Origin of the sequence: Pectobacterium peruviense (genome assembly GCF_002847345.1) — a bacterium.
GTDB classification, from domain to species: Bacteria; Pseudomonadota; Gammaproteobacteria; order Enterobacterales; family Enterobacteriaceae; genus Pectobacterium; species Pectobacterium peruviense.
In genome coordinates, this window is record NZ_LXFV01000059.1 from 57,672 (window position 1) to 107,472 (window position 49,801).

A 49,801-nucleotide genomic window follows, 5' to 3' on the forward strand; every position below is an offset into this window, starting at 1 on the left:
CTGGCAGCCATCGAAGCCGAATGGGAAACGCAGCCCGCTCCCGCCTCTTTCACGCTGTTCTCCATTCCTAATCAGGAGACGATGCAGAACGATTATGCCATCCACGTTCCTTATCTGTTGGGGTTGATTGCCACCCGTTCGCTCGACAAACCCGTCGTCGGCATTAAAGACCTGATGGCGCAGCATGAGATACGCATTCGTAACGGTATGACGGCCTATGATCTGCTGGAGGAACTACGTTCGGGCAACAGCGACCCCACCGTTCGCGCACGTTTTGAGGCTGCAAAGCACGATCTCGGCTATGGCCTATTGCTTAAGCGCTACACCGATGACGTCGCTAACGCCAGTGAAAATCAGATTCAGCAAGCCACTAAGGATTCAATTCCTCGCGTCGCACCGCTGTATATTGCGTTTCGCCTGATGGTCGGATGTGGCGTGCTGATGCTCGCTATTTTTGCCCTGTCGTTCTGGAGCGTCATACGCGGCCGCATGGGAGAGCGTAAATGGCTGCACCGCGTGGCGCTGTACGGTATTCCCCTGCCTTGGATCGCCATTGAATCCGGCTGGTTTATCGCTGAATACGGTCGTCAACCTTGGGCGGTCGCCGAAGTCTTGCCTACCGCTATCGCCAATTCGTCCCTGGAAGCACACGATATTCTGCTATCGATGGGGCTGATTTGTGGGCTGTATACGCTGTTTCTGGTCGCAGAACTGTACCTGATGTTCAAGTTTTCCCGACTGGGGCCAAGCAGCCTGAAAACCGGCCGTTATCATTTTGAACAGCCGACAACACCGCCACTCGCCACACCTGCAAAACCTTAACGGGAGCCACAATAATGCTGGATTATGAAACATTACGTCTGATTTGGTGGGGATTGATTGGCCTGCTGTTCATCGGCTTTGCCATCACTGATGGCTTTGATATGGGCGTGGGCATTCTGCTGCGCCTACTGGGAAAGAGCGACACCGAACGGCGGGTGATGATTAACGTGATCGCACCACACTGGGACGGCAATCAGGTCTGGCTGATCACCGCGGCAGGCGCGCTGTTTGCCGCCTGGCCGATGGTCTATGCTGCTGCCTTTTCCGGTTTCTATTTCGCTATGATTTTAGTCTTGGCCGCCCTGTTTTTCCGCCCGGTTGGCTTTGATTACCGCTCAAAACTGGAGAATCGCCGCTGGCGTAATATGTGGGACTGGGGCATTTTTATCGGCAGCTTCGTTCCCACGTTGGTGTTTGGCATCGCACTCGGGAACCTATTGCAGGGCGTGCCATTGAGCGTAGATATGTATTTGCGCCTCACCTACCACGGCGGATTCTTTGGCCTGTTGAATCCGTTCGGGTTGCTAGCGGGGTTAGTGAGTGTCGCTATGATCGTCTCCCACGGCGCGATTTACCTGCAAATGCGTACCACCGATGCACTTCAACGTCGTGCGCAAAAAACGGTCCTGATCGCCAGCGTACTCATGAGCATCACCTTCTTACTGGCTGGCTTCTGGGTACTAACCGGAATCGACGGCTATGTGATTACCTCCGCGCTGGATAAAGCAGCGCCGTCCAATCCATTGAAAAAAGAAGTGGTCCAGCAGGCCGGTGCCTGGTTAACCAATTTTACGGCGTATCCCGTGCTATGGACTATCCCAGCTTTGGGTGTGATTCTGCCATGGTTCACGAGCCTCTTCTCACGCGTGAACCGCTGCGGTTGGGGATTTCTGACGTCGTCACTAACGATTGTCTGCGTGATTCTGACCGCGGGGATTACGCTATTCCCCTTCGTGATGCCTTCCAGCTTTGATCCCAACGTTAGCCTGACCATCTGGGATGCCACCTCCAGCCAGCTTACGCTTCAGGTGATGACGATTTTAGCCTGCATTTTTGTCCCCACCATCCTGATCTATACCAGCTGGTGTTATTACAAAATGTTTGGCCGAATCGACGCACGTTATATCGAAGAAAATAAGCATTCCGTTTACTAACGACTTGAGGAGAAAGAAGATGTGGTATTTCGCCTGGATACTCGGCACGCTGCTGGCCTGCGCGTTCGCACTAGTCACCGCATTGGCAGTAGAGAATCATGAAGCGGGGAAAGACGCGTCCTGATAAAACGACGCGCCGCTATGGGTGCCTCATCATGCCGTGCTGATACAATCATCGTTGATACAATCAGGGCAGACGAAATCCGCCAAGGGCGCTAGAATGCAAACGCAGCGCCCCAGCGGATATCCTTTTCAACCTGAAATCAGATGACGACATGACAACACCCAGACAGGACAAAACTCCGTGGTGGAGCCAAGGGAAAACCCCAGACTACCGTTTTTCATTAGCGAATGAGCGCACCTTTCTAGCGTGGATCCGCACCGCGCTGGCGTTTCTGGCGGGTGCAGTCGGTATCGATCAATTTACTGTGCATATCGATCCGCTGCTGCGTCAAGGGCTGTCGTTGTTACTGGTCGTCAGTGCGGCGCTGCTTGGCGGCTTGGCCTATCGTCGGTGGGTCAGCAATGAAAAAGCCATGCGGCAGGAAAATGATATGCCGTACACGCCGATGCTGCTGATTGTGACGCTGTTTATCACCCTCATTGCTATCGCACTCGCCGCCATGATTCTGCTCGGGTAACGCATGGAGACGACTCGCGATCCGGGGTTACAGCCACAGCGAACCGGCATGGCGTGGTCCCGAACCCTGTTTGTGATGCTGATCAATAGCCTGCTGTGTTTTCGCCTCAGTATCGTCGACGACAGCCGCGCGGTGTTCGCCTGCGCTATGCTGCTCTTATGCGTTTCCGCTCTGATGTCGGTGCTGGCGATTGTGCGTTATCGTTTTAATGCCAGTTGCCAGTTGGTGCTATCACGCATTAGTCACGGGCTGATCGTGCTGACATCCGCGTCCATTGTGATCACTGCGCTGGTATTGCTGCTGCACTTCAGCGGTGTGTGGCAGAGGTAGGTTTTCTGAAAGAAAGGCGGTGAAGCACAAACGCGCTTCACCGATTAGGCAGGCTATTCGATCGAACTTTCTGGGAACAGGAACGGGTTGATGCTACTGCGAGAAAAACCTTCTTCCTCCATTTTCACATCCAGCACCAGCGACGCCAGATCGTCGGCGACGGCTTCCACGCGGTGATCTTTTTCCTGATATAACAGCTTCAGATACGTACCGCAGTGACCACAACTTTCTGCTTTGATAGCGGAATTTTCGCTATCCAGCGACCAGTAATTGAGTTCGCTGGACTCTTCGCAGTTGCTGCATTTCACCCGCACCATGTGCCATTCGCTCTCGCACAGATTACAGTGCAGATAACGCAGTCCGCTGGACGTGCCTAACTGCACCACGCCAGAGACGGGAATGCTGCCGCACACAGGGCAGAACTGGCGGTGTTCACCAGGTACAGCGCGCGCTTTGCCGGGCAACAGGCTAGCCATCTGCGCCCAATACAGCGACAGTGCCGCCCAGATGAACGGGGCTTTATCGTTGCTTTCGGCACGAAACTCGTGTTGCAGCAGCGCCGTCGCCTGTTCTTCCAGCTCCTGTACTGAGGCTTTTTCCAGATTCTCCAGCGTGGATAATACCTGTCCGCTGGCATCCGGTTTCAATTCTTCGATCAACGCACGCAGCAGCGTGTGCCAGTGCGCATCACGCGGGAACACCGTGATATCGAGCGGCGGGCGTTCGCCAGACTGTTTCAGCACATCACTCAGATCAAGCTGCAGCGGATGATCGTGCAACACCTTCTGCTGGGCTTCCACCACGCCTGCGGCGAAGGTGAGATAATCTCCCAGCGGGTGATCTTCAGCTAACTGACGCAGGCGCTCCGCGCGACTGCTGTACAGGCTTTTCAGATTGGCAAAAAGCAGCGGAGGGATATGCCCTTCCCGCGTTGATTGTTCATTCTGTTCTAACTGTTCCTGAGGAACAATGCGAATACTCATCAGGGGGATTTTTCCTGTTATTTACGTTGTCTATCCGATAGATTTCGGAACGCGGGAAGGCTGTCAGCGCGATCCGAAAGATAGCGGGTATCGCTCACCTTTAATAGGGATTATACCTGTCGCGCCGATCGACTTCCTGATTTCTGGCAAGGTTATGCCTGTTTTTAACCATCGCCGCAGCCTTCCCCCTTTCCGCCATAACGGGAACAGTAGCAGAAAAGCAGCAAGCTTCTACACACCCACAAAGAGGTGCTCAGGTAAGACGAGAGGATAGCTGCGCCCTAATCAGTGAGGCTAATGCGATCACACTTTGCTCGCAGCGAGCGTCCCAGTCGTAGGACGCGTTGAAGCGGAAGTAGCGATCGTATTTATCGCCAGTCGTAAACATTTTTCCCGGCGCAATACTAATGCCTCGTTCCAGCGCGCGACGGTAGAGCTCCGTGCTGCTGACGCCCTCAGGCAATTCCAGCCAGAGAAAATAGCCACCTTGCGAATGATTAATGCGGACTTCACCCGGAAAGTGTCGACGTAGCGACTGTAGCGCCGCATGTTTTCGTTGCTCCAGCGCCCGGCGCAGGCGGCGCAGGTGGCTGTCATAGCTGCTGGTCGCCAGATAATCCGCAATCGCCAACTGCATCGGCGCGCTGGTTGATAATGTACTCATCAGTTGTAAACGCTGAATACTTCCTGCATAACTCCCCGCCGCCACCCAGCCGATGCGGAACCCTGCTACCAGGTTTTTAGAAAACGAGGAGCAGTGCAGAATCGTGCCTTTTTTATCCAACGCCTTGGCGGGCAACGGACGTTGCAGGCCGGTATAAAGCTCGCTGTAGACGTCATCTTCTACCAGCCCAACTCCGTGGTTTTCCAGCATCGCCACCAGCCGCTGTTTCTTCTCCCAGGACAGCGTGCAGCCGAGCGGATTATGGAAATTAGTCATCAGCCAGCAGGCTTTGATCGGATAGTCATTCAATGCCTGCTGTAGCGCATCAAGATCGATGCCCTGCTGCGGATCGGTAGCAATCGCAATGGCTTTGAGCTTAAGACGTTCAATCGCCTGTAGCGCACCGTAAAAAGCGGGAGATTCGATCACCACGTAATCACCCGGTTCCGTCAGCACCTGAAGGCTGAGATTGAGGGATTCCATCGCCCCCGCCGTAATCACAATCTCATCGGGCGAAACGGCAATACCCTGCAACGCATAGCGCTGGGCGATATTCTTCCTCAGGCTTTCATTACCCGGCGGCAAATTATCCAGCGCGCTTTGCGGCTGCATATGACGCGCCACCGAGGCCAACGAGCGCGTCAGTTGACGTTGTGGAAAGAGCTGCGGATCGGGGAATGCCGATCCGAAGGGCATCACCGCCGGATCTTTGCTGGCCTGAAGTACGTCAAAAATAAACGCGTTAACATCCACGTCTTCGGTAAGCTGGACGCGATCCAGCCCAACGGGCGAATACAGGTTGTCTGCTGGCGTGGTGGACAGCTGTGGTGCCGCGTAGTAACCCGATTGCGGACGCGACACAATCAACCCCTGACTTTCCAGCAATTGATACGCATGCAGTACCGTCATCAGGCTCATGCCAGAATGCAGTGATTTTTCCCGCAGCGAGGGCAGTTTGTCGCCCGGCTGCCAGATACCTTCCTGAAGCTGCTCACGGATCTGGTGAGCAAGCTGTTCAAACTTTGCCATAGCGCTACGGTTTCGCTGGATGAGAATGCCATTATTTTGGATTCGATCATCACCGATGGGTGACGATCGAGCAGGACGTTTTAACGAGAACAACACGTTGAACGCGCGCTATTTCGCCGCGTAACGCTGTACGAAATCCAGCAGAATTTTACGTGCCCAGATAGGCTCTTGTTGAATATCCATCATCCGATCGACATCCCAACCGCCCTGTCGCAGCGCCGTTTCATTATGACGCAGGCACGTCAACATAACGTCAGCGTTGAATTCTGGGTGGAACTGCACGGTCAACACTTTCTCGCTGTAGCGGATAATCTGACAGCCGTCCATCTCTGAACTCGCCAGTACCTGCGCACCTGCTGGCGCTTCCAGCACGGATTGCTGGTGGGTCAGATAAGCGCCGAACTGCGGCGGATAGTCACGCAGTAAAGGATCTTGTGCCGCAACGCCATGGGTTGTCACAACCTGAACACCGACTTCCTTGCCGTTTGGGTTATCGCCAACTTTACCGCCCAGCGCATCGGCCAGCAGTTGGTGCCCATAACACACGCCTAGCAGCGGGACATCTGCGTAATACGCCTCGCGCAGCCAGCCAGCGGTGTATTCGCTCCAGTCCAGCCGATCCGTGACCATCGACCACGAACCGGAGATAATTACGGCAGCCAGCGCGTCAAACGGCGGCAGCAGCTCCCCGAGATCGGGACGAACCACCTGCACTGGCTGCGTTTTACCCTGTACCGCATCGCTAAACCACTTCCCCTGTTGCCCAACCTGAGACGCGATGCCTTCCGGCGGTTGGCCCAACTGAATCACCAGCAATACCTTTTCGCTCATCGTCCTGTTCTGCCTGTATTTGAGAAACCATCAACCAGGAAAACTATCGGTCTGAAAAATCAAAAGAAATGCGACATCCGTCGCTTACAATGAACGTAGCACTCTGTTTTTATGAAAACCAGTCTTTATGAAAACAAATCCCTGAGCAATCCAGACACATACAAACTTCAGCATGGTGAAAACGACGGGATTATCTGGTCATTAGGAAAGTAGATAGTCGGAGGGGAGATCGCTGGCTATGCAGAAGGCTGTTGCCGATAGGCCAACGAAAAAACGTCATAGAAATCAACATCACCTTTGGTACGTTGAATTTTCTCTATCCCCGCTTTCACTGCGGACGGTACCTGCTCGTTGCGTAGCAGCTTATCCAACGTGTCCTGCGATACGTGGCGGATCGTAAACCACTCACCGTTATAACAAACACGTAAATCCAGCGTATCAATGTCTTCAAAGCGATAGGTCGGGTTGATATCCATCGAGAGTGCCAGCGTCATCACCAGCAGGAAGACGGTAAAGCCGATCAGGTACGGCAAACCAAAATAAGAGGCATAAAAGAGGATAATCGCAACCGGCACATAGCTCGCCAGCATCGCGGCAAACAGATAAGGGTGTGACTGCATGAATTTGCGGCTAAAACGTATTTTATTGTCGCGTTTTTCTTCCCGATTGATACGTTCGATCTCTTCGGTCAGAAGGCGTTTTACTTCGTCCATCGTCATCACCATCATGCTTAATGAATACAACACTGCTGGCGTCGATTAGAACATAGCCACCTGAGAGATAACAGATACAGTTCTCGACAGATTAGCTATAACAGTTCGCCGGTTGCCGGGATAACGATCCCAGCAACACTGATAACAGAATAGCGGGGATTACGGAATAGCGGGCATGGTGAGATCGGGATCGATCAGATTGTAGATGTGATTATCAAACACGGGCTGTTGCAGCAATTGATCAACCGCCAGCGCCACATCCGAGCGTGATACCAATCCCAACGTAGCTGTACCTTGCGTCAGTTTCGCATTGTGCGTCGCCACTACGTCCAGCAGACCGCCGGGACGGACGATACAATGATCCAACGTGCTGCTTTGCAGCCAGCTTTCTGCCAGCGATTTCTCACGTACCGCAAAGCCAAACGCGGCTCTGGCGCGTGGCGACAGTAGCGGCCAGCTATCACCGCAGCCCAGTGAGGTCACCAGCAGCATACGCTTGATGCCTGCCTGCTCTGCGCCGTCAATCACCGTGCGGTGTCCCTGATAATTTACCGTACCACCACCCATCGTCGATACCACAATAGCGGACGGCCCAGCAACACGGCAGGCTTCTGCCACCGTTTCTGGGTCGCAGGCATCACCTTCCACAACGGTCATCCCCTGCTCACGCCAGTGTTTAGCCTGTTCAGGATTGCGTAATACCAGTACTACTGCCTGCTCGCACTCAATGGCGCGCTGTAATAAGCAAGCACCCACCCCATTGCCTGCGCCGAAAAGTAACCACGTCATACCTGCTCCGGTTGTAATTCACTCGCCAGCGCGTGGAACGCATCAACCTGAGCGCTCAGCAGCTGGCGGTGGCTGTCTCGTCCAAGGAAGATTTTAAACATCGCCGCACCACTGGCATTAAAGAACACCACGGACGCCGTGTCCATCCCCATGAACTTACGCTCGATAAACGCAATGTGCTGACAGCTCGTCGCACGAATGTGTCCACTCAGGCCATTTTTGCCACGCAAATTAAAGTAACCGTGGCGGTGCGTACCGGTTGGTAACTCGCTCTTGAATTCCAGAATCGCATCCGCCGTGTGGCTAATGAGCGTCACTTCACCCCAGGTCGCAATCGTGTCCCACACCTGATCGAAACGATCGCCCGTCGCCAGCGTACGCTGAGCCGCAGGCAACACCTCAACGACGGCAAACAGCGACGTATTGTACTTTCCGGCAATATCTTCCAATGTGCCATCAGGGTTGGTTGCCAGTAATTCATTCAGTGTCATGGTCATGATTGCGTCTCCGGTTAGTAGGCATGCTCTTCGGCATTAAGCTGAGGGATAATTTGTTGTAATGCCTGCATCAGGTTATTCGCCCAAAAGCGGCCATCGTTGGTCAAGCGCAGGCAGGTGGAATCGTCACAGGTCAAACCGGCCTCATGCCACTGACTCAGCAATGGCTGAAGTTCACGGGCATGTTGGGTCAGTTGAGGCAGTTTGATGCGCCCAACCTCAATACCCGCCTGAAGCTGATGCTGCCAGCGCCCGGTGGAACTGGCTGGCGTCATCATCATGATCGGTTTTTGCCCCTGATCGATCTGCTGGTAATAGCGCTCCAGACTGCGTTCCATCATGTAAGCCTGTCCGTTTATATTGCCGCCTGCGCCACTTCCCATTGCCAGGCAGTCCGCGCCTTGCTTAATCAGTAAGTTGTACAGATTGCGTTCACGCGTAGTGCGTGCCCAGTGGCTATTGCTAAGCTGGTGCCAGCCAGCATCGGCCAGAAATGCCGCGCCAGTCCGGTAAAAGTCACGCCGAGCGACCACATCAGGCAGCGCAACACGCTGGTTTTCGGCCGCTTTCGCCAGCGGCGTTGTCGGTAACAGATTAAGTGCGTACAGATCGACGCCGTCTAACGGTAAATCGCTGACGATCGCCAGATCTTCGCGCCAGATTTCCGGCGTTTGTTCCGGCAAGCCGAACATCAGATCGCATACCACTGCGGCTCTGTCCCGCTCACACAGGCGTTCAAGAAAGCGGATTGACTGCTGTTTATCCGAGGTACGCGCCATACGCTGGCGAATACGGGTATCAAACGTCTGAATCCCAATGGAGAAACGGTTCGCGCCTGCATCCAGACAGGCATCGATTCGCTCATCATCAAAATCCATCGCCCGTCCTTCTACCGTGATTTCACAGTCCGGTGCTAAGGGCAGCGAAGTGCGAATCGCACGAATGATTTGCGACAGTTCATCAGCCGCCAGCGCCGTTGGCGTACCGCCGCCAAAGTAGACCGCGTGAATGGGTGCTGACTGATGTAGCGGGCTGTCCGCTTCCATCGCTAATTCTTGCAACAGATAGCGGGTGTAGGTCGCCGTGCTGTCATCACGCAGTTTGTTTTGGTAAAAACCGCAGAACGTGCAGTGCGTGGCGCAAAAAGGAATGTGCAGATAGAGCAGACGCTTACGCGCAGGTACACTCTGCTGCTTCAGCGTCTGCCAACCGGCTGGAATTTGTTCTGGTGAAAGTGGCACATGGTTGCGCCAAGGCATTGCCATACGTCGGGCGCTAAAAGGCTGCTCACCGGGCTCGGCATAATACGGCGTCAAATCGATGTTCATTAACGGCCCCCAAATAATCAATAAAATAAATTAAATGATAATTATTTTTATTTGGCAACCTGACGGAAGCGTAAATGAGTGGGCTGAATTTGAATGCCGAAGAATAACGACAGGAATTAACAAATTGCTTTCTTTTGTGCAAACTGAAAGCATGACAAGAGAAAGTCATTAGTTTTTTATTTCATGCAGTTACGATGACTATTTCTTTTCTTTTTTAACAATTTCGAAAAAAACACCGCGTTTATTAAAGTTCGTTAATTTGGGTAAAAAAACAGACAGGATAAGTGAATATTTCCGCTCAATGACGACATCGGCAAGAAGAGATAAAAAAGAGAGAGGAATTGAGAATACCCGTTCCCCGTCCTAAACAGTGGCTAGGACGGGAACGGTTTATGGCTTACTGAATACCCTGACTGCGCAGGTAATCTTCATAGTTACCGGTGAAATCGTTCACTTTATTTGGCGTCATTTCCAGAATACGGGTTGCCAGCGAGCTAACAAATTCACGGTCATGGGAAACGAACAGCAGCGTCCCTTCATACATTTCCAGCGCCATGTTCAGCGATTCAATCGATTCCATATCGAGGTGGTTGGTCGGTTCATCCATTACCAGAATATTCGGACGCTGCATCATCAGCTTACCGAACAGCATGCGACCCTTTTCACCACCGGATAAGACCTTCACTTTCTTCTTGATATCGTCCTGACTGAACAGCAAACGACCGAGCACGCTGCGTACGGCTTGTTCATCGTCTTTTTCTTGTTTCCACTGACTCATCCAGTCAAACACCGTCAGCGTCTCATCGAATTCGTATTCGTGATCCTGTGCGTAGTAACCAATTTGAGTATTTTCCGACCACTTAACGGTGCCGCTATCTGGTTTGAAATCACCGACCAGCGTTTTCAGCAATGTCGATTTACCCACACCGTTGGCACCCAAAATGGCGACTTTTTCACCCACTTCGATCATGAGACCCAGCTTGCTGAACAGCGGGCCGTTATCAAAACCTTTGGTCAACGCTTCAACTTCCAGCGCATTACGGAACAGTTTCTTATCCTGATCAAAACGGATAAACGGGTTTTGCCGGCTGGAGGCTTTCACTTCATCCAACTGAATTTTATCGATCTGGCGCGCGCGCGATGTCGCCTGTTTGGATTTAGAGGCATTGGCGCTAAAGCGGCTAACGAACGATTGCAGTTCGGAAATCTGTGCTTTCTTCTTGGCGTTATCAGACAGTAAACGCTCGCGAGCCTGCGTCGCCGCCGTCATGTATTCATCATAGTTACCCGGATAAACACGCAGCTCGCCGTAGTCCAGATCCGCCATGTGTGTACAGACCATATTCAGGAAGTGACGGTCATGCGAGATAATGATCATGGTGCTGTTACGCTCATTCAGCACCTGCTCCAACCAGCGGATAGTATCGATATCCAGGTTGTTGGTCGGTTCGTCGAGCAGCAGGATTTCGGGATCGGAAAACAGTGCCTGTGCCAACAAAACACGCAGTTTCCAACCGGGAGCAATTTCGCTCATCAAGCCATAGTGCTGATCAACAGGAATCCCCACGCCCAGCAACAGTTCGCCCGCGCGTGATTCTGCGCTGTAGCCATCCATCTCACCGTATTCCACTTCCAGATCGGCCACTTTATAGCCGTCGGCTTCGCTCATTTCAGCCAATGAGTAGATACGGTCGCGTTCTTCTTTTACCGCCCACAGCTCGCCGTGGCCCATGATAACGGTATCCAGCACACTGTATTTTTCAAACGCGAACTGATCCTGACGCAGTTTACCCAGACGTTCATTGGGATCGAGGAAGACGTTACCGCCACTCGGCACCAGGTCACCGCCGAGAATCTTCATAAAGGTAGATTTACCGCAGCCATTCGCGCCGATCAAACCGTAACGGTTGCCGCCGCCAAATTTAACGGAGATGTTTTCAAACAACGGCTTGCTGCCGAACTGCATGGTGATATTGTTGGTACTTAACACAGCACTTATACTCGAGTCGGAATGTGATTTGGCGCGCATTATGCCACAAGCGCGCGATAGGATCGCGGTTAGTTTTGAGTAATATTTAATCGATAGCGCATACAGGAGAGAAATGCGATGCCTATAGTACGTCGTTTCAAACAGGTCGATGTTTTCACCCAGCAGCCTTTCAAGGGCAATCCGCTTGCCGTCATTATGGAAGCGAATGGGTTAACCGATGAGCAAATGCAAGATATCGCCCGCTGGACAAACCTGTCAGAAACCACGTTTGTTCTGCCAGCCACCGATCCTTTAGCGGATTATCATGTGCGCATTTTTACGCCAGAATCAGAAATCCCGTTTGCTGGTCACCCCACGCTAGGCACCGCTCACGCCCTGCTGGAAGAAGGATTGCGTCCTAAATCTCCGGGGCAGTTGATACAACAATGTGGCATTGGTTTGGTTCCAATCAACATCGGTGATGATGAGAGCCTCGCTTTTCACGCACCACAGGCCACCATCGTTCCGTTTGGCGATGAGCACATGCCGCTAATGGAAAAAGCGCTGGGCATTACCAACCTTGGTGCTACCTGCATCGATAACCGCTATCCACCTGCTGCCGTACACATGGGCATTCGCTGGCTGGTGATTCGTGTAGACAGTGCTGACACCTGTCTGAACATCATACCGGATGCAGAAGCGCTCGCCGCAGTGGAAAACCTCAGCCAGACCAACGGCATCGCCATCTATGGCCCACACGATGGGGCGACGCCTGCTGATTATGAAGTTCGCACGTTCTACATTGAACGCGGCCATCTTAAAGAAGATCCCGTTACGGGCAGCGCCAATGCCTGTCTGGCAGCGTTGCTTCGTCAGCATCACTCAATGAATAATATCGACGCACCGCTCAGTTATCTTGTGCGACAAGGCACGATGCTGCAACGTGACGGCCGAATTACCGTGACTTATCTGAACGATGAACCTTGGATCGGCGGGCACAGCGTCACGATCGTTGATGGAACGTTGCAGCGTTAAAAGGAGGGGCTTTATGGAACCGTTATCTACAGATACGTTATTTGGAGACAAGCTGTATGAGCTACGCCATCAGCCCCATCTGCGCCTAACGATACAGGAAGAGAGCGACGCTGAGGCGCTCTTTACCTTGATTCAGCAGGAAAAACCACGTCTACGGCGAACGTTGCCTTGGCCGGATTCCGTCAAAAGCGTCGATGACACGCGAGAAACCATTCGCGGCAACAGAAAGACGTTCTTCGACAAAACGTCCGCGGTATACGTCATCCGCTGGGACGATGCGCTGGCAGGCATCGTTTCCTTCAACACGATCCAAAATAAAGAAGGCGTCATCGGCTACTGGCTCGCCGAAGAATTTGAAGGTAAAGGCATTATTTCTCAGGCCGTCAGTACGCTGATAGCAGCCTATACCGATGCAAACCTCGTTGAGCGCTGCTTCATCAAAGTCTCAACCGCCAACACGCGTAGCAACGCCGTCGCCCAACGACTCGGCTTCCTTTTTCATCACACAGAGGAAGATGCGGAGCAGATTGGCGAGCAGTGGTTCGATCACCATATTTATCACTATTCCGGCTGACACGGGCTCGTAGTGTATCCTCTCACCTGATTCGCGGTGCTATCGGGCGCGCATCAGGTTCTCTTCACACCTCCGTGCATTTCATTTACTCACTCGTTATATTTTTGTGACTAACATCACAAAAATGTTGAAATCCAATTTCATCTCCGCTAACATTAAAAACGTGATGAACATCACACTTAATTAACCCGTTAGAGGAGTCTGATAATGACTATGCTTCGTAAAATCAGCAAATTCTTTAAAAGAATGGGAGACGTTTATGTCAGCTACTGTGAACGTATTGGTTCAATCATCAGCCCGTTCTGATTGTGATATAAACAATCTCTAAAGCCGCCTACTACAGGCGGCTTTTGTTTTTATCCTATTCCCACATTACCTTCATTCCCCTTCCTTTTTTGTCTACTCGCACATCACAGATTTGTGCAGCACGCCGCATGCCTGAGCATTCTCTTTTAAAAACAGCCCAATACATTTTCCTCTCACGGCAAAATCATCATTAACAGGCTATGCTTTTCTGTAGCGGTACTTGCTTCGCGTCCCCGACGTCTGCGCTAAAAGATATAAGGACATGACTATGAGTAAAGTTAAGCAACAGGATATTGACCGTCTGATCGAGCTGGTCGGCGGACGTGAGAACATCGCGGCTGTCACGCACTGCATCACTCGCCTTCGCTTCGTCTTACACGATGCTTCCAAGGCACATCCCAAAAATATCGAAGAAATGCGCATGGTGAAAGGCTGCTTCACGAATGCCGGACAATTTCAGGTCGTGATCGGCACTAACGTAGATGAGTATTACAAAGCGCTGCTCGCTACCACGGGAAAAGGAGAAATTAATAAGGAAGAAGCCAAAGTCGCCGCCCGCCAGAATATGAGCTGGTTTGAGCGCAGTATTTCACACTTTGCCGAGATCTTTTTCCCGCTACTTCCCGCGCTCATCAGCGGGGGCTTGATCCTTGGGGCGCGTAACGTTATCGGCGACATCCCGATGCGCGACGGACAAACGCTGGTACAGCTCTACCCTACCTGGCAAACCGTCTATGATTTCCTCTGGTTACTGGGCGAAGCCATCTTCTTCTACCTCCCCGTAGCCGTCTGCTGGTCAACCGTACGCAAAATGGGCGGCACACCGATTCTCGGCATCGTTCTGGGCATCACGCTAGTGTCACCACAGTTAATGAACGCCTATCTCATCGGTCAACAAACGCCCGAAGTGTGGAATTTTGGCTGGTTCACCATAGAGAAGATAGGCTATCAAGCGCAGGTCATCCCTTCCGTATTAGCTGGGATGGCGCTAGCGTTAATCGAAATACGGCTGAAAAAAATCGTGCCGGATTACCTCTATCTGGTGGTCGTGCCCGTAACATCGCTCATTCTGGCCGTTTTCCTGGCACACACGTTGATTGGTCCGTTTGGTCGTATGATTGGCGATGGCGTCGCCTGGGCCGTTAAGGCGGTGATGACAGGTAGCTTCGCCCCGGTTGGTGCCGCGCTGTTTGGGTTCTTGTATGCGCCGCTGGTCATCACGGGCGTGCACCAAACGACATTAGCGATTGATATGCAGATGATTCAGAGTATGGGCGGCACGCCAGTCTGGCCACTCATCGCACTGTCCAACATTGCGCAGGCGGCTGCCGTCGTCGGGGTGATTATCGTCAGCCGGAAAGCCAACGAACGCGAAATCTCTGTTCCTGCTGCGATTTCCGCTTTTCTTGGCGTAACCGAGCCGGCCATGTACGGTATTAACCTGAAATACCGCTTTCCGATGCTGTGCGCCATGATCGGCTCCGCCGCCGCTGCGCTCATTTGCGGCCTGTATGGCGTAACGGCAAACGGCATTGGCGTAGGGGGATTACCGGGCATCCTCTCCATCAAGCCACAGTTTTGGGGGATCTTTGCGCTCGCGATGCTGGTTGCCGCCGTCATTCCGATTCTGCTGACCGTGCTGGTCTATAAGCGCAAAAGTCGCAATGGCACGCTAGATCCCGCATAACCGCCCTAACATCTATTCAGCCGCGTCAGTTGAGCCGCGGCGATATCGCTGCAGGAGGATTTTTCATGAGTACATCACTCCCCTGGTGGCAAAACGGCGTGATTTATCAAATCTATCCGAAGAGCTTTCAGGACAGTACCGGAAATGGCATTGGCGACATCGCCGGTGTCACCGCCCGACTCGATTACCTGCAACAGCTGGGCGTCGATGCTATTTGGCTGACTCCGGTTTACCTTTCTCCTCAGGTTGACAACGGCTATGACGTGGCCGACTACTGCGCTATCGATCCAACCTACGGCACGATGGCCGATATGGAAACGTTGATCGCCGAAGCACATCGACGTCGTATTCGTATCGTCATGGATATGGTGTTCAACCATACCTCTACGCAGCACCACTGGTTCCAGAACGCTCAGGATCGCCGCAGCCCCTATCGTCATTTTTATATCTGGCGTGATGGTAATGACGGTGCACCGCCCAATAACTGGCGTTCAAAATTTGGCGGCCCGGCCTGGCGGTGGCACGCAGAAAGCAAACAATACTATCTGCATCTGTTCGCCACCGAACAAGCCGATCTGAACTGGGAGCACCCGCGCGTACGGAATGAATTAAAGCAGGTCTGTGAATTTTGGGCGGATAAAGGCGTAGACGGCATGCGGCTAGATGTGATCAATCTGGTCTCCAAGCAGCAGGATTTCCCATCAGACACACAAGGCGATGGACGCCGTTTTTATACCGATGGACCACTTATTCACGATTACTTACAAGAGTTCAGTCAGGATGTTTTTCAACCGCGCAGCTTGATGACCGTCGGTGAGATGTCATCGACCTCACTGGAACATTGCCGCCGCTACGCCGCACTGGACGGCAGCGAACTCTCCATGACGTTCAATTTTCATCATCTGAAAGTCGATTATCCCAATGGGGAAAAATGGACGCTGGCGGAACCTGATTTTATCCAACTCAAGCAGATTTTTAACCACTGGCAGCAGGGTATGCATAACCACGCCTGGAATGCGCTGTTCTGGTGTAATCACGATCAGCCACGCATCGTGTCGCGTTTTGGCGATGAAGGCGAATTCCGCGTGCAATCCGCCAAGATGCTGGCGATGGTGCTTCACGGTATGCAGGGCACGCCCTATATCTATCAGGGCGAAGAACTGGGTATGACCAATCCTGGCTATACGCAAATTGAACAATATCGCGATATTGAAAGCCTGAATCAATTTGCCGAACAACGCGATCGAGGTCAGGCAGATGAGCAAATCTTAGCGATCCTCGCCAGCAAATCGCGCGATAACGGCCGTACGCCGATGCAATGGGATGACAGCGATCATGCTGGATTTACGACTGGCACACCGTGGATAACCCCATGCCAGAACTTTCCTCACATCAACGCAGAGCAGTCGCTGGCAGATAAAGAGTCCGTCTTTTACACCTACCAGCAGCTTATCGCTATGCGTAAAGCGCTTCCGCTGCTAACGCACGGTGACTATCAGGATTTGCTGCCAGATCACCCTAACGTCTGGTGCTATCAGCGCACTTGGGAGGGGCAACGGCTTCTGGTTCTGGCAAACCTCAGCAAACAGCCCCTGCGCTGGCAGCCTCCGATGGAGACCCACGACCGCCGTTGGCGACTGTTATTTAGCAATTATTCTGATGCACAGCCGCAACCGGCAATACTGGAGTTGCGACCATTTGAAGCCATGTATTGGATACAGGGAATGCAGGAGAAAGAGGATAAGATCCAAGAATAGGGAGTATAAGGAGATGTAGCGGGGTTACCCGCTACATCGTCAAACATGTTAGATGAATTCTTTAGGAGTTCGCTCCGACCTTGCTCGCCGTTACCAAGCGATGGTGACAGAGCAATGTGTCGCAGAAACTAGCGCTTAGCCAGCAATAATCCCAGCACCAGACCGACCGTGGCGCCTATACCGATGCCGTGCCACGGTTTGTCATGCACATAAACATCAGCTTTATCCGCCACCTGCTTGGCACGCGCATAATAGCTGTCAGTCACGCCAAGGCGGGCTTTAACTTCCAGCAGCGCTTTTTCCGCCCCCTTCTTCAAATCAACATAAGCTTGGTCGGCCTGATCCCCCGTATAGCGCAGTACCTCATCCAGCGTTTCAGACAGAAGTTTTAAATCATCATCGACACGAATTTCTTCAGGCTGTTTTTTTGTCGCCGCCATAAAGTGCTTCCTTCTGTTATGAAAAGTCATGAGTTATAAATCGTTACCTTCTTAACTATAGACAATTTTGCGCGACTTCTACGGTTTCAATAGACCAGATCATTCCTAAAACAGATTTTACTGGTATAAAAAACGCCGTTGATTCTCATCAACGGCGCTTCATTACTCAACCCGACTCTCGTCAGCGGTTACATCATTGGCTGCGCCAATTGCACCAGAGAGATAAGCGGCTGCGGGTACAGACCAAAGAACAGCACAGCGATGGAAGAGATCAATACGACCACACCACCCGCGGTTAATGCCCAGTTGTTTGGCGTATCACGCTGCAACACCTGCGGTGCATTCAGGAACAAACTGACCATCACACGCAGATAGTAGTACAGGCCAATGGCGCTACCCAGAACAACCGCACCGGTCAACCACCACAGTTCAGCATTCACACCGACAGCCAACACGTAGAACTTACCGAAGAAGCCCAGCGTCATAGGGATACCCGCCAGCGACAGCATCATTACCGTCATCACCGCAGACAGAATCGGCTTATGCCAGAACAAACCACGGTAAGAGAACAGCGAATCAGCATCTGGACCACGATAAGGGCTAGACATCAGGCTAACCACACCGAACGCGCCCAGACTGCTGAACAGGTAACCGACCAGATAAACGCCGACAGTTTCCAACGCTAGTTGATGACTCTGAACCGCAATCAGGGCAACCAACAAGTAACCCAGATGCGCGATAGAGGAGTAACCGAGAAGACGTTTGATATTAGTCTGCGATACCGCCATCACGTTACCGAACAGGATCGACGCGAATGCGATAACGCCCAGCACGATTCTGACGGATTCACTGTCAGCCACTGGCGCGTACAGGAACAAACGCATTACCGCACCGAAAACCGCAATCTTACCGGCCGTTGCCAGAAACGTAGACACTGGCGCAGGTGCACCCTGATACACATCAGGCGTCCACAACTGGAACGGAACCAGAGACAGTTTGAAGCCCAGACCAACAATCATCATCCCCAAACCTGCCAACAGCAGCGGCTCATGGATTTGATGATCGCTCAAGCTCTTACCGAGGCTGGCAAAGCTCATATCGCCGGATTCAGCATAAATCAGCGCCATCCCAAACAGCAGGAAGGAAGACGCCGCCGCCGACAGCAGCATGTATTTAATACTGGCTTCCAGCGAACGCTTCAGGCGGAAAGCATAGCCGACCAGACCAAACAGCGGCAGAGAAAGCAGTTCAATCCCGATGAACAGCGAAGCCAGATGGTTAGCGCTCGACAGCAGGATCCCACCTAACGCAGCAATGAGAACCAACAGATAGAACTCATCACGGTTGTCTGGGTAGCCTTGCAGCCACGGATAAGCAAACGTGCTGGTTGCCAGGCTGGCAAGCAGAACCAGCCCGGTATAGAACATCGAGAAGCCATCAACACGCAGCAGCGGCGTCACGTCCGTTGGGCCAACCTTGCCGACAAAGTACAGTGACAGCAACGCAATATTCAGGCCGATAACCGTCATGGTTGCGTTGACAAAATGGTTGCGTCGCCACGCAATGCACAGCATCACAACCACTACCGTCAATCCGACGATCAACAGCGGCGATAGCGCAATTAGTTGTTGAAGAGTTATTGTCATGGCGAATTACGGCCTTGTTGTTGAAATAATTGAATCTGGAGCAGACGACATAAACCACTGCTGGATATTTGACATCGCGGCACTGGAGGTATCCAGAATCGGTTGCGGGTAAACCCCTAACAACACCAGTAATACCACCAACAGCATCACGATAGACAATTCGCGGAGCGACATACTCTTCAGTGGTTCATCAGATTTAGGCGTACCGTAATAAGCACGCTGGATCATGATCAGTGAGTAGACCGACGCAAATACCAGACCGAAGGTTGAGATCACCGTAATGACTGGCACAACCTGATAGCTGCCGAACAGAATCATGAATTCGCCGACAAAGTTACCCGTACCCGGCATACCCAAGGTCGCCACAGCAAAGAACAGAGACAGTGCAGGCAGGAATTTCAGACGAGACCACAGACCGCCCATTTCACGCATGTCACGGGTATGCAGACGTTCGTACAGTTGGCCACACAGAATAAACAGACCGGCAGCAGACAAGCCGTGCGCAATCATCTGAATCACTGCACCCTGATAAGCCAGTTGACTGCCAGAATAGATAGCAATCATCACGAAGCCCATGTGCGACACCGAGGTGTAAGCAATCAGGCGTTTGATATCCGTCTGTTTGAACGCCAGCCATGCGCCGTAGAAGATACCAATCACACCCAACCACATAGCGATCGGTGCAAAGGCATGAGAGGCATTCGGGAACAGCGGCAGGCTGAAACGCAGCAGACCATAGGCCGCCGTTTTCAGCAAGATACCCGCCAGGTCAACAGAACCCGCTGTCGGAGCCTGACTGTGTGCATCCGGCAACCAACCGTGCAACGGCACGACCGGCATTTTTACAGCAAACGCGATGAAGAAGCCCAGCATCAGCAGATATTCAACGCCATACGACATCGGCGTCTTCAGCAGGTCTTCATAGTTGAACGTCCAAACGCCAGTGGCATTGTGATGCACAAAGACCAGCGCCAGAATCGCGATCAACATGATCAAGCCGCTCGACTGGGTATAAATGAAGAACTTGGTCGCCGCCGTAATTCTGGTTTTACCGTCAGAGCCTTTATGCCCCCACAGCGCAATCAGGAAGTACATCGGCACCAGCATCATTTCCCAGAAGAAGAAGAACAGGAACATGTCGATGGCAAGGAATACGCCAATAACGCCGCCCAGAATCCACAGCAGGTTCAGGTGGAAGAAACCCTGATAGCGCTGAATTTCATTCCAGGAACAGAGGATTGCCAACACACCCAGCAAGCCAGTCAGCACCACCATCAGCAGCGACAGGCCGTCCAGCGCAAGATGAATACCGATACCGAAGCGCGGGATCCACGGCACATAAAACTCGGATTGCCATTGTGGTACGCCTGTCGGCGCCGTCAGTGAGTAACCGCCTTGCAACCACAGTTGCAGAGACAGTGCGAGTGTCAGCCCCATTGCAATCAACGCTATCCAGCGCGGTACTTTCGTACCAAAACGCTCTAACTGCCAGCACAGCAGACCGCCGATAAAGGGGAGAAGAATTAGCCAAGGTAGTAGCATGGCGTTTTGTGTCCCTAAATTAAAGAAATCTGAAAACTTGCCGTGGCGGGCATCCCTGTCTGCGGAATGCCCTACCTTTTATACGTTACCGGATACTGCCTTACACCAGCAGTAACAAGCCCAGCACCAGTACGGCACCAAAGCCCATAGAAGCAACGTACCAGCGCAACTGACCATTCGCACTGAGCGCCAGTCCACGATTACCCCAGCGGGTAACGGTAGCCGGAAGGGTCATCAATGCATTTAACGGATCACGCTGCAACAGCTTCGCGATAGCCAGATACGGTTTAACAAAGACATGGTCGTACAACCAGTCGAAGCCCCACGCGTGGAACCACCAGGTCGAGAAGAAACGACCTGGGGCACTCTTCGCGATGCTATTCACGGCCTGACGTTTACCCAGCCACAGCACAGCGGCAAGCAGAATACCGGCAATCGCTACCACGCCAGAAGTAATTTCCAGCGTCATCAACTGGCCGTGTTCAAGCTCAGTCGTCGCCGGTAATACACCGTGCAACGGCGGAACAATCATCGCACCAATAAAGGTGGACAGAATCATCAGCACAACCAGCGGTAAGTGGTGAGAAATGCCTTTTCCTGCATGCGCCTTAATTTTCTCTTCACCGTGGAACACGATGAAAATCATACGGAACGTATACAGCGAGGTCATGAAGGCACCAGCCAATCCAGCCACCATCAGATTGATGTGACCATTTGCCCATGCGCCAGCCAGAATCTCGTCTTTACTGAAGAAACCTGCGGTAACCAGCGGCAATGCAGATAGCGCCGCCCCCCCGACCAGGAAGCAGACATAAACCAGCGGAATCGTTTTACGCAGGCCGCCCATCTTGAAGATGTTCTGCTCATGGTGGCAGGCCAAAATCACCGAACCAGAAGAGAGGAACAGCAGCGCTTTAAAGAATGCGTGCGTCATAAGGTGGAAAATCGCGGCATCCCATGCCTGAACGCCCAGCGCCAGGAACATGTAACCAATCTGGCTCATCGTAGAATAGGCCAGCACGCGTTTGATGTCGGTTTGCACCAGAGCGGCAAAACCCGCCAGCACCAGCGTTACAGCGCCGACAATGCCCACCAGATGCAGAACATCCGGCGCCATCAGGAACAGGCCGTTGGTACGCGCAATCAGGTAAACACCTGCGGTAACCATCGTCGCGGCATGGATCAATGCAGATACTGGCGTTGGGCCAGCCATCGCATCTGCCAGCCAGGTTTGCAGCGGCAGCTGTGCTGATTTACCAACCGCACCACCCAGCAACATCAACGTAGCCCAGGTGATTTCTGGCGAACCTTCAGCTAATTTCTGCGGTGCCAAGACCATCAGTTCGCGGAAGTTGAGCGTGCCCAATTCTTTGTAAAGGATGAACAGAGCAAAGGCCAGAAAGACGTCACCCACACGCGTAACAATGAAGGCCTTCATCGCTGCCGCGCCGTTTTTCGGATTGGTGTAGTAGAAACCGATCAGCAGATAACTGCACAGTCCTACCCCTTCCCAACCGAGGTACATCAGCAACAGGTTATCAGCCAGTACCAGAACGACCATACTCGCGATAAACAGGTTGGTGTAAGCGAAGAAGCGAGAATATCCCTCTTCCCCACGCATATACCAAGAGGCAAACAGGTGGATAAAGAAACCGACACCGATCACCACGGACAGCATCGTCACAGAAAGACCGTCGAGCATCAGCGTTACGCTAATGTCGAAATTACCAACGGTCATCCATGTCCACAAATGCTGATTAAAGAAGGTGACACCGCCGCTGTGCTGCTGGCCCATAAAATCGACCACAACCCAAGCGGTAACCAGCGCAGCCAGACCAATCGAGCCAACACCGACAGTCGCTGACGTATTTTCTGACCAGCGACCACGGGAAAATGCCAGCAACAGAAAGCCGAGCAGCGGGAAGAGTATTGTTAAATAGAGTAAGTTCATCCGCGCATCTCACTGACTGTATCAATATTCAGGGTCTGACGACGACGATACATCTGTAGCAACAATGCCAGACCAATACTGGCCTCGGCTGCTGCCAGTGTAATCGCCAGAATGTACATCACCTGACCATCTGGCTGCTGCCAGTAGCTACCCGCGACGACAAAAGCCAGCGCAGCAGCGTTGATCATAATCTCCAGACTGATCAACATAAACAGCAGGTTACGACGAATCAACAGACCAGTCAGCCCCAGAACAAACAGAATAGCGGCTAAAATCAACCCGTGTTGTAACGGAATCATGCGCGTTCCCCCGTTATTTTTTTCTCAACGTCCTGGTTCGCGCTTTCTTTATTGACAACGTCACCACGTTTATCTTCACGACCAATGTGGAAAGCGACAACCAATCCCGCCAGCAGCAGCATTGACGCCAATTCAACTGCCAGAACATAAGGCCCAAACAGGCTGATACCCACCACTTTCGCCTCAACAGGCGTGCCAGTGATGCCCTGATCTTTCAGGCTAAGGATGGCGTTGACCACAATCACCAGTAACGCCAGTGAGAGAATACTTGGACCAATCCAGACGCTGGGTTTCAGCCAATTCCGCTCTTGTTCTTCGACAGAAGAGCCGAGGTTGAGCATCATGACCACGAACACGAACAGCACCATGATGGCACCCGCATACACGATGATGCTCAGCGCGCCGGCAAAATTAGCCCCCAGCGAGAAAAAGACGCCCGCAATCGCCATGAGCGAGGTGACCATATACAACAATGCATGCACAGGATTGGTATGCGTAATGACGCGCAGTGTCGCCAATATCGCAATCAAACCTGTGGTATAAAAAGCGAATTCCATGCTAGCTCCTTAGGGCAACAGGCCTTTGACATCAATAGGTTTGGCTTCATTTTCAGCTTCGCCTTTGTCTTTCCCATCGATTGCCATACCAGCCATCCGGTAGAAATTGTATTCCGGATATTTACCCGGCCCCGATATCAGCAGATCTTCTTTCTCGTACACCAGATCCTGACGTTTGTACTCGCCCATCTCGAAATCCGGCGTCAGCTGGATAGCTGTTGTCGGACACGCTTCTTCACAGAAGCCACAGAAAATGCAGCGCGAGAAGTTGACGCGGAAGAACTCGGGATACCAGCGACCATCTTTGGTTTCCGCTTTCTGCAATGAGATACAGCCGACCGGACAAGCCACCGCACACAGGTTGCAAGCAACACAACGCTCTTCACCATCAGGATCGCGCGTCAGTACGATACGACCACGATAACGTGGTGGTGGATTCACCGGCTCTTCTGGGTACATCCTGGTTTCGCGCTTCTTAAAAGCATTCGATCCCACCATACAGATACTGCGTATCTGGGTGCCGAAACCAACCACTAACTCTTTCAATGTCATGGTTTATTCACCCCTTCTTAAGCGTTGTACAAAATGACGGCGGCGGTCGCCAGCAGATTCAAAAGCGTTATCGGCAGACAGACTTTCCAACCGAAAGCCATCACCTGGTCATAACGTGGACGGGGTAACGAAGCACGAATCAGGATGAACATCATCATGAAAAAGCCAGTTTTCAGCGCAAACCAGACAAACGGTGGCAAGAACGGACCATGCCAGCCACCGAAGAATAAGGTCACCATCAGCGCAGAAACGGTAACAATCCCGATATATTCGCCCACGAAAAACAGACCGAACTTCATGCCGGAATATTCAATGTGGTAACCATCGGCCAGTTCCTGTTCAGCTTCAGGTTGGTCAAACGGGTGACGGTGACATACCGCCACGCCTGCGATGGCAAACGTGATAAAGCCGAAGAACTGCGGAATAACGTTCCACAAATGTTCCTGAGAATCGACGATGTCACGCATGTTGAACGAGCCCGCTTGTGCGACAACGCCCATCAGCGACAGGCCGATGAAGACTTCGTAGCTCACGGTCTGAGCGGAAGCACGTACCGCTCCCAGCAACGAGTATTTGTTGTTACTCGCCCAACCAGCAAACAGCACTGCGTAAACGGCCAAACCCGCCATCATCAGGAAGAACAGGATACCGATGTTCAGATCGGCGACACCCCAGGTTGGCGTGATCGGCACAATCGCAAAGGCAATCAGCATTGATGTAAACGCGATCATCGGTGCCAACGTGAAGATCACCTTATCGGTAAAGTTCGGCACCCAGTCTTCTTTGAAAAACATTTTGATCATGTCAGCGACAAGCTGTAATGAACCGCCCCAACCTACCCGGTTCGGTCCATAACGTCCCTGGAAGAGGCCAAGCAGTCGACGTTCACCCATACTCATGAATGCGCCACAGGTCACCACAACCAGCAGAATCACGATCGCTTTTCCGACGGTGATCAGAATCTCGATTAATTCCGGCGTTAACCAACTCATTGTGCGGCCTCCCGCAGATTTTCAACGGTTGCACCCGCCAGCACCGGTGCAATACCCGGCAAGCCCAGCGGTAAACCAACCTGTCCCTGACTCAATGCCGCACTTAAGCGCAGTGGCAGACGTAGCGTTTGCCCTGCACAGGTCAACTCCAGCAACGTACCGGCGTTTACACCCAGCGTTGCCGCATCAGCCGGGTTTACCATCACGTAAGGCTCTGGCATACGCTGCTGAATTACGTCAGAACGCTGTGACATTTCATCACTACCAAACAGGTGATAATACGGCGCAACGCGCCATTGACCCGCTTGTGGGACGAAAGCCGCAGGAATGTTGTCGAAATACGCCAGAGAACCTTCGCCAGCTTCGATCATACGCACACCCGGATCGCCATGACGCAAATGTCCGCCCACTTCGTCCTGGAATTTGTTCCAGGCTTGCGGTGAGTTCCAACCTGGTGCCCAGGCAAACGGAATCTGCTGACGATTGGCCGTCGGACTGTTGTTCCCTTCCATTGAGAAAGCAAACATGGTGTCTTTATCGACAGGCTGACGCGGTTCATGCACGCTGATATTGGCACGCATCGCAGTACGGCCGCTGGAGCGAATCGGTGAACGCGACAGTTTCTGACCACGAATACGGAACGAAGCGTCCGGTGCGGCATCTTTAATCGCAGCCAATTGCGGCAGTTCAGCGACACACGCGTCAATCACGTTATCCAGTTGCGTCCAGTCAACCTGACGGCTGTTATAGGTGATATACAGCGAGTGCAGCCAGCGCCAGCTTTCCAGCATTACAATTTTGTCGTTGTAGTACGTTGGGTCATAAACCTGGAAGAAACGCTGAGCGCGGCCTTCCTGATTCACCAACGTACCGTCGCTTTCAGCAAAGCTGGCGGCAGACAGAATGATGCTGGCCTTGTCCATAATGCGAGTACGCTGATGATCGACCACAATCAGGTTCTCAGCTTTTTCCAGTGCCGCATCAACGCGAGCGACCGGTGCATGACGGTAGAGATCGTTCTCCAGAACCACCACGCTGTCGGCTTCGCCGTTTTCTAACTGCACCAGCGCGTCATCCAGCGAACCGCCGCCCATGATTGACAACCCAATGCTGTTTGCAGCAGGTGCAACAAAGGTAATACCGACGTCAGAGCCGCGATTTTTCAGCGCTTTGGCAACGTTTGCCGCAGCAGAGATCACATCTTCGCTGCCCGCGTTAGTGCCGGAAATGATGAGCGGTTTTCTCGCACCAGCCAGTGCCTGTACGATGATATCGACTTTCTGGTCGAGACCTGCAGCGAGGTCAGTGACTGCTGGGGCACTGCTATCTAACCCGTGTGCAATCGCAAAACCAAGACGCGCCTGATCGGCAACGGGTGCACGGTAGTTCCATGCAGCAATGTCGTCCAGACGGGTGTTGTCGACGTTAGTGACAAACAGCGGGTGCTTGGCATGCTGACCAATGTTCATGATCGCCGCAATCTGCCAGTCAGCCACTTTCTGTGCTGCTGCCATTTCGCGAGCTTTGCCTTTAACGGCCTGACGAACGGCCAGTGCGATACGCGCACCCGTCTGTGTTAAATCTTCACCCAGAATCAGAACTGCATCGTAGCCTTCGATCTCACGCAGCGCTGGCGTTCTTACACCGCTTTCGCGCAGCACTTTCAAGATCAGTTGCAGGCGATTTTGTTCTTCCTGCGCGATACCGGTATAGAAGTTCTCTGCACCCACCAGCTCACGCAACGCGAAGTTGCTTTCAATGCTGGCACGCGGTGAACCAATACCGATGGTTTTCTTCGCCTGACGCAGAACATCCGCAGCACCTTGCAGTGCCTGATCGGCATTCAGCGCGATCCAATCATCACCACGACGCTGCAGTGGTTGGCTTGGACGGTCTTTCTGGTTGACATAGCCGTAACCAAAACGGCCGCGGTCACACAGGAAATAGTGGTTTACGCTACCGTTGAAGCGGTTTTCGATACGGCGTAACTCGCCATAGCGTTCGCCGGGGCTGGTATTACAGCCGATGCTGCACTGTTGGCAGACGCTCGGTGCAAACTGCATATCCCATTTACGGTTATAGCGCTCGGAGTGCGTTTTATCGGTGAATACACCGGTAGGGCACACTTCAACCAGGTTACCGGAGAATTCGCTTTCCAGCGTGCCATCTTCCGGGCGACCGAAGTAGACGTTGTCGTGTGCGCCGTAAACGCCGAGATCTTTACCATCCGCATAGTCTTTGTAGTAACGCACGCAGCGATAGCATGCGATACAGCGGTTCATCTCATGAGAAATGAACGGCCCGAGATCCTGATTGCGGTGGGTACGCTTGGTGAAACGGTAGCGACGGAAGTTCTGCCCCGTCATAACCGTCATATCCTGCAAATGACAGTTACCGCCTTCCTCACACACCGGACAATCATGCGGGTGGTTGGTCATCAGAAACTCAACTATCGTCTTACGGAATAGTTTCGCTTCTTCATCGTCAATCGCGATGAACGTTCCTTCGGTTGCTGGTGTCATACAAGACATCACCAGACGACCGCGAGTATCTTCCGCGTTTTGATACTGTTTTACCGCACAGAGGCGGCAGGATCCGACGCTCCCGAGCGCGGGGTGCCAGCAAAAGTAAGGAATATCAAGTCCCAGAGTCAGGCAAGCTTCCAGAAGGTTGTCCGCTCCGTTTACTTCATACTCTTTGCCGTCTACATGAATAGTAGCCATAGTCAGCATGCTTCCATAATGGCCCGTGTTGCCACAGGCGCTAATCAAAAATTCTGTATACCCTCATCTTTCAAACCGCAAATGCGTTGGCTACCTGCGCCTTGAAATCTATTGGGTTTATGAGGGTGGCTTATTTGCGCCACCCTGCGGATACATTCACTGCATCTCGCACGTGTTAGGCACTGGTTTACCAGCGCTCTTTCAACAGGTTAGGCTGAATACCGCCAATCGCTTTGAGGTTGCCTAAATACTGTTTAGAGATACCAGCTTCGAATTCTTCTCGGAAATACTTAATGGCACTTTGCAGCGGCTCGACCGCACCCGGCGCATGCGCACAGAAGGTGTTACCCGGCCCAAGGAAGCGGCAAAGCTGTTCCAGCGTTTCGATATCGCCAGGCTGGCCTTCACCATTTTCCAGCGCACGCAGAATCTTCACGCTCCACGGCAGACCATCACGGCACGGTGTACACCAGCCACAGGATTCACGGGCAAAGAACTCTTCGAGATTACGCGTCAACGAGACCATATTGATTTCGTGATCGACCGCCATCGCCAGCGCGGTACCCATACGGCTACCTGCTTTTGCAATGTGCTCAAAATCCATTGGTAGATCGAGATGGTTTTCCGTCAGGAAGTCCGTACCTGCACCGCCCGGCTGCCAAGCTTTCAGTTTCAGACCATCGCGCATGCCACCCGCGTAGTCTTCCAGAATCTCACGCGCCGTGGTGCCGAAAGGCAGTTCCCACAGGCCCGGATTCTTGACGCGGCCGGAGAAACCCATCAGTTTCGTGCCTGCATCTTTACTTTTACCGGCAGACAGTCCCTGATACCACGCCGCACCGTGCTCAATAATCGCCGGTACGTTACACAGCGTTTCGACGTTATTGACACAAGTTGGTTTGCCCCAAACACCCGCAGACGCCGGGAAAGGCGGCTTGGAGCGAGGGTTGGCACGACGGCCTTCCAGCGAGTTAATCAGTGCAGTTTCTTCACCGCAGATGTAACGCCCTGCACCCGTATGCACGAACAGCTCGAAATCAAACCCGCTGCCCAGAATATTCTTGCCTAACAAGCCAGCGGCTTTTGCTTCTTCAATTGCGCGACGCAAGTGAACAGCAGCTTCGATGTACTCGCCACGCAGGAAAATGTAGCCGCGGTAGGCTTTCAGCGCAAAGGCGCTGATTAGCATGCCTTCAACCAGCAGGTGGGGCTCTTGCTCCATCAACAGGCGGTCTTTATAAGTACCTGGTTCCATCTCATCCGCGTTACATAACAGGTAGCGGATGTTCATGCTTTCATCTTTCGGCATCAGGCTCCATTTCAAGCCTGTTGAAAAGCCCGCGCCGCCACGTCCTTTCAGACCTGCGTCTTTAACCAGCGAGACCACTTCATCCTGCGCCATACCCGTTAACGCTTTTTGCGCAGCGACATAACCATTTTTACTGCGATATTCATCCAGCCACACCGGCTGTTTGTCTGCGCGTAAACGCCAGGTCAGAGGATGCTGCTCAGCAGTCAGAACAATGTCTTTACTCATTGATACTGCTCCAATAACGATTCGATACCTTCCGGCGTCACATGGCTGTGGGTATCGTCGTCAATCATCATTGACGGCCCCTTGTCACAGTTACCCAGGCAGCAGGTCGGCAGCAGCGTGAAACGTCCATCGAACGTTGTCTGCCCCGGTTTGATGCTGAGCTTACGCTCAAGCGCAGCCTGAACACCCTGATAGCCATTGATGTGGCACACGACGCTATCGCAATAGCGAATAATATGACGCCCGACTGGCTGGCGATAAATCTGGCTGTAGAACGTTGCCACACCTTCCACGTCACTGGCGGGGATACCCAGCAGATCGGCAATCGCGTTGATAGCACCATCCGGTACCCAGCCACGTGCTTTTTGCACAATTTTCAGTGCTTCAATTGACGCGGCACGTGCATCTTCGTAGTGATGCTTTTCGTGCTCAATGGCGTCACGTTCGGCGTCACTCAATACAAAAGCATTTTCTTTTGTCAGCGAATCGGCAGCAGGTTGTCCCTGAGCGTCAATATGATCGTGATTGTTGTGATCATGCATAATTAGCGGTCCACATCTGACATTACGAAATCAATACTGCCGAGGTAAACGATTAGGTCGGATACCAGACATCCACGAATTACAGAAGGAATCTGTTGCAGATGCGCATAGCTCGGCGTGCGAATACGGGTACGGTAGCTCATCGTGCCGCCGTCACTGGTCAGGTAATAGCTGTTGATGCCTTTTGTTGCCTCAACCATCTGGAATGATTCATTGGCAGGCATAACCGGTCCCCAGGAAACCTGAAGGAAGTGGTTAATCAGCGTATCAATATGCTGCAGCGTGCGCTCTTTTGGCGGCGGCGTCGTCAGCGGGTGATCCGCTTTGAACGGCCCTTCCGGCATGTTCTTGAGGCACTGATCCAGAATCCGCAGGCTCTGACGCAGTTCTTCAACTTTCAGCATAACGCGGCTATAGCAATCGCTAATGCCATCGCCTACTGGCACTTCAAAGTCAAAGTTTTCATAGCCTGAATACGGACGCCATTTACGCACGTCGAAACCGATGCCTGTGGCACGCAGACCTGCACCAGTTACGCCCCACTCCAATGCTTCTTTCGCATTGTAGGCGGCAACGCCTTGAGTACGGCCTTTCAGAATGGTGTTCTGCAACGCGGATTTGACATACGTGTCCAAACGAGCTGGCATCCAGTCGAGGAATTCACGCAGCAGACGCTCCCAGCCACGTGGCAGGTCGTGCGCGACACCGCCAATACGGAACCAGGCTGGGTGCATACGGAAACCGGTAATCGCTTCAACCAAATCGTAAATTTTCTGGCGGTCAGTAAACGCAAAGAACACCGGAGTCATTGCCCCGACGTCCTGAATATAGGTACTGATATACAGCAAGTGGCTGTTAATGCGGAACAGTTCGGACAGCATCACGCGAATCGTTTTGACACGATCCGGCACCTCGATACCCGCCAGTTTTTCAACGGCCAGCACGTACGGCATTTCGTTAACGCAGCCGCCAAGGTATTCAATACGGTCGGTATAAGGAATGTAGCTGTGCCAGGACTGACGCTCGCCCATTTTCTCCGCGCCGCGATGGTGATAACCCACATCAGGCACGCAGTCGACGATTTCTTCGCCATCCAACTGCAGAATAATACGGAAAGCACCGTGAGAAGACGGATGGTTCGGACCGAGGTTGAGGAACATGAAGTCCTCATTTTCAGTGCCGCGCTTCATTCCCCACTCTTCCGGTTTGAACGTCAGCGATTCCATTTCCAGATCTTCTTTCTGCTTGGTCAGCTCGAAAGGATCGAATTCAGTCGCACGCGCCGGATAATCTTTACGCAGCGGGTGACCTTCCCACGTCTGCGGCATCATAATGCGCGTCAGATTTGGATGACCATTGAAGGTCATGCCGAACATCTCCCACGTCTCCCGCTCATACCAATTGGCATTCGGGAAGAGTTTGGTCACGGTCGGTAAATGCAGATCATTCTCGGCCAACGCGACCTTCAGCATGATGTCGCGGTTACGTTCGATAGAAATTAAGTGGTAAAAAACGGAGTAGTCGGCGGCAGGTAAACCTTCACGATGGGTACGCAGACGCTCATCCATTCCGTGCAGGTCAAACAGCATGACATAAGGCTTCGGCTGTTTTTTCAGGAATGTGACAACATCGAGTAATTGCTCACGTTTAACCCACACAACGGGAATACCTGTGCGGGTTGCCTGTACAGTAAATGAATCTGGTCCAAAACGGTTACACAGTTCGCCAACGACCGGATCGTTAAGATGATCGCGGGTTTGCCAGCCTGGCTGAGCGAGATCGTGTGTCGTTAAATCTGTCATAAATATGTCACCACATTAAATGTGCTATTTCTGTATCTGATAATGACCGCACACTATTATCGGGGTATTACACGGCCACCGGATTTATCAGCTACAGGTCAAATCTCATCAGGCGAACGCAGGTTAGTCACAGCGATTCGCTCGCCGCGTTTGCGCTCACGCTCAGATTGCATGTTGGCGCGGTAAACGCCCTGTTCACCTACCACCCATGACAGAGGGCGGCGTTCTTTACCGATAGATTCTTTCAGCAGCAGCAGCGCTTGCATGTAGGCTTCAGGGCGCGGAGGGCAGCCCGGAATATACACATCAACAGGCAGGAATTTATCTACACCCTGAACGACGGAGTAGATATCGTACATGCCGCCGGAGTTGGCGCATGCGCCCATGGAGATAACCCATTTAGGTTCAAGCATTTGCTCGTACAGACGCTGAATAACGGGAGCCATCTTGGTAAAACAGGTACCAGCAACCACCATGAAGTCAGCCTGACGTGGCGACGCACGCAGAACCTCAGCACCAAAACGCGCAACGTCATGGACGGCAGTAAACGACGTCACCATTTCTACATAGCAACAGGAAAGGCCGAAGTTATACGGCCACAGGGAATTCTGACGACCCCAGTTCACCGTATCGTGTAATGCATGTTCCAGTTTGCCCATATAGACACTGCGGTGAACATGTTGCTCCAGAGGGTCGGAAACGATCTCCTGACGTTGCAGGGGATAACGGTCATTCTCACCGTCCGGCTCTATGCGGGTGAGCGTATAGTCCATCTTAAAATGCCTCGCTGTTACTGCGGATGAGTGTTGGTAGTGTTGATGATGTCTGATTTAACGACTTGTCTCTTGGAACGTACCGGGGTCCAGTCAAGTGCCCCAACGCGTACCAGATAAATCAAACCAGCCAACAGCACCAAAATGAAAATGGTTGCTTCTATGAAGCCAATCCAGCCGCTTTCTTTGATAGACACAGCCCAAGCGTAGAGATAGAGGGCCTCAACGTCGAAGATAACGAAGAACATAGCGACAAGATAAAATTTAGCAGACAGACGTAGCCGCGCTGAACCCACTGAGTCGATCCCGGATTCATAAGGTACGTTTTTGGCTCTGCCTTTTGCTCTCCCGCCCAGCAAGAATCCACCGGTCAGCATGAAGACGCAAAGGCCTATGGCGATGATTAGGAATAGCGCAAACGCCCAATGATGGGCGAGGATTTCAGTAGTTGTTGACATTCTCTTTGCTTACTCATCAAAAGTGGCGGGTAACATCTCTGCTCTATTATCGGCAGTTAATGGGCCACATCGATTAAAAGGAAGGATTAATAACCACAAAAAAGCATGGAAACGTGTCAAGTAACCCTTGCTTGGTATGGTTGAGCCCCTAAATTTGTAACCTTTTTTTCAACCTTACTAAAAATAACAGTACATTACTTTACATGCACGCTGTTTTGTTAACATTTTGTGTGCTCACCCGCAGCTAAATCGAGTCAGTACTTTCGCCGGTTAACCAGAGAACAGCGACACAGAAAGCAAGTTTGCTGCGTCACTATACCATTTTCACAGAAAATGCCTGTTCTCCCATGGGGTTATTAGGGGTATTTTTTGATCCAGCACACATTTTTACCAATTTAGTTAGTAAAAAAACCAAGATGCTTCTGGACACGGGGAGATGCTATTTTTCATAACATAATTTTAAAAAAATAGAACCGGCGTTTTATAAAACACGGGAGACCAATAATCTCGCTACGCATAGCCTATTGATGTGAAATGAAAAATACAAAGTGGGATCAGACTGAGGAAATTGGCTCGCAGAGACTCTGTCAACGCCGGTTTAACACGTTAGCCATAAATTATCATCATTCGGGGTGCATCCCTACCCTCCCCGAATGATAGTTAACTACCCATTACGATTAGATCGCGTCCTTCAGCGACGGATCGGAAGACAGCTTTCCATTCGCGCTATTTGCTAACATGCTGACAGGCGTAATGTGAGAAGGCTTCCCTGATTCAATCACATTAAAAATTGCCGTCGCCAGTTCACTCTCCTGGTTAGGATTCTGGCAGAGGAAATAACGTGTTTCAGGCAATCTCGGCAACCCTTCCTCCTCGCCTAGCACTCGCAGTTCTGGGCTCATCATTTCTACTGAACGCACGGTGATACCCATGCCGGCTTTCACCGCAGCTCGCACAGCAGATAACGTTGAAGCCACATACGCGATTCTCCAGGGGATCCCTGCGGCCGTCAGCTGCTGCGTAGCCAACGTACGGAAAGGGCTCGGCTCATCCAGCACAACCAGAGGCACGGGCTCCTGCGCTCGGAACTGATAATCCGCAGCGCAATACCATAACGTAGGAGAACTACGCAATAACACATGAGGAAACACCACACCATTCATTGTGGTAATAACCAGATCTATTTTCCCCTGACTCAGCATTTCCATCATTTCGGCGCTACGCTTTACGCTAACGTTGACGGAGAGTTTAGGAAATACAGAGGTCACCCGATGTAAAATATATGGAAGGATAGTGTCTGCAGTATCGTCAGACGCCCCAATGGTCAGCGTACCCTGAATATCGCTGTACATTAATGAAATACAAGCTTCATCATTGAATTGTAATATTTTTCTGGCATAACCCAGAAACTGGATACCATGTTCGGTCAGCAGTTTATTACGCCCGTGCCGAGCAAAAAGCTCCTTTCCGATGAGTTGCTCCAGCCGCTGCATCTGCTGGCTGACAGCCGATTGAGTTCGATTGACTGCGGCCGCCGCGGCTGCAAACGTATTTAAATCTGCAACGGCAACAAACGTCCTCAGTAAATCAAGATCGAGATTAAGTACTGGTCGATTTGCACTGGTCATACGATTTTTCACTTATCTATTTTAATTTTAACAAAATATTCCTGGTGTTTTATTACATGTAAAGGTAATGACCGATACATTTAAAGACACTATCGCAGACGCACGATAAGGGCAAAAAAATACTTATATTTCGTTACCCCTATCGCCTTTCCATTGGTAAGACATCATGTAATTAAATGGCTCACCAGCCTTAATCCTTAATTCAATAACAACGACACTTTCTCTTTATTTCATCCTGAAAAATAAATACGCTCCACACTTAAATAAACGAGCTTTCCCTGTCACCTTATTCTGGCGCTAAAAAAGTGCGGTATGAATAGTCGTCCGCCCCCTACCATATCGCACCATCCAACGAGTACACAACCATATAGTGCAGATGCGCAATCATTTGCAGCGAAAGCGATAATCATTCTTCAAAAGGTACTATAGGAGGAGTACATTAAGCAGGTTATGCTATTCCGTATGGGAATATGCGCTCTCTGCAGAAGGTTCGTACTATTTATGTCTCCGATTGAAAAATCCAAGAAACTGGAGAACGTATGCTATGACATCCGTGGCCCAGTCTTAAAGGAAGCCAAGCGGCTTGAAGAAGAAGGTAACAAAGTCCTTAAACTGAATATTGGCAACCCTGCCCCTTTCGGCTTTGAGGCACCGGACGAAATTCTGGTCGATGTCATCCGTAACCTGCCGACTGCACAGGGCTACTGTGACTCCAAGGGACTCTATTCCGCCCGTAAGGCCATCGTTCAACACTATCAGGCGCGCGATATGCGTGATATGACGGTTGAAGACGTCTACATTGGCAACGGTGTTTCTGAACTCATCGTGCAGTCCATGCAGGCGCTACTCAATCCGGGTGATGAAATGCTGGTTCCCGCACCGGATTACCCACTCTGGACCGCGGCGGTTTCCCTGTCTAACGGTAATGCCGTTCACTATCTCTGCGATGAGTCCTCCGATTGGTTCCCCGATCTGGATGATATCCGCAAAAAGATCACGTCAAATACTCGCGGTATTGTCATCATTAACCCGAATAATCCGACGGGTGCGGTCTACAGCAAAGAGTTACTGCTGGATATCGTGGCTATCGCGCGTGAACATAACCTGATCATTTTCGCCGACGAAATTTACGACAAAATTCTCTATGACGATGCGCAGCACCACTCTATTGCAGCGTTAGCGCCAGATCTGCTGACAGTCACGTTCAATGGGCTGTCCAAGACATATCGTGTGGCTGGGTTCCGTCAAGGCTGGATGGTACTGAACGGCCCGAAAAAGCACGCAAAAGGGTACATTGAAGGGCTGGAAATGCTGGCATCCATGCGTTTGTGTGCCAACGTGCCAATGCAGCATGCGATTCAGACCGCCTTGGGTGGCTACCAAAGCATCAGCGAATTTATTCAACCCGGTGGACGTCTGTATGAACAGCGCAATCGTTCATGGGAATTGATCAATCAGATCCCTGGCGTGTCATGCGTAAAACCACGCGGCGCGCTGTATATGTTCCCACGCATTGATGCCAAACGCTTTAATATCCACGACGACCAAAAATTGGTGCTGGATCTCCTGCTACAGGAAAAAGTGTTACTGGTTCAGGGAACTGCATTTAACTGGCCTTACCCAGATCATGTACGTATCGTCACGCTGCCGCGTATTGATGAACTAGACATGGCAATCCACAAATTAGGGCGCTTCCTGGGACACTATCACCAATAACCCAGCAGTAATCGAACCTCCCATCGCCGGGCCGTCGTCGCCCGGCGAAAACCTGACCTTCGTTTGCATAATCTTCAGCAAGTCCCCACAATAGACGCCCACGATATCAATATTTCACTGTGCTGTTGTCTGAGAGATCGCCATGAATCAGAGCCACTTTTTCGCCCACTTATCCCGTCTAAAACTGATCAGCCGTTGGCCATTGATGCGCAATGTGCGCACGGAAAACGTCTCCGAGCACAGCCTTCAGGTCGCCTTTGTCGCTCACGCGCTGGCGGTAATCAAAAACCGCAAATTTGAGGGTAACCTGAACGCGGAACGCATCGCGCTATTGGCGATGTATCATGATGCTAGCGAAGTGCTGACAGGTGACATGCCGACCCCCATCAAGTACTACAACGCGCAGATCGCGCATGAATACAAAAAGATAGAGAAGATTGCACAGCAGAAACTGATCGAGATGTTGCCTGAAGAGTTGCAGCAGGATTATCGGATGCTGCTGGATGACAACTATACCAGCGAAGAAGAACGCGCCATCGTTAAGCAGGCAGACGCTCTTTGCGCCTACCTGAAGTGCCTGGAAGAATTATCAGCAGGAAACGCAGAGTTCACGCTTGCCAAAGCGCGGTTGGAAAAAACATTACAGCTGCGCCACAGTCTGGAAATGGACTATTTCATGACGGTGTTCGTTCCCAGCTTCAGTCTGTCGCTCGACGAAATCAGTCAAGACTCTCCGTTATAACGAACGTCTACTATAACGGACTGGAAACATCAGAACGGATATAGCCACGGCACCATCACCACGCTGACAAGCATCACCAGCACGGTAAAGGGGACGCCCATGCGCACAAAGTCCCCGAATTTATAACCGCCCGGCCCCAGCACCAGTGTATTCACCGGTGACGACACCGGCGTCATAAACGCGGCTGATGCTGCAACGGCAATAATCATCGCAAAAGGATACGGTGACACGCCCATCTGCTTCGCCGCAGCAATCGCAATAGGTGCCATCAACACTGCTGTCGCCGTGTTGGAAATAAACAGGCCAATCACGGCACACAGCGCGAATAAGCACACCAGCATCACATGTGGCCCTGCATTCCCGGCAACATCCATCAGCCCCTTAACAATCAGCGCAACACCGCCAGTTTGCTGTAGCGCCAGCGCAAACGGCATCATCCCGACAATAAGAATAATGCTCGGCCAGTGAATTGCTCGATAGGCACCTTCCATGTCGATACAGCGGAATTTGCCCATCAGCAAACATGCGATCAGCGCGGCAACCGCATTCGGTATTTCATCCGTCAGCATCATCGCGACCATCAATGCCAGACAAAACAGCGCATGTGGTGCCTGACTCACCGCAGGGGCAACATCATCAACTTCGGCAGGAAGATTAAGCAAAAGAAAGTCGTTCTTCTGCGTATGCAATTGCCGAATCATACGCCAGTCGCCCATAACCAGCAGAATATCACCGAGTTGGAGCGGTTCATCGGCGAGAATACCGTCCATCGCTTCACCTGCCCGGCGAATCCCCACGACGCTCAGGCCGTAGCGACTACGAAACCCGACATCGTAAAGCGTTTTCCCTAGTAGTTCAGAGTCGGGGATCAAAGAGACTTCCGCCATTCCCACATCACGCGCCTGCTCAGAGAAATACTCACCGCGCAGCACCATCGGTTCAAGCCGCTGCGAGGTGCAAAATTCGCGTAAATCCATCTCAGATGCCGACATGTCGATCAGCAGCACATCGTTCAGGCGAAGTTCGGTATTGCCAGCCACGCTGATCATCACACGGCGAAATTTACGCCAGCGCTCAATGCCGACTACATTCGCCCCAAAACGCTGACGCAGGCGCAGGTCATCCAGACGGTGCCCGATAAAAGGCGATCCTGGCCGAATTGCCAGCCGGCGTGCCCTGCCCGTCAGGCGGTAATCACGAATCAAATCGCGAAACGTTCTTCTCTTCCACATTTCTTTTGCTGTTGCCGTCTCTGCATCGCCAAGCCAGTAACGCGCAACCATCATATACGCCACGCCTAACAACAACACGACCATCCCTATCGGCGTTACGCTGAAGAACCCGAAACCCGCAACGCCCTCGCGCATCAGTTCGCTGCTCACCACCATATTCGGTGGCGTCGCCACCAGCGTCATCATGCCGCTAATCAACCCAGCAAAGCTCAGCGGCATCATCAGCCTTCCGGGAGAAATTTTCATTCGTGCAGAAACACTCAGTACCACAGGAATAAAAATTGCGACAACACCAGTGGAACTCATGAAGGCACCCAGCAGCGCAACGGTGACCATCAGCAAGATCAGCATCTTTATTTCACTGCTGCCCGCAACGCGAACCAGCCAATCACCGACCTGATAAGCAACACCGGTACGAACCAACCCTTCACCTATCACAAACAGGGCAGCAATCAATATCACATTGGGATCGCTGAAACCTACCAGCGCTTCAGATAGCGGCAGTGTACCGCTCAATACAAATGCGATAATGACCAATAGCGCGACGACGTCCATGCGTAATTTATTAGTGGTAAACAACACAATGGCGATCAGCAACAGGGATAAAACCCAGAGAAGTTCGCTATTCAAAACGGTTCCCCTGACGGAAAAATACATGTTGAGAGGTGTGGGTTTCAGCATGCCATGAAAAAGAAAGCTAACGCCCATTCAGCTTGAAGTATGACGAATATAGTCTGCCATAAAAAAACCTCGCAGATGCGAGGTTTGATCATATTTAGTCACAGTTTTGTCATTATGTTACAGACAGCCTACTGGCGCAGAAGCACCTTAGCGCCGTTCGGTAATTGTTCTATTTCTATCTGCTCCAGCGAATCAAGAATCAGATCGACCTCATCTAACCCCGGCGTATCCGCTGGCGCTTTCACCGCGATGACTTTGCAGCCAGCCGCCAGACCCGATAGCACGCCTGCTGGCGCATCCTCAACGACCACACACTCTTCCGGCTTCAGCCCTAGCTGCTGTGCGCCAAGTAAATAAGCATCAGGATTCGGCTTACCTTTAGCAACCTGCTCCGCCGTGATAAAAGCACGAGGGGCAGGTAGTTCTCCGCGTTGATGGCGTGCGCTGGCAATCGGCACCGTACCAGATGTCACAATCGCCCAGGGAATATTCAGCGCATCTAAACGTTCCAACAGCGCCTTCGCTCCAGGCATGGCAACAATACCTTGCGTATCAGAAGCCTCTGTTTTCTCCAGCGCATCGAACTCCTGTTGAATCGTTTCTTCGCTCTGCCCCTGAAGAAAGTGACGCAAGGACGTGATTGCCTGCTTGCCGTGAATAAAATCCAGCACTTCCTGTGGTTCAATATCGTGATCTTTTGCCCAGTTAATCCACGCACGTTCTACAGCAGGCAGTGAATCAACTAGCGTCCCATCGAGGTCGAACAGAAAACCTTTACACTCCACAGAAAGCCCCTTTTTCATTAATCAGGCGTTGATGATCTGTGCGATCTCAACCGCACTCAAGTGATACTGGCGCGGGCAGGACTGCCAGACAGCCAGCATTCTGTTGTATTTTTCCCACATTTTCGTCTGAGCATTAAAACCATGCGTGCCCGCATCAAAGTGAGGATAGCGACCTTCTACATGCACCATAAAGCGTACAAAGCCGAGGTAACGCGCTTCCGTTGCCGCGTCAAAGCCCAGGAAAGTGAGACGTCGTTCATCCAGATCCTGCTTATCTTTTAGATTGGTCCACGACACCTGCAAAGCATGATGCATTTCCATGACGTTAATAATGGTGCGGCAAACCTCTTCGGTCAGCTCACCAAACTCGCGGTCCAGTTCACGCATCTGCAAACCGTAACCACGCTCAATGATCGTTTGTAGCCGACGATAGCGCTCAGCATTATCTGGATCGAGCATCGTCATCATTTTGTATTGGTTTGAAAGGATCAATCTCTGGGCATTCGTCATTTCCATGTTGCTCTCCTGAACCCTCTTTGGTGTAAGCCAATGTCGCTAAATAGGTATTAACCGCAGAATCGCATACTGAATCGTGTCACGATAGCGGTAGCCACCGCTTCTTTGATTTGAAACAGGGGAAAGAACAAAATAGCCATCAACCCGCACACAGCCTGACGCCGATCACAAATCATCAAGGAAGGTTTTATCAAGCTGGTTAAATGCACGTTTCAGCACATCCGCCAATGTTTGGTAAGTGGGTGCTTCTTCCAGAGGCGCTAATGCCTGACCTGACTCCAATAGCTTATGGCGAATCTCATGGAACCACTGTGCCAGCGTCGGAGGTAAGGGCGTAACAGAGCGGCGACCAAGCCACCAGAGACCTTGCAGCGGTAGGCTACAGGCAAAAAGCGCGGTGGCGATAGCTGGACCGAGCTGGCCACCAAGCGCAATCTGCCACGTTAAGGTAAACACCGCCAGTGGCGGCATAATGCGAATACCAAACCGCGTCGCTCGCGCCACACGGTTTTCAGGAAATATAGGTGCCAACTGCTTTTCTGCTGGCCACGTCTTCATGTAATGCTGCCCACGTTGGAGTAACTTTAGCCAACTGATTCTACTGTCTGGTTTCGTCGCCATAGCCACACCTCAACTTTACAGATAAAAAATAAAACTTTTGCACAAATCAACAACTCAAGTTGATAAGGTTAAAATATATTTTGTGTTTAGCCTACGCTATCGGTATCCTAAACCGGCCTTTTGGCCGCTGTATACCTAAAGTAGTATGACTACACGCAAGGAGTATAATTCCCTTCGCGATATAAGCGCAGCCAACGGCCATAACGCGGTTATCCATCGCTTTAAAAGCTGCGGTTTATATTAGGTCGCTGTCGCATTGTTGTAGCGATTATTCGATATAACATACGTCATAGTATCGACCCTATTTCACCATTGTGTCTGGTGTATCACACCAAGGTATGATGTTAATCATAAATGCCAGTGGCGGCATGCGATACGCTATGCCCTGTATGACATTTTTTTAACCATGTATAACAAGTAGGTACTTCCATGTCGAGTAAGTTAGTACTGGTTCTTAACTGCGGTAGTTCATCCCTGAAATTCGCGATCATCGATGCGATTAACGGAGAAGAGTACCTGTCTGGTTTAGCCGAATGTTTCAACCTGCCTGAAGCCCGCATCAAATGGAAAATGGACGGCGGTAAACACGACGCCGAACTGGGTGCCGGTGCAGCTCACAGCGAAGCGCTGAACTTCATCGTCAATACCATTCTGTCTCAGAAGCCAGATCTGTCTGCTCAGTTGGTTGCTATTGGCCACCGTATCGTTCACGGCGGTGAGAAGTTCACCCAATCCGCGATCATCACTGATGATGTTCTTCAGGGTATCAAAGATTCCGTACCTTTTGCACCTTTGCACAACCCGGCGCACCTGATCGGTATCGACGAAGCACTGAAATCTTTCCCGAACCTGGCTGATAAAAACGTCGCTGTTTTCGACACCGCGTTTCATCAGACCATGCCGGAAGAATCCTACCTTTATGCACTGCCGTACAAACTGTATAAAGAAAACCACATCCGTCGTTATGGCGCACACGGCACCAGTCACTACTTCGTTTCTCGCGAAGCCGCAAAAGTGCTGAACAAGCCAGTAGAAGAGCTGAACGTCATCACTTGCCATCTGGGCAATGGTGGTTCCGTTACTGCAATCCGTAACGGCGAATGCGTTGACACCTCTATGGGTCTGACCCCGTTGGAAGGCCTGGTGATGGGAACGCGTTCCGGCGATATCGATCCCGCCATCATTTTCCATCTGCACGACGCACTGGGTATGGATGTTGCTAGCATCAACACTCTGCTGACCAAAGAATCTGGTCTGCTGGGTCTGACTGAAGTAACCAGCGACTGCCGCTACGTTGAAGATAACTACGAGACGAAAGCAGATGCTAAACGTGCAATGGACGTTTACTGCCACCGTCTGGCTAAATACATCGGTTCTTACGCTGCACTGATGGAAGGCCGTCTGGATGCCGTCATCTTCACCGGTGGTATCGGTGAAAACGCAGCAATGGTTCGCGAACTGTCGCTGAAAAAACTGGGTCTTCTGGGCTTTGACGTCGACCACGAACGTAACCTGGCTGCACGCTTCGGTAAAGGTGGCAACATCGCTAAAGATGGAACCCGTCCGGCGCTGGTTATCCCGACCAATGAAGAATTGGTCATCGCCGAAGACGCTTACCGTCTGACCGCGTAAAACACGTAACTCCCAACACCGTCAGCCAAGGCTGACGGTGTTGTTTTTGACTAACGAGCAACCGTAAAGAGGTTCGGCCGTGTCCCGTATAATCATGTTGATCCCCACTGGCACCAGCGTTGGTCTGACAAGCGTCAGCCTGGGTGTCATCCGCTCCATGGAACAGAAAGGCGTTCGCCTGAGCGTGTTCAAACCTATCGCCCAGCCGCGCAGTGGCGACAATACGCCAGATCAAACCACCACTATTATTCGTGCTAATTCCGCTATCAACGCCGCCGAGCCTCTGGCGATGAGCCGCGTTGAAGCCCTGCTGAGTTCCAATCAGCAAGACGTGCTGATGGAAGAAATCATCGCGCGCTACCACGAAAATACCAAAGATGCTGAAGTCGTTCTGGTTGAAGGTCTGGTTCCTACGCGTAAGCACCAATTTGCTAATGCACTGAACTATGAAATCGCCAAAACGCTGAACGCAGAAATCGTCTTCGTACTGGCGTTGGGTAATGATTCCCCGGCACAGCTGAAAGACCGCATCGAACTGGCGCGTTCCAGCTTCGGCGGCAGCAAAAACAAAAACATCACTGGCGTGATCATCAACAAACTGAATGCGCCAGTAGACGATCAGGGCCGTACTCGCCCTGACCTGTCTGAAATCTTTGATGACTCCACGAAAGCCAGCGTTGCCAACATCGATCCTAAACAGCTGTTCGCTAACAGCCCGCTGCCGGTGCTGGGTTGCATTCCGTGGAGCTTCGACCTGATTGCTACGCGTGCCATCGATATGGCGAAGCACCTGAATGCCCGCATCGTCAATGAAGGTGATATCCAGACGCGTCGCGTTAAGTCTGTGACCTTCTGCGCACGCAGCATTCCTCATATGCTGGAGCATTTCCGTCCAGGCTCACTGCTGGTGACTTCCGCTGACCGCCCTGACGTTCTGGTTGCCGCCTGTCTGGCTGCGATGAACGGCGTGGAAATCGGTGCCTTGCTGCTGACTGGCGGCTACGAAATGGATCCGAGCATTGCCAAACTGTGTGAACGCGCCTTCCAAACTGGCCTGCCAGTATTTATGGTTGACACCAACACCTGGCAGACCTCACTCAGCCTACAAAGCTTCAACCTTGAAGTACCGGCTGATGACCGTCAGCGCGTTGAGAAAGTGCAGGAATACGTCGCACGCCACATCGACGCCCAGTGGATCGATTCACTGAGCGCTGAGTCTGAGCGTTCACGTCGTCTGTCTCCACCAGCGTTCCGCTACCAGTTGACCGAACTGGCGCGCAAAGCAGGCAAACGTATCGTTCTGCCAGAAGGTGATGAACCACGTACCGTTAAAGCCGCCTCTATCTGTGCTGAACGCGGTATTGCACAATGTGTGCTGATCGGTAACCCGGAAGAGATTCAACGTGTTGCCGCGGCTCAGGGCGTAGAACTGGGCAAAGGCATCGAAATCGTCGACCCGATTGTCGTACGTGAGCGCTACGTGGCACGTCTGGTTGAACTGCGTAAGAGCAAGGGCATGACCGAAGTGGTTGCGCGCGAACAGCTCGAAGACAACGTGGTTCTGGGTACGCTGATGTTGGAACAGGGTGAAGTTGACGGTCTGGTTTCTGGTGCCGTGCATACCACCGCCAACACCATCCGTCCGCCGTTGCAGCTGATCAAAACTTCACCGGGCAGCTCGCTGGTGTCTTCCGTGTTCTTCATGCTGCTGCCTGAGCAGGTTCTGGTTTACGGCGACTGCGCCATCAACCCAGATCCGACCGCAGAGCAATTGGCTGAAATCGCAATCCAGTCTGCTGACTCCGCTACCGCATTCGGTATCGACCCACGTGTTGCAATGATCTCCTACTCTACCGGTAACTCCGGCGCGGGTAGCGATGTTGAGAAAGTGCGTGAAGCGACCCGTCTGGCGCAGGAAAAACGTCCTGATCTGGTCATCGATGGTCCGCTGCAATACGACGCCGCTATCATGGCAGACGTTGCACAGTCCAAAGCACCGAACTCACCTGTTGCAGGTAAAGCTACCGTGTTCATCTTCCCTGATCTGAACACTGGTAACACCACATACAAAGCGGTACAGCGTTCTGCCGACCTGATCTCCATCGGGCCGATGCTGCAAGGCATGCGCAAACCGGTTAACGACCTGTCTCGTGGCGCACTGGTAGACGATATCGTTTACACCGTCGCTCTGACCGCAATTCAGGCTACACAGCTCTAATCTATATCCTAAATAATTCGAGTTGCTTGAAGGCGGCAACTGCGCGAATCCCCAGGAGCTTACTCAAGTAAGTGACTGGGGTGAGTAAGGGAAGCCAACGCACAATCAGCTTGAAGTATGACGGATATATTCAGATTAATTCTGTTATCTTCTATGCCAGCCTCAGGGCTGGCATTTTTATTGCCATTCGCACGAAAAATCACACCACGCAGACACAAAAACAACCATAAAACAGGGTCGATGGATGACTGTAATACAACGAGTAGATCAACACTTTCAGCAGCAATTGGAAAAAGGGATCACACCTTCATCGCCAAAAGGGTTAGCCCGTTTTTTTATTGAATTTCTCTATTTCGGCGTCAAAGAAGCCCGCGCCTGTCTCTTCGTTGGTCTGTTCTTTCTTGCAGTTTTCAGCGTGCCGAAAGCGGGCTGGTTTTCTATCCCGCGTTATGATTTGCTGCTGATATTCGCCATTCTGATTCAGGGATGGATGGTTGCCAGCAAATTGGAAACCTGGGACGAGTTAAAAGCCGTTACGTTGTTTCATCTCGTGGGTTTTGCGCTGGAGGTCTTTAAAACCTCATCGGGTATTCGTTCCTGGTCTTATCCTGATTTCGCCTATACCAAGGTATTCGGTGTGCCACTGTTCGCCGGATTCATGTACGCCTCTGTAGGTAGCTACATCATTCAGTCATGGCGATTATTTGATCTTAAAATTCGCCATCACCCACCCTACTGGCTGGCAACGCTGGTTGCGCTACTTATTTATGCTAATTTCTTCACTCACCACTACATCGGCGACTATCGCTGGTACATCGCCGCACTAGCCGTCGGGCTCTATGCGCGTACCACCGTCATTTTCACGCCTTACGATCGGGAACGGCGAATGCCGCTGTCATTGGCTTTTATTCTGATCGGCTTTTTCATCTGGCTGGCTGAAAATATCAGTACGTTTTTCAGTATCTGGAGTTATCCAGAACAGCTCGGCGCCTGGTCGATGGTTCACGTAGGGAAATGGAGTTCGTGGGCTTTGCTGGTGATCATGACGTTCACCATCGTGATTTACCTGAAGGATATCAAAAAGAGTATTCATGTTCCTGAGTGATGCACTGCGCGCCATCATCTGGAAATAGACGCCGCTGCGGAGAAAAAGCAGCGGCGAGGTAGGGATTTAGCTGATGTTAGATTATTTCTGAGAATCGGCTTTCGATGACTCGACGCCGCTGTCGTTTTCATGATGAACACTGTCATCATGAATGCTTTCATCATGAGTACTTTCAGCATAAACAACAGATGCCGCAGAAGCTTCTACCGCCTCGTTCAACTTACGTGAAATCGGCTTGCCATAATCCTGATCGCTATAGCGCGTCAGCCACAGCGAGAGGGCTTTCAGGGAGTCCGGCGTAAACTCATCGCAGCGTGCGGTGATTTCTTGCGGCGTCAGCCAGCTGACTTCATCAACTTCTTCTTCCTGTAGCGCAAACGGCCCGTGGGTGACGCAGCTAAATAATCCGCCCCACACTCGGCAATTTTCGCCTTCGTAATAGAACAAACCGTGTTCCGCGAACGGCACGCCAGCAATCCCAAGCTCTTCTTCAGCTTCACGACGCGCGGATTCCAACATCTGTTCGCCGCTTTGCACCACGCCGCCTGCGGTTGCATCCAGCCAACCGGGATAGAAGTCTTTGATTTTCGTCCGGCGCTGCACCAGAATTTTACCCATGCCATCATGCACAACAATGTAAGTGGCGCGATGACGAAGACTCTGAGCACGCATCTGCTGACGACTTGACTGAGCAATTACCTCGTTGTTTTCATTGACGATATCAACCCACTCTGTGCCTGCTGCCTGACTTTGTTCCGCCATCCTCTGAAACCCTTTAGTATTGGCACGTTGCTACGCGCGTCTGTTTTAAATGATCGATCTTTGCTGCGAATATTCTCTGCTACCTTGCCATTATTCAAGGTCAAAAACAGGATATACGCTAAATTAGTGCCTAATCACGACCTGTGCAATAGGCTCACCACCGTGTAGTGGCAGAACCCACAGTTCATCTTGTTCAAGCAAACCGTAGCTCGCGGGGTATCCCCCTTTTGGCAAGCTCACTGAGCCGGGATTAAAAAAATAGTATTCACCGCGTTGCTCAGCAACCGGGATATGGGTGTGCCCGTATACCAGCACATCCCCCACGTGTAACGGCGGTAAATTATCTGGATGATAAAGATGACCGTGCGTCAGGAAAAGGCGATTCTGCGGCAATAGCACATGTTGCCACGGTGCCGTTATCGGAAAGCTCAGGAGCATCTGATCAACCTCGCTGTCGCAGTTCCCTCGCACGGCAATGATGCGTGACGCATAATCGTTCAATCGAGCAGCCACTTCAGCAGGCTGATACTTTTCCGGCAGCGGGTTGCGCGGGCCATGATTGAGAAAATCGCCTAGTAAAATAAGCCAGTCAGCATGACTCTGCTCAAAGATTTCCAACACACGCTCCGTCGCACTAAGAGAACCGTGTATATCGGACGCAAACATCAATTTCATCGCTCATCCCCGCAACGTTTATATCAACCATGTTGTATCCACAACAGCGTCATCCTTCATTGGACGTAGTCTATCAAAGTTGGCGGGGTGCTTCCGGTAAAGATCGTGCAACGACGTGCGCCATCGCTTATTTTTCACTCGCAGAAGTGGTAGGGTAAGAGCCCGTTCCTCAATACGCTATTCTGACAGCGCACCGCTCTCTGAAGCGGTCAACTGCCATACAGTTCCATGATGTTTTTCTGAATTAAAACGGAGACTTGATTCATGATTGACCTGTATTACGCACCAACCCCGAATGGGCACAAGATCACCCTGTTTCTGGAAGAAGCTAATCTCCCCTACCAACTCCACCGCGTAAACATCAGCAAAGGCGAACAGTTCAAGCCGGAATTTTTGGCTATTTCGCCTAACAACAAAATTCCCGCAATTGTCGACACGCAACCCGCGGAAGGTGACACGCCGATTAGCCTGTTTGAATCTGGGGCGATTTTACTCTATCTGGCGGAAAAACACGGCGTATTGCTGAGTTCGTCGCTACGTGAGCGCACAGCCACGCTACAGTGGCTGTTCTGGCAAGTCGCTGGTTTCGGACCAATGCTGGGGCAGAATCATCATTTTAACCACTATGCGCCTCAGCCAGTGCCTTATGCGATTGAACGCTATCAGCAGGAGACGCAGCGCCTGTATCGCGTACTGGATAAACATCTGCAAGACAGCCTTTGGCTAGCAGGGGAAAATTACAGTATCGCCGATATTGCGACCTACCCATGGGTCGTGTCTTATGCCCGCCAGCGCATCGACCTTGATGACTATCCTGCAGTGAAGGCGTGGTATACGCGTATTAGCGATCGCCCAGCAACGCAGAGGGCTTACCAGCTAGCCGAGCAGTAAAATTCTGGCGCATCTCATTCGGCCTTTGGGTATCTTCTGTTATGGTAATCAACATATCGTTGTTAATGATATTGTTACCAACGAGCAGCTTACCTGTTAACGATTCCCTGACGCTGTGGTTTATTCGCAGCAACAGAAGCAACCGAGGGCCGAGCAATGCCATATACTCATTCTGACGCCATTATTCGTATAAAAAATCTGCGGCTGCGCACCTTCATCGGTATCAAAGATGAGGAAATCACGAATAAGCAGGATGTGATCATCAACGTTGTGATTCACTACCCAGCAGAAAAAGCACGTAACAGCGAGAATATCGCTGATGCGTTGAACTACCGCACCATCACCAAAAATATCATTCGCCACGTGGAAGATAACCGCTTCGCTTTGCTGGAAAAATTAACGCAGGATGTGCTCAACATCGCCAGCGATCACGACTGGATAACCTATGCTGAAGTAGAAATAGATAAACCGTTTGCCTTGCGATACGCCGATTCAGTTTCTATGACCCTGCGTTATCACAAGGCATAAAGTTCATATACTCTAAATAATTCGGGTTTCAGGCAGGCGGCAAGGGAAGGACAAATTTGTCGGGAACGAATTTGACCAGCCAGCGGCTGGCCTTCGGTGAGAGACAGGATGTCTCTCATTTCATTCCGATGAGCTTACTCAAGTAAGTGATTCGGGTGAGTGAACGAAGCCAACGCACATGCAACTTGAAGTATGACGAGTATAAAGGGGAAGCGATGCAACTACTCATAACAGGCGGAACCGGCCTTATTGGCCGCCATCTTATCCAACGATTACAGCTGCTTTCCCATCACATCACCGTACTGACACGCGATCCTGAGCGTGCACGAGGTGTTCTCGGCAATCAGGTGGAATATTGGTCAACGCTGAGCAATATCACCTCGCTGAACGACTTTGATGGCGTCATTAATCTGGCGGGCGAACCTATCGCCGATAAACGCTGGACGTCACAACAAAAGCAACGTTTGGCACAGAGTCGCTGGAGCATCACCGAGCAGCTTGCCACGCTGATTAAAGCCAGCAGTGAGCCGCCAGCCGTTTTCATCTCAGGCTCCGCTGTCGGATACTATGGCGATCAAGGCGAAGCGCTGGTCACAGAAGATGAATCCCCTGTCGATGAATTCACACACCACCTGTGCGCCCGCTGGGAAGCGCTAGCACAGTCTGCCGAAAGTGATAAAACTCGCGTCTGCCTGCTGCGCACCGGTATTGTTCTTTCGGCTCAGGGCGGTGCGCTGGCAAAAATGCTGCCGATTTTCCGCGTCGGGCTCGGTGGGCCGATGGGTTCCGGCAAGCAATATATGCCGTGGATTCATATTGATGACATGGTTAACGGCATTATCTATCTGCTGGACCAGCCAATATTGCGCGGCCCCTTCAATATGGTTGCGCCCTATCCGGTTCACAATGAACAATTTTCAGCCATGCTGGCACACGTATTGGATCGCCCCGGCTTTCTACGAGCGCCCGCTTTCGCGATCAAATTACTGATGGGAGAAGCCTCGACATTGGTGCTAGGTGGACAGCGCGCCATACCACAGAGATTAGAGGCCGCAGGCTTTGGTTTCCGTTTCTTTGAGCTGGAAGAAGCCCTGCAAGACGTCACCAAAAAACTGGGCTGACCCAGTAGCTGAGAACGGTGATAAT

46 protein-coding genes (1 of these 46 running past the window's edge) are annotated in these 49,801 nt (G+C 51.7%); 17 read left to right on the top strand and 29 right to left on the bottom strand.

Annotated features, from left to right (window positions below):
• The 5 genes from cydA to A0G03_RS21335 all read left to right on the top strand — a co-directional run.
• On the top strand, nucleotides 1-822 hold the 3' portion of the coding sequence (gene cydA, locus A0G03_RS21315) for a cytochrome ubiquinol oxidase subunit I (RefSeq protein WP_048259501.1). Its footprint begins 756 nt before the window's first position; 822 of the gene's 1,578 nt are visible here — the last part of the coding sequence; the start codon falls outside the window, past its left edge; its stop codon occupies nucleotides 820-822.
• A gap of 14 nt (nucleotides 823-836) precedes the next feature.
• The gene (cydB, locus tag A0G03_RS21320) at nucleotides 837-1,976 is read left to right on the top strand and encodes a cytochrome d ubiquinol oxidase subunit II (protein WP_048259500.1); all 1,140 of its coding nucleotides are present in this window, start codon (nucleotides 837-839) and stop codon (nucleotides 1,974-1,976) included.
• Nucleotides 1,977-1,995: 19 nt separating this feature from the next.
• A complete protein-coding gene (gene cydX / locus A0G03_RS21325) occupies nucleotides 1,996-2,100 on the top strand; it encodes a cytochrome bd-I oxidase subunit CydX (protein ID WP_010278781.1) in 105 nt (34 codons plus the stop codon).
• A gap of 151 nt (nucleotides 2,101-2,251) precedes the next feature.
• The gene (locus A0G03_RS21330; protein ID WP_048259499.1) at nucleotides 2,252-2,617 is read left to right on the top strand and encodes a YidH family protein; all 366 of its coding nucleotides are present in this window, start codon (nucleotides 2,252-2,254) and stop codon (nucleotides 2,615-2,617) included.
• Nucleotides 2,618-2,620: 3 nt separating this feature from the next.
• Nucleotides 2,621-2,947, top strand: coding sequence for a DUF202 domain-containing protein (locus tag A0G03_RS21335; protein WP_048259498.1), 327 nt, complete (start codon nucleotides 2,621-2,623; stop codon nucleotides 2,945-2,947).
• Nucleotides 2,948-3,000: 53 nt separating this feature from the next.
• Here the strand turns inward: A0G03_RS21335 and fdhE are convergent, their stop codons facing one another.
• The 8 genes from fdhE to A0G03_RS21375 form a co-directional block, all read right to left on the bottom strand.
• Nucleotides 3,001-3,930 (bottom strand): formate dehydrogenase accessory protein FdhE, encoded by a 930-nt coding sequence (fdhE, locus tag A0G03_RS21340; protein ID WP_048259497.1) that lies wholly within the window; start codon nucleotides 3,928-3,930, stop codon nucleotides 3,001-3,003.
• 253 nt (nucleotides 3,931-4,183) lie between these two features.
• The gene (locus tag A0G03_RS21345; RefSeq protein ID WP_048259496.1) at nucleotides 4,184-5,623 is read right to left on the bottom strand and encodes an aminotransferase-like domain-containing protein; all 1,440 of its coding nucleotides are present in this window, start codon (nucleotides 5,621-5,623) and stop codon (nucleotides 4,184-4,186) included.
• Nucleotides 5,624-5,731: 108 nt separating this feature from the next.
• Nucleotides 5,732-6,454 carry a glutamine amidotransferase gene (locus tag A0G03_RS21350; RefSeq protein WP_048259495.1) on the bottom strand — a complete coding sequence of 241 codons (723 nt, stop codon included), beginning with the start codon at nucleotides 6,452-6,454 and terminating at the stop codon, nucleotides 5,732-5,734.
• Nucleotides 6,455-6,690: 236 nt separating this feature from the next.
• Entirely contained in the window at nucleotides 6,691-7,167 is a 477-nt protein-coding gene (locus tag A0G03_RS21355) for a YlaC family protein (RefSeq protein ID WP_223254627.1), read from the bottom strand.
• A gap of 159 nt (nucleotides 7,168-7,326) precedes the next feature.
• On the bottom strand, nucleotides 7,327-7,956 hold the full coding sequence (locus A0G03_RS21360; RefSeq protein ID WP_048259493.1) for an NAD(P)H-binding protein: 630 nt from the start codon (nucleotides 7,954-7,956) through the stop codon (nucleotides 7,327-7,329).
• On the bottom strand, nucleotides 7,953-8,453 hold the full coding sequence (gene hutX / locus A0G03_RS21365; protein ID WP_048259492.1) for a heme utilization cystosolic carrier protein HutX: 501 nt from the start codon (nucleotides 8,451-8,453) through the stop codon (nucleotides 7,953-7,955). The genes A0G03_RS21360 and hutX overlap by 4 nt, the downstream gene beginning before the upstream one ends.
• 14 nt (nucleotides 8,454-8,467) lie before the next feature.
• Nucleotides 8,468-9,781 (bottom strand): heme anaerobic degradation radical SAM methyltransferase ChuW/HutW, encoded by a 1,314-nt coding sequence (gene hutW / locus A0G03_RS21370; protein WP_048259491.1) that lies wholly within the window; start codon nucleotides 9,779-9,781, stop codon nucleotides 8,468-8,470.
• Between the two features lie 397 nt (nucleotides 9,782-10,178).
• Nucleotides 10,179-11,771 carry an ABC-F family ATPase gene (locus A0G03_RS21375; RefSeq protein ID WP_072062021.1) on the bottom strand — a complete coding sequence of 531 codons (1,593 nt, stop codon included), beginning with the start codon at nucleotides 11,769-11,771 and terminating at the stop codon, nucleotides 10,179-10,181.
• A gap of 117 nt (nucleotides 11,772-11,888) precedes the next feature.
• Between A0G03_RS21375 and A0G03_RS21380 the strand changes: the two genes are divergently transcribed.
• The 4 genes from A0G03_RS21380 (at nucleotide 11,889) to treC (ending at nucleotide 17,109) form a co-directional block, all read left to right on the top strand.
• Nucleotides 11,889-12,785, top strand: coding sequence for a PhzF family phenazine biosynthesis protein (locus tag A0G03_RS21380; protein ID WP_048259490.1), 897 nt, complete (start codon nucleotides 11,889-11,891; stop codon nucleotides 12,783-12,785).
• A 13-nt stretch (nucleotides 12,786-12,798) separates the two neighbouring features.
• Nucleotides 12,799-13,359, top strand: a complete 561-nt coding sequence (locus tag A0G03_RS21385; protein ID WP_048259489.1) for a GNAT family N-acetyltransferase — start codon at nucleotides 12,799-12,801, stop codon at nucleotides 13,357-13,359.
• A 574-nt stretch (nucleotides 13,360-13,933) separates the two neighbouring features.
• Nucleotides 13,934-15,352 (top strand): PTS trehalose transporter subunit IIBC, encoded by a 1,419-nt coding sequence (gene treB, locus A0G03_RS21390; protein WP_048259488.1) that lies wholly within the window; start codon nucleotides 13,934-13,936, stop codon nucleotides 15,350-15,352.
• Nucleotides 15,353-15,417: 65 nt separating this feature from the next.
• Nucleotides 15,418-17,109: an alpha,alpha-phosphotrehalase gene (treC, locus tag A0G03_RS21395; protein WP_048259487.1), complete on the top strand. Its 1,692-nt coding sequence runs from the start codon at nucleotides 15,418-15,420 to the stop codon at nucleotides 17,107-17,109.
• Nucleotides 17,110-17,237: 128 nt separating this feature from the next.
• Here treC and elaB read toward each other — a convergent pair whose 3' ends face one another.
• The 15 genes from elaB to lrhA form a co-directional block, all read right to left on the bottom strand.
• Complete coding sequence (gene elaB / locus A0G03_RS21400) at nucleotides 17,238-17,549, bottom strand: stress response protein ElaB (protein ID WP_048259486.1); 312 nt, start codon at nucleotides 17,547-17,549, stop codon at nucleotides 17,238-17,240.
• Between the two features lie 188 nt (nucleotides 17,550-17,737).
• Nucleotides 17,738-19,195, bottom strand: a complete 1,458-nt coding sequence (nuoN, locus tag A0G03_RS21405) for an NADH-quinone oxidoreductase subunit NuoN (RefSeq protein ID WP_048259485.1) — start codon at nucleotides 19,193-19,195, stop codon at nucleotides 17,738-17,740.
• Nucleotides 19,196-19,201: 6 nt separating this feature from the next.
• Complete coding sequence (gene nuoM / locus A0G03_RS21410) at nucleotides 19,202-20,737, bottom strand: NADH-quinone oxidoreductase subunit M (protein ID WP_048259484.1); 1,536 nt, start codon at nucleotides 20,735-20,737, stop codon at nucleotides 19,202-19,204.
• A 100-nt stretch (nucleotides 20,738-20,837) separates the two neighbouring features.
• The gene (gene nuoL, locus A0G03_RS21415) at nucleotides 20,838-22,688 is read right to left on the bottom strand and encodes an NADH-quinone oxidoreductase subunit L (protein WP_048259483.1); all 1,851 of its coding nucleotides are present in this window, start codon (nucleotides 22,686-22,688) and stop codon (nucleotides 20,838-20,840) included.
• The gene (gene nuoK / locus A0G03_RS21420) at nucleotides 22,685-22,987 is read right to left on the bottom strand and encodes an NADH-quinone oxidoreductase subunit NuoK (protein WP_005969835.1); all 303 of its coding nucleotides are present in this window, start codon (nucleotides 22,985-22,987) and stop codon (nucleotides 22,685-22,687) included. The genes nuoL and nuoK overlap by 4 nt, the downstream gene beginning before the upstream one ends.
• Nucleotides 22,984-23,544, bottom strand: a complete 561-nt coding sequence (gene nuoJ / locus A0G03_RS21425; protein ID WP_048259482.1) for an NADH-quinone oxidoreductase subunit J — start codon at nucleotides 23,542-23,544, stop codon at nucleotides 22,984-22,986. The genes nuoK and nuoJ overlap by 4 nt, the downstream gene beginning before the upstream one ends.
• A gap of 9 nt (nucleotides 23,545-23,553) precedes the next feature.
• Nucleotides 23,554-24,096, bottom strand: a complete 543-nt coding sequence (gene nuoI, locus A0G03_RS21430; protein WP_005969838.1) for an NADH-quinone oxidoreductase subunit NuoI — start codon at nucleotides 24,094-24,096, stop codon at nucleotides 23,554-23,556.
• Nucleotides 24,097-24,113: 17 nt separating this feature from the next.
• The gene (gene nuoH, locus A0G03_RS21435; RefSeq protein ID WP_048259481.1) at nucleotides 24,114-25,088 is read right to left on the bottom strand and encodes an NADH-quinone oxidoreductase subunit NuoH; all 975 of its coding nucleotides are present in this window, start codon (nucleotides 25,086-25,088) and stop codon (nucleotides 24,114-24,116) included.
• Nucleotides 25,085-27,811: an NADH-quinone oxidoreductase subunit NuoG gene (gene nuoG / locus A0G03_RS21440; protein WP_048259480.1), complete on the bottom strand. Its 2,727-nt coding sequence runs from the start codon at nucleotides 27,809-27,811 to the stop codon at nucleotides 25,085-25,087. Before nuoG ends, nuoH begins: the two co-directional genes overlap by 4 nt.
• A gap of 187 nt (nucleotides 27,812-27,998) precedes the next feature.
• Nucleotides 27,999-29,348, bottom strand: a complete 1,350-nt coding sequence (gene nuoF / locus A0G03_RS21445; RefSeq protein WP_048259479.1) for an NADH-quinone oxidoreductase subunit NuoF — start codon at nucleotides 29,346-29,348, stop codon at nucleotides 27,999-28,001.
• Nucleotides 29,345-29,890, bottom strand: coding sequence for an NADH-quinone oxidoreductase subunit NuoE (gene nuoE / locus A0G03_RS21450; protein ID WP_011094553.1), 546 nt, complete (start codon nucleotides 29,888-29,890; stop codon nucleotides 29,345-29,347). The genes nuoF and nuoE overlap by 4 nt, the downstream gene beginning before the upstream one ends.
• 2 nt (nucleotides 29,891-29,892) lie before the next feature.
• Complete coding sequence (gene nuoC, locus A0G03_RS21455; protein ID WP_048259478.1) at nucleotides 29,893-31,692, bottom strand: NADH-quinone oxidoreductase subunit C/D; 1,800 nt, start codon at nucleotides 31,690-31,692, stop codon at nucleotides 29,893-29,895.
• A 98-nt stretch (nucleotides 31,693-31,790) separates the two neighbouring features.
• Nucleotides 31,791-32,465: a NuoB/complex I 20 kDa subunit family protein gene (locus tag A0G03_RS21460; RefSeq protein ID WP_005969846.1), complete on the bottom strand. Its 675-nt coding sequence runs from the start codon at nucleotides 32,463-32,465 to the stop codon at nucleotides 31,791-31,793.
• A 17-nt stretch (nucleotides 32,466-32,482) separates the two neighbouring features.
• Nucleotides 32,483-32,923: an NADH-quinone oxidoreductase subunit A gene (locus A0G03_RS21465; protein ID WP_011094555.1), complete on the bottom strand. Its 441-nt coding sequence runs from the start codon at nucleotides 32,921-32,923 to the stop codon at nucleotides 32,483-32,485.
• Nucleotides 32,924-33,600: 677 nt separating this feature from the next.
• The gene (gene lrhA, locus A0G03_RS21470; RefSeq protein WP_048259477.1) at nucleotides 33,601-34,551 is read right to left on the bottom strand and encodes a transcriptional regulator LrhA; all 951 of its coding nucleotides are present in this window, start codon (nucleotides 34,549-34,551) and stop codon (nucleotides 33,601-33,603) included.
• A gap of 501 nt (nucleotides 34,552-35,052) precedes the next feature.
• Between lrhA and A0G03_RS21475 the strand changes: the two genes are divergently transcribed.
• Nucleotides 35,053-36,267, top strand: coding sequence for a pyridoxal phosphate-dependent aminotransferase (locus A0G03_RS21475; RefSeq protein WP_039484049.1), 1,215 nt, complete (start codon nucleotides 35,053-35,055; stop codon nucleotides 36,265-36,267).
• A 142-nt stretch (nucleotides 36,268-36,409) separates the two neighbouring features.
• Entirely contained in the window at nucleotides 36,410-37,009 is a 600-nt protein-coding gene (gene yfbR, locus A0G03_RS21480) for a 5'-deoxynucleotidase (protein WP_048259476.1), read from the top strand.
• A 29-nt stretch (nucleotides 37,010-37,038) separates the two neighbouring features.
• Here yfbR and A0G03_RS21485 read toward each other — a convergent pair whose 3' ends face one another.
• The 4 genes from A0G03_RS21485 to yfbV all read right to left on the bottom strand — a co-directional run bounded on the left by A0G03_RS21485 (nucleotide 37,039) and on the right by yfbV (nucleotide 40,844).
• Nucleotides 37,039-38,871, bottom strand: coding sequence for an SLC13 family permease (locus A0G03_RS21485; protein WP_048259475.1), 1,833 nt, complete (start codon nucleotides 38,869-38,871; stop codon nucleotides 37,039-37,041).
• 179 nt (nucleotides 38,872-39,050) lie between these two features.
• Nucleotides 39,051-39,707 (bottom strand): sugar phosphatase, encoded by a 657-nt coding sequence (locus A0G03_RS21490; protein WP_048259823.1) that lies wholly within the window; start codon nucleotides 39,705-39,707, stop codon nucleotides 39,051-39,053.
• A 21-nt stretch (nucleotides 39,708-39,728) separates the two neighbouring features.
• Nucleotides 39,729-40,223, bottom strand: a complete 495-nt coding sequence (locus A0G03_RS21495; protein ID WP_005969861.1) for a YfbU family protein — start codon at nucleotides 40,221-40,223, stop codon at nucleotides 39,729-39,731.
• Between the two features lie 165 nt (nucleotides 40,224-40,388).
• Nucleotides 40,389-40,844: a terminus macrodomain insulation protein YfbV gene (yfbV, locus tag A0G03_RS21500; RefSeq protein WP_048259474.1), complete on the bottom strand. Its 456-nt coding sequence runs from the start codon at nucleotides 40,842-40,844 to the stop codon at nucleotides 40,389-40,391.
• Nucleotides 40,845-41,273: 429 nt separating this feature from the next.
• Here yfbV and ackA point away from each other — a divergent pair, with 429 nt between their 5' ends.
• The 3 genes from ackA (at nucleotide 41,274) to A0G03_RS21515 (ending at nucleotide 45,799) form a co-directional block, all read left to right on the top strand.
• Nucleotides 41,274-42,476, top strand: a complete 1,203-nt coding sequence (ackA, locus tag A0G03_RS21505) for an acetate kinase (RefSeq protein WP_048259473.1) — start codon at nucleotides 41,274-41,276, stop codon at nucleotides 42,474-42,476.
• Between the two features lie 79 nt (nucleotides 42,477-42,555).
• Nucleotides 42,556-44,694, top strand: coding sequence for a phosphate acetyltransferase (gene pta / locus A0G03_RS21510; RefSeq protein WP_039297009.1), 2,139 nt, complete (start codon nucleotides 42,556-42,558; stop codon nucleotides 44,692-44,694).
• 244 nt (nucleotides 44,695-44,938) lie between these two features.
• Nucleotides 44,939-45,799, top strand: coding sequence for a DUF817 domain-containing protein (locus A0G03_RS21515; protein WP_048259472.1), 861 nt, complete (start codon nucleotides 44,939-44,941; stop codon nucleotides 45,797-45,799).
• Between the two features lie 81 nt (nucleotides 45,800-45,880).
• Here the strand turns inward: A0G03_RS21515 and yfcD are convergent, their stop codons facing one another.
• Both yfcD and yfcE read right to left on the bottom strand, forming a co-directional pair.
• Entirely contained in the window at nucleotides 45,881-46,561 is a 681-nt protein-coding gene (yfcD, locus tag A0G03_RS21520) for an NUDIX hydrolase YfcD (protein WP_080965223.1), read from the bottom strand.
• A 123-nt stretch (nucleotides 46,562-46,684) separates the two neighbouring features.
• Nucleotides 46,685-47,236, bottom strand: coding sequence for a phosphodiesterase (yfcE, locus tag A0G03_RS21525; protein ID WP_048259471.1), 552 nt, complete (start codon nucleotides 47,234-47,236; stop codon nucleotides 46,685-46,687).
• A 264-nt stretch (nucleotides 47,237-47,500) separates the two neighbouring features.
• Here yfcE and yfcG point away from each other — a divergent pair, with 264 nt between their 5' ends.
• From yfcG to A0G03_RS21540, 3 genes are all read left to right on the top strand, one after another.
• On the top strand, nucleotides 47,501-48,127 hold the full coding sequence (yfcG, locus tag A0G03_RS21530; protein ID WP_048259470.1) for a GSH-dependent disulfide bond oxidoreductase: 627 nt from the start codon (nucleotides 47,501-47,503) through the stop codon (nucleotides 48,125-48,127).
• A 156-nt stretch (nucleotides 48,128-48,283) separates the two neighbouring features.
• The gene (folX, locus tag A0G03_RS21535; protein ID WP_048259469.1) at nucleotides 48,284-48,655 is read left to right on the top strand and encodes a dihydroneopterin triphosphate 2'-epimerase; all 372 of its coding nucleotides are present in this window, start codon (nucleotides 48,284-48,286) and stop codon (nucleotides 48,653-48,655) included.
• A 215-nt stretch (nucleotides 48,656-48,870) separates the two neighbouring features.
• Nucleotides 48,871-49,776, top strand: coding sequence for a TIGR01777 family oxidoreductase (locus A0G03_RS21540; RefSeq protein WP_048259468.1), 906 nt, complete (start codon nucleotides 48,871-48,873; stop codon nucleotides 49,774-49,776).
• The last annotated feature ends 25 nt before the right edge of the window (nucleotides 49,777-49,801 follow it).

Coding starts and splice junctions, on each gene's coding strand:
- elaB (WP_048259486.1), bottom strand. CDS start 17,549: ATGGCGGCGACAAAAAAACAGCCTGAAGAAATTCGTGTCGATGATGAT.
- A0G03_RS21385 (WP_048259489.1), top strand. CDS start 12,799: ATGGAACCGTTATCTACAGATACGTTATTTGGAGACAAGCTGTATGAG.
- ackA (WP_048259473.1), top strand. CDS start 41,274: ATGTCGAGTAAGTTAGTACTGGTTCTTAACTGCGGTAGTTCATCCCTG.
- folX (WP_048259469.1), top strand. CDS start 48,284: ATGCCATATACTCATTCTGACGCCATTATTCGTATAAAAAATCTGCGG.
- yfcG (WP_048259470.1), top strand. CDS start 47,501: ATGATTGACCTGTATTACGCACCAACCCCGAATGGGCACAAGATCACC.
- hutW (WP_048259491.1), bottom strand. CDS start 9,781: ATGAACATCGATTTGACGCCGTATTATGCCGAGCCCGGTGAGCAGCCT.
- A0G03_RS21360 (WP_048259493.1), bottom strand. CDS start 7,956: ATGACGTGGTTACTTTTCGGCGCAGGCAATGGGGTGGGTGCTTGCTTA.
- cydB (WP_048259500.1), top strand. CDS start 837: ATGCTGGATTATGAAACATTACGTCTGATTTGGTGGGGATTGATTGGC.
- A0G03_RS21330 (WP_048259499.1), top strand. CDS start 2,252: ATGACAACACCCAGACAGGACAAAACTCCGTGGTGGAGCCAAGGGAAA.
- yfcD (WP_080965223.1), bottom strand. CDS start 46,561: ATGGCGGAACAAAGTCAGGCAGCAGGCACAGAGTGGGTTGATATCGTC.
- A0G03_RS21465 (WP_011094555.1), bottom strand. CDS start 32,923: ATGTCAACAACTACTGAAATCCTCGCCCATCATTGGGCGTTTGCGCTA.
- nuoJ (WP_048259482.1), bottom strand. CDS start 23,544: ATGGAATTCGCTTTTTATACCACAGGTTTGATTGCGATATTGGCGACA.
- nuoC (WP_048259478.1), bottom strand. CDS start 31,692: ATGACAGATTTAACGACACACGATCTCGCTCAGCCAGGCTGGCAAACC.
- nuoL (WP_048259483.1), bottom strand. CDS start 22,688: ATGAACTTACTCTATTTAACAATACTCTTCCCGCTGCTCGGCTTTCTG.
- yfbV (WP_048259474.1), bottom strand. CDS start 40,844: ATGGCGACGAAACCAGACAGTAGAATCAGTTGGCTAAAGTTACTCCAA.
- A0G03_RS21475 (WP_039484049.1), top strand. CDS start 35,053: ATGTCTCCGATTGAAAAATCCAAGAAACTGGAGAACGTATGCTATGAC.
- fdhE (WP_048259497.1), bottom strand. CDS start 3,930: ATGAGTATTCGCATTGTTCCTCAGGAACAGTTAGAACAGAATGAACAA.
- nuoM (WP_048259484.1), bottom strand. CDS start 20,737: ATGCTACTACCTTGGCTAATTCTTCTCCCCTTTATCGGCGGTCTGCTG.
- A0G03_RS21515 (WP_048259472.1), top strand. CDS start 44,939: ATGACTGTAATACAACGAGTAGATCAACACTTTCAGCAGCAATTGGAA.
- A0G03_RS21355 (WP_223254627.1), bottom strand. CDS start 7,167: ATGGACGAAGTAAAACGCCTTCTGACCGAAGAGATCGAACGTATCAAT.
- A0G03_RS21380 (WP_048259490.1), top strand. CDS start 11,889: ATGCCTATAGTACGTCGTTTCAAACAGGTCGATGTTTTCACCCAGCAG.
- A0G03_RS21350 (WP_048259495.1), bottom strand. CDS start 6,454: ATGAGCGAAAAGGTATTGCTGGTGATTCAGTTGGGCCAACCGCCGGAA.
- yfcE (WP_048259471.1), bottom strand. CDS start 47,236: ATGAAATTGATGTTTGCGTCCGATATACACGGTTCTCTTAGTGCGACG.
- yfbR (WP_048259476.1), top strand. CDS start 36,410: ATGAATCAGAGCCACTTTTTCGCCCACTTATCCCGTCTAAAACTGATC.
- A0G03_RS21335 (WP_048259498.1), top strand. CDS start 2,621: ATGGAGACGACTCGCGATCCGGGGTTACAGCCACAGCGAACCGGCATG.
- nuoH (WP_048259481.1), bottom strand. CDS start 25,088: ATGAGTTGGTTAACGCCGGAATTAATCGAGATTCTGATCACCGTCGGA.
- treC (WP_048259487.1), top strand. CDS start 15,418: ATGAGTACATCACTCCCCTGGTGGCAAAACGGCGTGATTTATCAAATC.
- A0G03_RS21540 (WP_048259468.1), top strand. CDS start 48,871: ATGCAACTACTCATAACAGGCGGAACCGGCCTTATTGGCCGCCATCTT.
- nuoN (WP_048259485.1), bottom strand. CDS start 19,195: ATGACAATAACTCTTCAACAACTAATTGCGCTATCGCCGCTGTTGATC.
- nuoF (WP_048259479.1), bottom strand. CDS start 29,348: ATGAGTAAAGACATTGTTCTGACTGCTGAGCAGCATCCTCTGACCTGG.
- lrhA (WP_048259477.1), bottom strand. CDS start 34,551: ATGACCAGTGCAAATCGACCAGTACTTAATCTCGATCTTGATTTACTG.
- A0G03_RS21345 (WP_048259496.1), bottom strand. CDS start 5,623: ATGGCAAAGTTTGAACAGCTTGCTCACCAGATCCGTGAGCAGCTTCAG.
- A0G03_RS21495 (WP_005969861.1), bottom strand. CDS start 40,223: ATGGAAATGACGAATGCCCAGAGATTGATCCTTTCAAACCAATACAAA.
- nuoE (WP_011094553.1), bottom strand. CDS start 29,890: ATGCATGATCACAACAATCACGATCATATTGACGCTCAGGGACAACCT.
- nuoG (WP_048259480.1), bottom strand. CDS start 27,811: ATGGCTACTATTCATGTAGACGGCAAAGAGTATGAAGTAAACGGAGCG.
- cydX (WP_010278781.1), top strand. CDS start 1,996: ATGTGGTATTTCGCCTGGATACTCGGCACGCTGCTGGCCTGCGCGTTC.
- treB (WP_048259488.1), top strand. CDS start 13,934: ATGAGTAAAGTTAAGCAACAGGATATTGACCGTCTGATCGAGCTGGTC.
- nuoI (WP_005969838.1), bottom strand. CDS start 24,096: ATGACATTGAAAGAGTTAGTGGTTGGTTTCGGCACCCAGATACGCAGT.
- nuoK (WP_005969835.1), bottom strand. CDS start 22,987: ATGATTCCGTTACAACACGGGTTGATTTTAGCCGCTATTCTGTTTGTT.
- hutX (WP_048259492.1), bottom strand. CDS start 8,453: ATGACCATGACACTGAATGAATTACTGGCAACCAACCCTGATGGCACA.
- A0G03_RS21460 (WP_005969846.1), bottom strand. CDS start 32,465: ATGGACTATACGCTCACCCGCATAGAGCCGGACGGTGAGAATGACCGT.